This is a genomic window from Flexivirga meconopsidis (genome assembly GCF_026162425.1).
Lineage (GTDB): Bacteria > Actinomycetota > Actinomycetes > Actinomycetales > Dermatophilaceae > Flexivirga > Flexivirga meconopsidis.
This window is the reverse complement of record NZ_JAOBQJ010000003.1, coordinates 57,500-113,529: the sequence shown is the minus strand read 5'-3', so window position 1 is coordinate 113,529 and position 56,030 is coordinate 57,500. Positions and strand designations below refer to the sequence as shown.

Below are 56,030 nucleotides of genomic sequence, written 5' to 3'. Positions count from 1 at the left end.
GCTCGTCGAACTGCTTCTTGTATGCCGCCCACGCGATCACGGCACCGATGAACGCACCGATCATCTCGGCGCACAGATAGACCGCGATGGAGCTCAGGTCGACCGCGATGCCGGGCACGAATTCCTTCGCACCCGAAGCCCAAATACCAAGCGTCACAGCAGGATTCAGGTGTCCGCCCGATTTGTAGGCGGCGTAGACACCGGCGAGCACGCCGATGCCCCACCCGAAGTTGATCATCAGGTTGCCGCCCTCGTAGCCGTTGTTCTTCGGGAACACGGCGTTCGCGACCACACCGACACCGAGGATGATCAGGATCGCGGTGCCGATCACCTCACTGAAGAAAATGCCCCACAGGGTCATCGAAAAGCCTTCCGCTCGAAGCGCAGGCGGACGGCGAGGCGCTCCCCCGGTCCGCCAGGAACCCGCTCAGTGTGGCCCATCTCGCATCCGTTCCGCAGCAGGTCGGCAACCTTGCGGCCGCCGCGAGCCACGGCGACGGACGCGCTTAAGCTGACAGATGTCGTAACGGATTTCGAGGGAGCCCAGTCATGGTCATGCAGCCGTTCACCGCACAACTCGGACCCAAGGAACGTGCCCAGTCCTGGGAAGAGTTGCAGGAACGCGAATTCGACGTGCTGGTGATCGGCGGCGGCGTGACCGGTGCCGGCGCCGCGCTCGACGCGGCTACCCGTGGCTTGCGGACCGCGCTCGTCGAGGCGCGAGACTTCGCCAGTGGCACGTCGTCACGCAGTAGCAAGCTCTTCCACGGCGGCCTGCGCTACCTGGAGCAGATGAACTTCGGCCTGGTCGCCGAGGCCCTCAAGGAGCGCGAGCTGATGCTCACCACCATCGCACCGCACCTGGTGCACCCGGTGTCGTTCCTCTACCCGCTGTCCCACCGCGGTTGGGAACGCCCTTATGTCGCAACGGGTTTGGCAATGTACGACCAGATGGGTGGCGCCCGGTCGGTGCCCCGTCAGAAGCACCTGACACGCGGCGGCGCCCTCAAGCTCTTCCCTGGTTTGAAGTCCGATGCCCTGGTCGGTGCGGTCCGCTACTACGACGCGCAGGCCGACGACGCTCGACACACCCTCACCGTCGCTCGCACGGCGGCGCACTACGGCGCCGTGGTGCGCAACTCCACCGAGGTCGTGGAGATCCTCAAGGAGGCCGACCGGGTCGTCGGTGCGGTGGTGCGCGACGTCGAAACCGGCGAAACCGCAACAGTACGAGCCAAAGTCGTCATCAACGCGACGGGCGTGTGGACCGACGACGTGCAGAAGATGAGTGGCGGCCGTGGCCGCTTCCGGGTGCGCGCGTCCAAGGGCGTGCACATCCTGGTCCCGCGCGACCGGATCGCCGGCGAGGTCGGCCTGATCCTGCGCACCGAGAAGTCGGTGTTGTTCGTGATCCCGTGGGGTCAGCAGTGGCTGATCGGCACCACCGACACCGATTGGACCCACGACCTGGCGCACCCCGCCGCTACGGCCCAGGACATCGAATACCTGCTGGAACACGCGAATTCGGTGCTCGCGACCCCGATCACCAAGGACGACATCCTCGGGGTCTACGCGGGTCTGCGTCCGCTGCTGGCGGGGGAGAGCGAGGACACCAGCCAGCTGTCCCGCGAGCACGCGGTCGCCCGACCCCAGCCCGGCCTCGTCTCCATCGCGGGCGGGAAATACACCACCTACCGGGTGATGGCGCAGGACGCCATCGACGTCGCCGGGAAGGACCTCGGTGAGATCAAGGAGTCGGTGACCGAGCACGTGCCGCTCGTCGGCGCTGACGGCTACGCGGCGATGGTCAACCTGACACATGAATTGTCAGCAGAGACAGGGCTTCCCGAGTGGCGCATCGAGCACTTGCTGGGCCGTTACGGGTCCAAGCTGGACGAGGTGCTGGCGCTCGCGGCCGACGACCCGTCGTTGCTGGAGCCGGTGAAGTCGGCCGAGAACTACCTGCGCGTCGAGCTCAAGTACGCCGTGACGCACGAGGGGGCGCTGCACCTGTCGGATGTGCTCGCGCGCCGCACCCGGATGTCGATCGAGACCAAGCATCGCGGTGTCGACGCCGCAGCCGAGACGGCCGACATCATGGCCGACGTGCTGGGCTGGGACGAGGAGACCAAGCGGCGCGAGATCGAGACCTACCGCGAGCGGGTCGCCGCCGAGCGCGCCTCCCAGGAGCTCGACAACGACAGCGACAGCGATGCGGCGCGGCTGCGCGCGCAGGAGATGCGGCAGGGGCTGCGGAAGGTCACTGCCACCAAGTAACGCATCAGCGCAGCGCCGACGGCTCGACGCGCAGGATCCGGTCGTCACCGGGGTTCGGCGCGCCGCGGCCGTCGGTGTTGTTGGTCAGCACCCACAGCGCACCGTCGGGCGCGACCGCGACGTCGCGCAACCGGCCGTAGCGGCCGACGAAATACTCCCGCCCGGTGCCGGGCGAGGCGACCGGCACCGCGCGCAGCCGCCGCCCGCCGAGGCAGGCGATGTAGATCGTCCCGCCGGTGATCGCAATGCCGCTCGGGCTCGCCTGCGAGGTCGGCCACTGCTGCACGGGGTCGACGTATGGCGGATCCGACGCCCTGCCCTCGTGCACGGGCCAGCCGTAGTTGGCGCCGCGCCGGATGACGTTGAGCTCGTCCCAGGCGTTGGCGCCGAACTCCGCCGCGAACATCGTGCGGTCCGCAGCCCACGCCATACCTTGCACGTTGCGGTGGCCGAGCGACCACACCGGACTGCCGGGGAACGGGTTGTCCGGCGGCACCTGACCGGTGGGGGTGACCCGCAGGATCTTCCCGGCCGGTTTGGTCCGGTCCTGCGCTGCCTGTTGGTCCGATGTGTCGCCGACCGCGACGTAGAGCATGCCGTCCGGGCCGAACGCGATGCGGCCGCCGTTATGAATGCCCGCCGCCGGCAGCCGCTCCAGCACGACCTTGCGATCACCCAGCCGGACCTGCGAACCGGACTTCGAAATCGCATAGCTGACAACGTGATTGGCGTCATCGGTGCCGGTGTAGTAGACCGTGAGGCGGTCGTCGCGCACCGCCATACCGAGCAGGCCGCCCTCCCCGCCGTGTCCGACACCGGGCACGGTCGCCACCTCACGCGTGCGGTCACCGTCGAGTTGCAGGATGCGCGCGTCGTCGCGCTGGCTTAGCAGCGGGGCCGCACCGGCCCACACAACCGACCACGGCGCCCGCAGGCCGGTTGCGACGTCGGTCACCGCCGTCTGGGGGACCGTGCCCGAGGAGCTGGCGCCGGACCGGCTCGATGCGCCAGCCGACCCGCCGCTCCCGCCGCTGCACGCGGCGAGGAGGCCCACCACCGAGGCCGCACCCGCTGCGACCGCGGCGCGGCGCGTCGGACCTGCGGCATCCGGCTGCGGCAGCTGCGGCATCGGACCTCCCTCCCGGGCTCGTGACCCCATCGTAGGTCGGCAGGTGCCGACGCCAGATCCAGCGGACGGGCAGGGGACGTTCGGCACTTGCACATCTTGACACTCGTCTGGCAGGGTCGCCCTTCGTGCTTGTCACCCGTCAAGCACGAATCGACCGGGGAAGATCGACACCGATGGCTCAGCGGGCAGCCCGCTCTCACCGTTTCGCGCTCAGCACCCTCGCCGCATTACTGCTTCTCGGCCTGCTCGGCGGCCTCGGGCTCGCGTCCTCGCCGGCCTCGGCGCAGGAACGCGGGGCCGACCGGATGACCACGAGCACGCTCTGGGACAGCCAGACCCCGCTGGTCGACGGGCGTGGCCAGACCGCACCCGGCCTGCGCGGTGCGCGAAACAAGGACGGCGTCGCGCAGGTGCGGTTCGGGCCGTTCGGCGACGCGGTGGTCGCCGAGAAGAGCGGCCGGATCGTGTGGTTCGGCAGCACCTGGGCGCGCAGCGGCACCGTACTCACCGGGCCGGACGGGCGTGATCTGTCCGATGACACCCTGGTCGTCGGTGACGATGGCCTGAGCAGCGTCGCGCTCGACCCGGGCTGGCCGTTCCGGCCCTACGTCTATGCGTTCTACCTGTCCAACGCCAAGCTCGACGGGACCGGCCGATTGACCACCGCTGACTGCCCTCCGGACGGCCGGTGCATCGCCGACGCGAAGATCGTCCGGCTGCGGGTCGGGACCCGGTTCGCCGGCGGCCGTTTCGTGAAGTACATCGCCGGTCGCACGACCCTCGTCGACTCCGGCTGGTGCCAGGCGGTGCGGACCCACGGCATCGGTGACCTGCTCTTCGGGCGTGACGGCACGCTCTACGCGTCGGCCGGGGACGGCACGCCGGAGTCAGGCACCTGGGACGACACCACACAGCGTCGCGCCTGCGCCGCACAGGTCCCGGCGAAGTACCCGAGCCGGATGGCGCCGCTGGACGCGCGCGACCCGGCCGTTCACCCGTCACTGAACGGCAAGATCATCCGGATCGACCCGAACACCGGCGAGGGCGCTCGAGGCAACCCGTGGCAGGCGTCGGACGACCCGAACCGCCGCCGGATCATCGGGCTCGGCTTCCGCAACCCGTTCCGGATGACATTCCAGCCCGGCACCGGCGCGCTCGCGATCAGCTCGATCGGGCAGGGAAGGGACGAGGCGATCTACGAGGTCGCCCAGCCCCTCGCGGGACCGTCAGCGGTCAACTCCGGCTGGCCGTGCTGGGAGGTCGGCGAGCGCTTCCAGAACGGCCCGCTGTGCGCCGGCCTGTCCCCCTCCGCCGGCACGGTGCTGCGTCCCTCCATCCAGTGGCGGCACGGGAAGCCGCTCACCCCCGGCGAGCCCTGCCCGACCGGCAAGGGCAGTTCGGCGATGGGTGTCGCCTACGCGCCCGACTCCTGGTGGTTGCCCGCTCGATATCGCGGCAACCTGTTCTTCGGCGACTTCGCCCGCGGCTGCGTCTGGACCCGCTCACCCGGCGGCGCGCCGCGCTTCCTCGCCCAGTTGCCGGCGCACACTATGCGCAGCATCACCGCCGGACCCTTCGGGGGCATGTACTTCGTGGACTACCAGCAGGGCGCGGTCCGCCGGTTCAACCTGTGGGGCGGGTGAGACGGTAGGGCCGGGCCCGTCGCGTCATACAGCAGCCACACAGGATGACCATAGAATTGCCAGTGGTCAGGCACAGCGAGTGACGCGAGAGTGAGGCACCATGAGCACCGCACCCGGCCTGAAGCGCCCCGATGGCACCGCTGTCCGCGTCCTCGTCGTCGACGACGAGAGCAACCTGACCGAGCTTTTGTCCATGGCACTGCGTTACGAGGGATGGGACATCAAGAGCGCCGGCACCGGCTCCGGCGCGGTCCGGACGGCCAAGGAGTTCCGGCCCGACGCGGTGGTGCTCGACATGATGCTCCCCGACTTCGACGGGCTGGAGGTGCTGCGCCGCCTGCGCGACGACGACCCTTCGCTGCCAGTCCTCTTCCTCACCGCGCGCGACGCAGTCGAGGACCGCGTCGCCGGACTCACCGCCGGTGGTGATGACTACGTCACCAAACCGTTCTCCCTTGAGGAGGTCGTCGCCCGCGTGCGTGCCTTGTTGCGGCGTTCGGTGGCGATGACCGAGGAGTCGTCGTCCGTGCTCACCGTCGGCGACCTGCGCCTGGACGAGGACAGCCACGAGGTGTTCCGCGGCGATGACGAAATCTCTTTGACAGCAACGGAGTTCGAGCTTCTTCGCTACCTGATGCGCAACCCGAAGCGGGTGCTGTCGAAGGCGCAGATCCTCGACCGGGTGTGGCACTACGACTTCGGCGGTCAGGCAAACGTCGTCGAGCTCTACATCTCCTACCTGCGCAAGAAGATCGACGCCGGCCGCGAGCCGATGATCCACACCATGCGCGGCGCGGGTTACGTGCTCAAGCCCGCCGGCTGAGGGAGCCCACCGCCTCGATGAGCGCCTCCCTGAACCCGTCGCGGTGGACGCTGCGCACCAAGCTCGTCGCCTGGATGCTGCTGCTCTTCCTCGCGATCACGTTCGCCGTGGGTGCGCTCACCGTCTGGCAGCTCAACCGCATGCTGCAAGGCCAGGTCGACAACCAGCTCTACCAGTCGGCGCGGGCGTTCAACGGCCCCGACGGACGACTCACCGTCGGCGGCCCGCCGCCGGTGGCGGGGCAGTCCCTCCGGGTCACCCTTGACCAGTCGACCGGCAAGGTTGCCAAGCTGCTCGTCAAGAGCTCGGGAGGGCTCAACCCCGGAGGGTTCTCCACGGACTACTCGGTCGAGTCCGACAACAGCGTCTACAGCTATCGCAACATCGACCACCTCACCGATGCGCAGGTCGAACTGCTGCAGAAGGCCGGCATCGGGCAGCAGCCCTCCTCGATCGATCTTGGCGGGTCGCTCGGCGAATATCGCGTCATCGCAGTGCAATCCAACGCTGTCGTCGCGACGTCCGCCAACTCGGCGGCCCCCAAACCGGTGAACACCGTGATCGGGTTGCCCACCGGTCCGACCAGGACGACCGTCGCCAAGACCGCCGCCGCGGTGGCGCTGCTCAGCGCTTCGGGCGTGATCCTGGTGGGACTGGCCGCGGCATACATCATCCGGCGCAACCTGGAACCGCTGCGCCGGGTCGCCGCGACCGCCACCCGGGTCTCGCGCCTGCCGCTGTCGTCCGGCGAAGTGGTGATGACCGAACGCGTCGCGGCCCGCGACACCGACGAGGGCACCGAGGTCGGTCAGGTGGGCGCCGCGCTCAACGGGATGCTCGACCACATCGACAACGCGCTCACCGCCCGGCACCAGAGCGAGCAGCAAGTGCGGCAGTTCGTCGCCGACGCCTCGCACGAGTTGCGCACGCCGCTCGCCTCGATCCGCGGCTACGCCGAACTGTCCCGCCGCGAGCCGGAGCCGGTGCCGACCGGCGTCACCCACGCGCTGGGCCGCATCGAATCCGAGGCCGACCGCATGACCGCGCTCGTGGAGGATCTGCTGCTGCTTGCGCGGCTCGACTCCGGGCGCCCCCTGGAACGCTCCCAGGTGGACCTGACGATCATCGCGATCGAGACGGTCAGTGACGCGCAGGTCGCCGGGCCCGGGCATCTGTGGTCGCTCGACCTGCCCGAGGATCCGGTCGAGGTCGAGGGCGACGCCTCGCGCATCCGCCAGGTCGTGATCAACCTGCTGGCCAACGCACGCCGGCACACACCGGAGGGCACCCGGGTGGTGATGTCGCTGCGGCCCGACGGCGAGGGCGTGCTGCTGCAGGTCAGCGACAACGGACCCGGCATACCCGCCGAACTCGTGCCCCGCATCTTCGAGCGGTTCACCCGCGGCGACTCCGCGCGCAGCCGGTCCGAAGGGTCGACCGGCCTCGGGTTGTCGATCGTGCACGCCGTCGTCACCGCCCACCACGGACGGGTGGGTGTCGAGTCAACCCCCGGCAACACGGTCTTCTCGATCTGGTTGCCGCACCGCCAGCCGGCCGAGTCCGGTGACTCGGCGAGCGACGCGAACACCGCTCCCCGCGTGCAGGTATGACGCGAAAACCACGCGGGCAGAGCACTTTTCAGCGTGCGCGAGCGCTGCACTCCGGCCATCCGCTGACGCCGGCCCCTGCCAATAAAACTGAGCAGGACCCCGACCAAAATCGTGTCGGGGTCCTGCTCAGTTTTGCGGAGGCGGAGGGATTTGAACCCTCGATGGGGTTTTAAGCCCCAAACCCGCTTAGCAGGCGGGCGCCATAGACCAGACTAGGCGACGCCTCCAGCACACCTGGCTCGCTCACAGACACGCGGTGTTTTTGTATCCGCCCGTCAGACATGCACCATGGTGAAGCGTGGCAAGGCTACCCAAGGGGTGGCACTCCGTCCAAAACGGGTACGAGCTCGACGCAACCGAACGGTGTCCTTCGGCGTCTTCTGATTCGGGGGACGACGATCCCGGGGGTGGGTGAGAATGACCGACGGTCATAATTGTCACGGATCGGTAACAGCGAAGGCAGGCGTATGACGGGCGATGCCCACACACCAGCATCACGACGCGGGGGACGGTCCCCGCGGCGTCCTGCGGTCGACCCCGACGAGACCATCATCGCCAGCCGACGAGCACTCGCCGGACGCGAGGAGCAGACCTCGGCCCCGAAGACACGACAGGCGGCTCGAGAGGTCCGATCGCACGAGGTGCGCAGAGCCATCGGCCTGACCGCCTTGTCGGCGCTGCTGCCGGGACTCGGCCTGCTGTGGACCCGCCGGCGCAACATCGGATTGCTCTTCCTCGGCCTGGTCGCAATCGCGGCGATCAGCCTCGGGATCATCGTGCTGAGCGGTGGCCTGGTGCAAGGTGGCGCCCGCCTGCTGACCACCAAGGGCCTGATCCTGCTGCTCGGCATGTGCATCGGCGGCGGCCTGTTGTGGCTGGCCGGCATCGTGCTCACGGCCGTCACGACGGCCCAGTTGCGCTGGCCCAGCCAGACGCGCGCACTGCACGCCGGCTTCGCCACTTTGATGTGCCTGGTGGTCGCCGCACCGACCGCGATCGCCACCCGTGACGTCTGGGTCACCCGCGACACGTTCGCCTCGGTCTTCCAGGGCCAGAGCAACAAGGACGCGGTCAACCCCGGCGGCGGCAGCAACCCGTGGAAGGACATCCCCAGGGTCAACATCCTGCTGTTCGGCTCGGATGCCGGTGCCGACCGGGTCAAGCAGCGCCCCGACTCGCTCATCGTGGCAAGCGTCGACACCAAGACCGGTGACACCGTGCTGGTGAGCGTGCCACGCAACATGGGCCGCGCCCCGCTGCCACCGTCCAACCCCCTCTATTCCAAGTACCCCAACGGATTCACCTGCCTGCCCGGGCAGAACGACAACGCTTGCGGCCTGATGGAGGGCATCTGGCAGGCGGGCGAGGACAACAAGGACCTCTTCCCCGCCGACAGCGAGGACCCCGGGCTGGTGACCACTCGCGACGCCGTCACCGGCATCACCGGCTTGAAGATCGACTACACCGCCACCGTCGACCTGCAGGGCTTCCAGCAGTTGGTCGACGCGATGGGCGGGGTCTACGTCAACGTCAAGCCCGACCCCAACTCGGGCTACGACGGCATCCCGATCGGCGGCAAGCTGGACAGCGCGGGCAACGTCATACCGGGTTCGATCACCGGCATGATCAAGCCCGGCTATCAGAAGCTGGATGGCTTCCACGCCCTGTGGTACTCCCGCAGTCGCGTCGCCAGCGGCGACGACCAGCGGATGCGCCGGCAGCGCTGCATGATCAACAACCTGATCTCGCAGGTCGACCCGTTCACGATGGTCACCAAGTTCACCTCGATCATGTCGGTCGCGCAGAAGAACATCCGGATCGACATGAACCAGGACGACCTGCCCGCCTTCGCGACGCTCGCCGAGCGGATGAAGAGCGGCAACATGCGCTCGGTCAACATCTCCGATCCGGTCAGCAACTCCAACCCGAACTACCCCAAGATCCATTCGCTGGTGCAGAAGGCGATCGAGACCCCGCACAACCCGAAGGCCGCGACGCCGAAGAAGAGCAGCTCGCCGGCGCCGAGCCCGAGCAGCAGTTCGACCGCGCCGAGCTCCAGCAGCTCCTCCACCTCGGCCAACCCGATCAGCGACACCGCCGACAGCTGCTAATGAGCTCTCGCACCGTGCTCGGCGTCACCGGCGGCGCCCTCGTGGTTGCTGCCGGAGTCGGCGGATACATGTTCTGGCAGCAGGGCCAGGAGGTCAGCAAGGCCGACGATGCGGCGCGCGCCGCGGTGACCGCGTTCGCCCGTGATTGGTCGGCGCGCACCCTGGACCAGGCGACGTATGTCGGCACCTCCCCGCAGGCCGCGGCTGCGAACTTCGCCACCGCGACCGGAGCGCTCGGCAACGGGCCGATCGCGGTCAATGTCGCCAAGTTCAATCGGGACGGTGACAACGCCACCGCGACGCTGCGCGTGGACTGGTCACTCGGACAGGGCCGCACCTTCAGCTGGGACGACCCCGTCCAGTTGGTCAAGCAGAACGGCACCTGGGGTGTGCAGGTCAGCGCGAACTCCTCGCTCTGGCACCCCAAACTGCAGGCGGACGACTCGTTCGCGGTCAACACCGCGCCCGGCTCCCGTGGCGAGATCAAGGGCGCCGAGGGCAGCGACGTGATGACCAACCAACCGGTCTACGACCTGTCCATCGACCCGGTGAAGGCGACGGAAGGGTCGGTGACGCAGCTGCAGAACGCGACCGACATCCCCGGTCTGGTCACCAAGTTGCAGGCCGCCAAGAAGTCCGGCTCGAAGGCGCCGATCCCGGTCGTGACCTACCGCGGCGACGACTACGTCGTGGTGCAGAACGCCGTCGAGGACCTCACCGGGATCATCGTCGAGCAGCGGCAGCAGCCGCTCGCGCCGACCCGCACCTGGGGGCAGCCGATGCTCGGCTCGGTCGGCCCGGCAACGGCCGACATGCTCAAGAAGAACCCCGGCAAGTATCGCCCCGGGCAGATCGTCGGCCTGTCCGGTTTGCAGGCGCAGTATGACCAAACCCTCGGTGCGACACCGGGTTTCACCATTACGCCACACTCCGACACCAGCCAGGTGCTGTACGGCACGCCCGCCAAGAGTGGCAGCACCGTCGCCACCACGCTGGACCCGCGTGTGCAGACCGCCGCGGAGAAGGCGCTGGCCGGGCAGAAGGGCAAACCCGCCGCGATAGTCGCGTTGGACGTCAAGAGCGGCAACGTGCTCGCGGCGGCAAACTCCCCGTCATACGGCATTGAGCGGGCGATGAGCGGCCACTACGCGCCGGGCTCGACGATGAAGATCGCCAGCGCCTACGCGTTGCTCAGCAAGGGATTCGACCCGAACACGATCGTGCCCTGCCCGAAGAACGTCGTGGTCGACGGCTACCAGATCGGCAACTTCGAGGGCGAGACGGCCGGCAAACCGAAGTTCAGCGAGGACTTCGCCAAGTCGTGCAACACCGCATTCGTCAACGCCACCAAGGGTTTCAGCGACACCGACCTGCAAAAGGCGGCGAATGCACTGGGGTTCGGCGTCGACTGGAGCAAGCAGGTCGGCTTCGCCGGCGCCTACGCCGGGAACGTGCCCGTCGCGAACGGCCCTACGGACAAAGCGGTTTCGGTCTTCGGACAGGGCCGAGTGCTCGCCTCGCCGCTGTCCGTCGCGGTGATGGCCGGCTCGGTCGCACGCGGGTCGATGATCCCGCCTGCCCTCGTCACCACACCGGCGCAGGACGGCTCGCGGACCCCGAAACCGTTGGATGCCAAGGCAATCGGCGAGCTGCGGTCGATGATGCGGCTGACCGTCACCGATGGCACCGCAACCGAGCTGAAGAAGACACCCGGCGGCGACGTCTATGCCAAGACCGGCACCTCGGAGTTCTCCGAGGGTGGCAAGAGCGGCGCACACGCGTGGCTCGCGGGCTGGCAGGGCAACGTGGCGTTCTGCGTCCTGGTCGAGGACGTGCCGAGCGGCAAGAGCGGGGGCACCGTTGCGGCCCCGGTTGCCAAGGACTTCCTGACCACACTCGACGCCAGCTGACCGGCCCGGCAGACACAAAACCCCGGCACCGAGTCGGTGCCGGGGTTCGTGCTGGTCGGGTCAGTACCCGGCCATGAGAAGTCTGATGTCTAGGACGTTCAGACCGGGACCACGTTGGTGGCCTGCGGGCCCTTGTCGCCCTGGGTGATCTCGAACTCGACGCGCTGCGCCTCCTCAAGGCTGCGGTAGCCCTGAGTCTGAATCGCGGAGAAGTGAACGAAGACGTCGGGGCCGCCGCCGTCCTGGGCAATGAAGCCGAAGCCCTTCTCAGCGTTGAACCACTTGACGGTTCCCTGTGCCATTGGGGGTAACTCTCAATCTGTTTGTTTCATGGCTGCCGGTCGCGAACTTTACGCGGCCGTCGAAAGCTGAGGCATCCCCCCAATGGGTGAACTACCGCTCACAAACTGTGGCGCCCGTCGGTGCGGGCGCCGGAGTCCAACGAGGAACTGCAACTGCATTCGAACCATGACCGTAGCACGCTCGATGTGAACGTGAGGTGACGAGCAGTTGGCAGATATTCGGGTGCGGACGGCCACCCTCCGCAACCGCCGAAACTGATTGTTGGATAAGGAAGTTTCAGCGCTTGCCCTTGGGCGCGGCGCCCCGCCAACCCTCCAGCGCACCGCCGGCCACACCTCGCAGCCGGCGCTTGACGGCGCGGCCGTAGCGCTGGGTGAAACTCTGCTGCGCGGCGGCTGGCACGGGGCGGTCGCGGTAGACGATCTTGGTCTCAGGCTCCGGCTGCGGCATACCCATGTACCAGAACGGTTCCCAGTCCTTCTTGCGCCCGGCCCGCTTGTCGTCCTTGACCTCGGACGGCATGTCACGCACGACGAACCCGGCGTCCGCGAGCTCGGCGCGGATCTCGTCGGTGAACGGTCGCGAGCGCCACGCATTGACCATGTAGGTGCGCGTCTTGAGGTAGTCGAGGTAGCGGCGGCCATGCTTGTCGTCGGCGCCGATGTGGGCGAAGATCGCCATCCGCTCATCGTGAGCGGGCGCAATCTCGTTGTCCGGGAACGCATTCCACTCGTTTGGCTCCGGGAAGCGGGCCTCCGGGTCCTTCAGCAGGGTCCCGGCGCCCGAGTGGGTGATCCGCATGCTCCACACGAGCAGGTCGCGCGGGCTGTTCTTCAGGTAGGTCGTCTCGCCCGTCTCCAGGTCGCAGATGTCGTGCGAACCGACCTTGACGTTGAGGCCACCGGTGTGCGCGGTGTGGTCCTGCAGGTAGATGCCGAACCGGAGCTGGGTGTAGCGGTCGTCCCAGTCGGGAGCGTCACGGTCGAGGCGGTCGGTGTTGTCCTTGTGCCAGGCGCGGATCTTGCCGTTGATCGTGGCCGAGCTGTCCCCGCCATACAGGATCTGATCGGTGCCGAGCAGTTTGCCGGCGACCGCGGCCATCTTGCCGTCGGTCAGCACGTGGCGCAGTGGGCTGGTCGCGAGCTCGCCGCCGCCGGATCCGCAGTGCGCGCTCACCTGTCGACGCATCTGCTCGACCTCGTCATCGGTGTACGCGTCCGGCAGGATCGCGAAACCGTCCCGCCAGAACTTGTCGACGTCCAGATCTGCCAGTGCCTGCTCGAACACCTAAGCCCCCAATTCCCTTCGTTCACTGCTGGTCCGCTGTCCACGATAGGTCGAATCCGGGCCGGTGTGGCGGAGGGCGTGGGATTCGAACCCACGATGCGCGTGAACGCATAGCGGTTTTCAAGACCGCCGCACTAGGCCACTATGCGAGCCCTCCTGGTCCGCCGACGCCGTCGAGCGGAACGTTGCACATGGTACGTCCCGCTGTTCGTCGCCGAGTAGGGTCGTCGGAAGCGCCAGTGGCGCAGGCCGAAGAAGCAACCATTTGGGAAGGACCGCGATGAGCAAGTTGGGCTTCGTCGTCGGAATCGCCGCCGGATACGTCCTCGGAGCACGCGCCGGGCGCGAGCGATACGAACAGATCAAGCAGATCGCCGGACAGGCCTGGAACCACCCCGCGGTCGCCGATCAGCGCACCAGGACCGCCGAGCAGATCAAGCAGCGCGGACCCGAAGTCGCCGCAGCGGCGGGCCAGGCCGCCATCAAGGGAGCCGGGCAGGCCGCGAAAAGTGCTGTCACTGCTGGGTTTCAGGCGGCCGTAGGCAACAAACCGGGGCCGGTCGTGCCGGGGACCCTCGCCGAAGGCGCGTCATACGACCAGGACGAACGCAGTGCCGACGCAGCCGACGAGAGCCTCAGCAAGGCCGCCGAAGCGACGCGCTGAACGCGCCGAAAGGCGGGGTGTCGTGGACCTCGACCCCTGCGGCGTCTACCGTGGGAGCGAGCCACACCCCAGCAATGGCGCGGAATATCCGGGTCGGGGTGGGTCGGAGTCGCCGTTTCCGGCGGCTTGCCACGATCGACGGATCGGCATCGGAGGGTGCCGATCCCCGAGACAAGGACAGGACCATTCATGAACCGCACTGACCTCGCGAGCACGATCGCCCAGCGCACCGGCGTGAGCGTCAAGGACGCCAACGCTGTCATCGGCGGCCTCAACGACGTCATCCTCGAGGCGATCGGCCGTGGCGAGAAGGTCCAGCTGCCGGGCCTGCTCACCATCGAGCGCGTCGACCGCGCGGCCCGCACCGGCCGCAACCCCCGCACCCGCGAGGAGATTCAGATCCCCGCGTCGAAGGCTGCGAAGGTGACCGTCGGCTCCAAGCTGAAGGCTGCCGCCAAGGGCGAGTGACCGCACGGCGTACGAACGCGATGGGGCGTGGTGACCGGCTTCGGTCACCACGCCCCATCGCGTTGTCTCCGCATCTCGTAAGACGCAGTGACGCCGGCGTCACGGGCAGTTACGAGACGCCGGTGAGTTTCAGATCCACAGCTCCGGGTCGGCGTAGAGATCCGGCTGCGCGGACGGCGCCTGCGGAAAGCGCACCTTGGCGGGTATGCCGGTGGCGATCGCCTGCGGCGGCACGTCCTTGACGACCACGGCGTTGGCGCCGATCTGGGAGTGCGGGCCGATGAAAACCGGCCCGAGCACGCGGGCGCCCGCACCGATCGTCACGCCATCGCCGACCGTCGGGTGCCGCTTGACCCGGTCGAGCGATCGACCCCCGAGCGTCACCCCGTGGTAGAGCATCACGTCGTCGCCCACCTCGGCGGTCTCGCCGATGACGACACCCATCCCGTGGTCGATGAAGAACCGCCGCCCGATGGTCGCGCCGGGATGGATCTCGACGCCGGTCGCTGCCCGGGCGGCCTGCGAGACCAACCGAGCGGGCAGCCGCCAGCGGCCGCCGCGCTGCCACATCCGGTGCGAAACCCGGTGCGCCCACAGCGCCTGCAGGCCGGGCGACGCGAGCGCCATCTCCAGCCGCGAGGTCGTCGCCGGGTCGCGCACGAGCGCCGCGTCGAGGTCTTCCCGGACCGCTGCGACCGCGTCACGCACCGACTGGGCCACCGGCTTACGCCGGGACCCAGTCGTCAGCATCGTCGGGTGCGCCATGCTCGTCAGTCTGTCAGTCGAGCAGGCCCTCGAAGAGGATCGTCGACAGGTAGCGCTCGCCGAAGCTCGGGATGACCACGACGATCGTCTTGCCGGCCGACTCCGGGCGGGCGGCGACCTGTGCGGCGGCGGCAAGCGCGGCACCGGAGGAGATGCCGACCAGCAGGCCCTCGTCGGTCGCGGCCTTGCGCGCCCACTCCACGGCGGTCGCCGCGTCGACGTCGATGACCTCGTCGTAGATCTCGCGGTCGAGGATCTCCGGCACGAAGTTGGCGCCGAGACCCTGGATCTTGTGCGGGCCGGGGTCTCCGCCGTTGAGGATCGGCGACTCGGCCGGCTCGACGGCGACGATCTTGACGTCCGGCTTGCGGTCCTTGAGCACCTGGCCCACGCCGGTGATCGTGCCACCGGTGCCGATGCCGGAGATCAGGATGTCGATCTTGCCGTCGGTGTCCTTCCAGATCTCCTCGGCGGTCGTCTCGCGGTGGATCTGCGGGTTGGCCTTGTTGGCGAACTGCCGGGCGAGCACGCCGCCGCGCTCCTTGGCGATCTCCTCGGCCTTGTTGACCGCGCCCTTCATGCCCTCGGCACCCGGGGTGAGGATCAGCTCTGCGCCATACGCCTTGAGGAGGGCCTTGCGTTCCTTGCTCATCGTCTCGGGCATGGCCAGCACGACGTTGTAGCCCTTGGCGGCGCCGACCATCGCCAGCGCGATGCCGGTGTTGCCGCTGGTCGCCTCGACGATGGTGCCGCCCGGCTTCAGCTCCCCCGACTCCTCGGCTGCCTTGATGATCGCGGCACCGATGCGGTCCTTGACCGAGGCGGCCGGGTTGTTGAACTCGAGTTTGGCGGCCACGGTCGCACCGCTGCCGGACGTGTCGATGATCCGGTTGATGCGGACCAGCGGGGTGTTGCCGATCGCCTGGGTGACGTCGTCGAGGATGGGCACGGGCGAGACCTTCTCTTTCTCGGGCCGCCGAGCGCGGCAGGGTGGAAGTTATGACCATTCCAACAGGCCGTTATTGTATGACGCAACCCGCGTCCACGACGGCGAAGGTTACTGACCGGTAACAGCTGGTTAGACTGCCCCTCATGTCAGCTCTGCAGATCATCGCCGCGGTGCTCACCCTCGCGATCACCGCCGCCGGCATCGCCTTCGCGGTGCCCGCGGTCATGAGCATCGTCGGCGGCTTCCGCCTCGGCCAGCCGGAAAACCGCTTCGACCACAAGCTCGAACGCACCAAGACGCTGATCCGGGAGTTCCTCGGGCACACCCGAATGTCGCGGCTGCCGATCGTGGCGGTCGCCCACTGGTTCACGATGATCTCCTTCATCGTGCTGTCGCTGGCGGTACTCGCGTCCTACTTCCAGATCTGGGACCCGACCTTCGTGCTGCCGATCATCGGCCACTTCGTGCTCTTTGAGTGGGTCACCGAGGTCCTCGGCTGGGGCGGCCTGATCGGCATCGTGTGGCTGATCTGGAACCGCCGCAAGAACCACCCGGCCCGCTCGGCCGGCCGCGACGGACGCCGCTCGCGGTTCTTCGGCTCGACCTTCTGGCAGGCCTACTTCGTCGAGATCGTCATCCTGATCGAGATCATCTGCGTGCTGGTGCTGCGCGGCCTGGAGTATGCGATCGCCAAGGACGAGGGCGAGAGCACCGCCAACGCCCTGCACTTCCCGCTGACCTTCTGGTATGGCAACGGTTTCCACGCCCTCGACGTCGACACGGTGAAGTCGCTGATCGTCGTGATCTCGGCGATCAAGATCATCACCGCGATGACCTGGCTGATCGTCATCTCGCGCAACGTGACGATGGGTGTCGCCTGGCACCGCTTCCTGGCCTTCTTCAACATCTTCTTCAAGCGGCACGCCGACGGCCGCACCTCGCTCGGCGCGCTGCAGCCGATGGAGGTCGACGGCAAGCCGGTCACGATGGAGCTGCTCGAGGAGCTCGACGAGGACGCCTCCTTCGGGGTCGGCAACGTCGAGGAGTTCACCTGGAAGGGCCTGCTCGACTTCTCCACCTGCACCGAGTGCGGCCGCTGCCAGAGCCAGTGCCCCGCCTGGAACACCGACAAGCCGCTCTCGCCGAAGCTGCTGATGATGACGCTGCGCGACCACGCGCACGCGAAGGCGCCATACCTCGAGGCGGCGGCGAAGGCCGGCGGCACCGGCCCGGCGACGCCCGACAACCCGATCAGCGAGATCCCGCTGATCGGTGCGACGGGGTATGACGAGCAGGCGGCGCTCACGGCATACAACCCGCTGGGCGACGCGGACGCGATCGTCGACGAGGACGTGCTGTGGTCGTGCACCACCTGTGGCGCGTGCGTCGAGCAGTGCCCGGTCGACATCGAGCACGTCGACCACATCGTCGACATGCGCCGCTACCAGACGCTGATCGAGTCAGCCTTCCCGAGCGAGCTCGGCGGCCTCTTCAAGAACCTCGAAGGCAAGCAGAACCCGTGGGGTATGGCGGCTCGCGCCCGGCTCGACTGGGCCAAGGGGCTGCCGTTCGAGGTGAAGGTCTTCGGCCAGGACGTCGAGTCGCTCACCGAGGTCGACTACCTCTTCTGGGTCGGCTGCGCCGGCGCCTACGAGGACCGCGCCAAGAAGACGACCCGCGCGGTCGCCGAACTTCTTGACACTGCTGGGGTTTCGTTCGCCGTGCTGGGTGACGGCGAGGCCTGCACCGGTGACCCGGCGCGGCGCGCGGGCAACGAGATGCTCTTCCAGGCGCTGGCGTCGCAGAACGTCGAGACGCTCAAGGAGGCCGGCGCCACCAAGATCGTGGTGACCTGCGCACACTGCTTCAACACGCTGAAGAACGAGTATCCGCAGCTGGGCGGCGACTACGAGGTGGTGCACCACACGCAGCTGCTCAACCGCCTGGTGCGCGAGAAGAAGCTGGTGCCGGTGGCCCGTCCGGACGAGGCCGAGACGTCCAATATCGCCTCGACCGCCCCGACCGTGACCTACCACGACCCCTGCTACCTCGGTCGGCACAACGGGGTCTACGCGCCGCCGCGCGAGCTGATCGGCTCGCTGCCCGGTGTCGAGCTGCGCGAGATGGAGCGCTCGGGCATGACGTCCTTCTGCTGTGGCGCCGGTGGCGCGCGCATGTGGATGGAGGAGAAGCTCGGCACCCGCATCAACTTGAACCGCACCAAGGAGGCCGTGGCGACCGGCGCCGACCGGATCGCGATCGGCTGCCCGTTCTGCCGGGTGATGCTGACCGACGGCCTGACCGCCGAGCAGTCCGACGGCAACGCGCGCGAGGACGTCGAGGTGGTCGACGTGGCGAACATGCTGCTGGCCGCGGTCAAGCGCGGCGGAAAGTAGTCACCCCCGCGGGTCTCGTAAGCGAAGGTGGCGCTGACGTCACGGTCGCTTACGAGATGCCGGCGACTAGGGGCGCGACAGCGTCCGCTCCCAGTGCGCTTCGGCGGTGGCGGTCCGCGAGGCGCCATAGGTGCGCAGCAGCTCGGCGATCTCGGGGTGCCCCGATGCGGCCAGGTCGGCCACGGCGAGCCAGTCGGCCGCATCGGCAACCTGACGGAAGAGCTCCTGCACCTGCCGCGCGCCGGACTGCGCAGCGGGCGCCGGCGCGCTGATCGGCACCGTGTGGGTGGTGGTCCAACTGTCCTGCGACGCCTCGATCTCGGGTATGACGGCAGCCGCCTCCTGCTCGGTCAGCCGCCCGGCGGCCAGGTCGCCCGCGAGCGCCCGCAGCCGGGTGAGCCGGGCGTGCGCCATCGGGTTGCCGATCTTGACCCGGCGACCGCTCACCAGGTGCGACAGCATCGGCGCGGACAGCCCCAGCACCTGCGCGATGCGGCCCTGGGTGAGCCCGAGCGTGCCGCCGATCTGCTCGATGACCTGTGCGAGGGGTGCGCCGTACAGCTCGGTTTGCGCGGCGCGGCCGGCGGCAATGTCGTCCATGAGCGTCAGCCTAGAATTTCTCGTTGACGATCGGAAACCAGATCGCGCTTCTTTCCGTCAGTAGTTGCATCATTACGAACGGAAACAACGGAAGGCGCATCATGTCCACGTCCCGCATCGCCGCCATGGCGGCAGCCACCGCAACCCTGTCCGCCAGCGCCACGCTGGGCGCGGTCGTCATGCCGACCGCGCACGCCGACCCGGCCGGCAGACTAGAGATCGTGCTGGATTCATCCGGCTCGATGGCCGATCCGGCAACCGACGGCAAACCCAAGATCCAGGCCGCCCGGCAGGCGCTCACCACGATGGTGAACGGCATGCCAGCCGGCTCGCAGGTCGGCATGCGGGTGTATGGCGCGACGCAGTCCCCCGGCAAGGACACCGCGGCGGCATGTTCCGACAGTCAACAGGTTGTGCCGATCGAAACGCTCGACAAGAGCAAGCTGAACGCCGCGATCGGACGCTACTCCCCCAAGGGACAGACGCCCACGTCATACGCATTGAAGGAGGCGGCCAAGGATCTCGGCGACTCGGGTCAGCGCTCGATCGTGCTGGTCTCCGACGGTGAGGCGACCTGCTCCCCGGACCCATGTGTCACCGCCAAGGAACTGGCCAAGCAGGGCGTCGACCTGCGGGTCGACGTCGTCGGCTTCAAGGTCAGCCAGAAGGCACGGGGTCAACTGCAGTGCATAGCGTCGGCGACCAACGGCCAGTACTACGACGCGGCCGACACCAGCGGGCTCACCTCCGCGCTGCAGACCGCGAAAACCCGTGCGCTGCAACCGTTCTCGATCGGCGGCAAGCCAGTGACCGGCACGCCGACCAGCTCCGGGGCGCCGGTGATCGGACCTGGTCGCTGGACCGACAAGGCGCCGGCCACCGGCAAGGTCGCCAAGTTCTACGCGCTACAGCACACCATGCCGAACAGCAGTTTCCTGGTCGGGGTCACCAGCCGCCCGTCGGCTGAAGACAGCCAGTTGCAACTGCAACTGAAGACTCCCGACGGCACCAGCTGCGGGTCGATCTCCCCGACAGCCTCCAATAATCTCTTCGGCCGCACGCTGCTGACCGGGGCCCTGTCGTCGGCGTCGACCAACAGCACCACCAACAAGGCGTGCGCGTCGCAGAACCTGACCTTGTCGGTGTCGCAGACCGATTGGGGCAACGACGCCGCGGGAACGCCGGTCGAGTTGGACGTGGTCGAAGTGCCGGCCGCGACCAACGAAGGCGTGCTGCCTCGGGAGGCGGACGACCCGACCTGGCAGACGATGCCCTCAGCTGCCACGCCCACCCCGACTCCCGGCGGCACCGGCCTGCCGGATGCGTCACCGGTGACATCGGGCTCGAACTCGTCGTTCGACCTGCTGCCCGGCGAGACGAAATTCTTCAAGGTGCCGGCGACCTGGGGCCAGCAGATCCAGGCGCAGGCGACGGCCGAGCAGAATCCGACCTACGGCTCGGGCAGCTACCGCAACCTTTCGGTCTCCATCCTGTCGCCGGCCGGCGGTTACGTGCAGGACGGGCTGCCGCAGCAGATGCCGGACACCGGCAGCGGCAAGCTCAACAACTCGGCGTTGATCAGCGACGACGGAGCGATGGTCGGGGCCACGACGGTGCCGATCCGCTACACCAACAGCGGCTCCTACTCCGAGCGGACCGAAGCCACGTCGGCACCGGGCGACTACTACATCGCGGTTGCGCTCACGCCCCAGAGCGGGGACAAGCCGGACACCCAGCGCTCGCCGCTGAAGATGACGCTGCAGGTCGCAACTGCCGGCAAGGCCGGCGAGGGCGCACCGACCTTCGCGGCGGGTCAGCAGGTGAAGACGCCGACCGGCACGGTTGCGACCACCGCGGACGATGGCGCGGGATCGACTGCCAGTGCTAGCGGTTCGGCTTCCGGGTCGAGCGAAGTGACCGGCGTGGACCGGGTGATCGGCGACCCGCCGACGGCAGCGGACGGTGCCACCAACTGGACGCTGATCGGCGGAGTCGGCGGCGGCGCGGCGTTCCTCGCGGCGCTCGGTGCAGTGGCCGCGTTCGCGATGCGCCGACGCTAACCGGCGATCAGCACGATCAGCACCACCACGAGGATGGCCGCGAGCGCAAAGCTCGCGGCCATCACTGTGCGCAGCCGCTGGCGAAGCCGGTCATCGGGTGCTGGGTTGTCCTGGCGCACAGCAGGCTTCGGCTTCGGCAGCGCGACCGCGACCTGCTCGCCCGTGGCAGGCGTGGCGATGCGTTCGGTAGGCGGCTGCGGGTCCGGCGCGTCGGCCACCTGCTCAAAGACGTATGGCGCATCGGCCGCGCCGGCCCATGGCGCCCCGTCCGGCACCGCCGGCGCAAGCATCGCCCGCGCCTCGGCTGCGGATTGCACTCTGTCCGCGGGGTTTTCGGCGCTCAACGCACGCAGCACCGGCCACAACGGGCCGGCTCCGTCGGTCGGCAACTCGTCGGGTGGCTGGCCGGTGAGCAACTGCCGGCCGATGACGCCCACGGCATACAGATCGTTGCGCGGGTCCGGATCGGCGCCGGCCAGCTGCTCCGGCGCGAGGTAGCCGCTGGTGCCGACCGTGGTGCCGCGAGCGGTCAGACGCGGCTGGCCGACGACCGCGGCGACACCGAAGTCGGAGATCCGCACGAACGGCCTTGTGTCACCGGTGGGTTCGAGCAGCAGATTGGCCGGCTTGAGATCGCGGTGCACCACGCCGGCTCCGTGGATCGCGGTCAGCGCGTCGAGCACCTGGTCGAGCAGCACCGCGACATACGCCTCCGGCAGCGCGCCGTGGTCGCCGAGCAGGGTCGCCACCGAGCCGCCCCGCACCAGCTCCATGGAGAGCGCGACCAACTCGTCGTCGGCGGCGAAGCCCTGCGGCGCGACCACGTGCGGGTGTCGCACGCGCAGCGATTGTTCACGCACGAAGCGCAGCATCGTGCCGGCCTCGCTCTGGGTGAGCACCTTGACCGCCACCCACTCGCCGCGCTTGCGGTCGAACGCCCGCCATACGGCACCTACGCCGCCGGCACCGATCTGCTCGTGCAGCTCGTAGCGGCCGGCGATCGGGTCTGCCATGACCGGCACCTTAGCTGGGGCGGCTCACTCCGCCTGCCGGGTCGCCAGCGTCAGCGCGAAGTCACCCGCCTCGTCGGTCCACACCCGGGTGACGGCCAGCCCGGCCGCCTCCAACTCGGCGGCGATGCCACTGATCCGGAACTTGGAGGAGATCTCCACCCGCAGCTCCTCGCCGCTGGCCAGCTCGAAGTCGAGGTCGGCGCCCGGCAGCCGCACCCGCTGCGGCTCCTCGGCGCGCAGCCGCAGATCCATCCGCTCCATGTGCGGGTCCCAGAACGGCACGTAGGAGAACGCGCCGACGTCGAGGTCGCCGTCCAGCTCCCGATTGAGCACGCGCAGCACGTTGCGCACGAACTCCTCGGTCACCCCCTGCTCGTCGTGGTAGGCCGCGATGAGCCGGTCGGCGCTCTTGACCAGATCGGTGCCGAGCAGCACCGAGTCGCCAGGCTCGAGCACGTCGGCGAGCGCGCCGAGGAAGGCGGCGCGCTCCTCACGGTAGAGGTTGCCGATCGTGCCGCCGAGGAACGCGACCGTGCGGCGGCCACCCTGGGGCAGGTGGGCCAGGTGCAGCGTGAAGTCGCCGACCACGGCCTCGACCGCGAGCCCCGGATAGCGCTGCGCGATGGTGTCGGCCGCTTCTCGCAGGGTCGCTTCGGAGACGTCGATCGGCGCGAACCGGGTCAGCTGCCCGTCCTGGGTGAACGCGTCGAGCAGGATCCGAGTCTTCTCGCTGGTGCCGCTGCCCAGCTCGATCAGCGTCGTGGCACCGCTGGCCTGCACGATCTCGTCGGCGTGCGCGGTGAGGATCTCGTGCTCGGCACGGAACGGGTAATACTCCGGCAACCGGGTGATCTCGTCGAAGAGCGCCGAGCCGTGGTCGTCGTACAACCACTTGGGGGTGATGGTGCGCGGATGACTGCCGAGGCCCCGGCGGATGTCGGCGACCAGGCTGCCGACCGCCCAATCGGGGTCGAGCAGCACGGACACGACCGGTTCGCGGGCGTCGCTCATCGAACACCGCCATCCGCGAGGCGCAGCCCGGTCATCGGCCAGCGCGACCCGGCCGGGAAGAAGTTGCGGTAGGACGCGCGGGTGTGGCCGGGCGGCGTCAGCGCACAGCCGCCGCGCAGCACCATCTGGCCGGACATGAACTTGCCGTTGTATTCGCCGATCGCACCCTCCGCCGGGTGAAAACCGGGATAGGGCAGGTATGCCGACGACGTCCACTCCCAGCAGTCGCCGAACAACTGCCGCAACCCGCCGGTTGCCGGCCCGGCCGCGCGGGCGTGGAAGGTGTCGGCATTGGCAAGGTTTGCCGTCTCGTCCGGCTCATCGGCGAGGGTCTGCGCGGCGTGCTCCCACTCGGCCTCGGTCGGCAGCCGCTTGCCGGCCCAGGTCGCGTAGGCGTCGGCCTCGTAGTGACTGACGTGGGTGACCGGCAGGCTCGGATCGACCGGGAACGTGCCGTGCAGCGTGTGCTCGAACCAGACCCCGTCGACCTGCTGCCAGTAGAACGGCGCGCGCCAGTCCTCACCGGTCACCTTGCCCCAGCCGTCGGACAGCCACAGCTCGGCGCGGTCGTAGCCGCCGTCGGTCATGAAGTCGAGCCATTCGCCGTTGGTGACCAGCCGGTCGCCAAGCCGGTAGGGCTCGAGGAACGTGCGGTGCCGCGGGAGCTCGTTGTCGAAGGAGAAGCCCTCGCCGTCGTGGCCGATCTCGACCAGACCACCCTCGACGTCGACCCAGCCGAGCCGGTCCGGGGTGCCGGGCTGGTCGGGGCTCCCGTCATACACCGGTTGGAGGGGGTTGACCGACAGCACGTGCTTGATGTCCATCAGCAACAACTCCTGGTGCTGCTGCTCGTGGTGGAAGCCGAGCTCGATGGTGCCGGCGAGCTTGTCGAGCGTGCCCTCGTCGAGGGAGTCGATCAGGTCGCGCATCCGGGTGTCGACGTTGCCGCGGTAGCTGCCGACGTCGTGCGCACCGGGCCGGCTGATGTGGCCCCGCTCGGCGCGGGCATAACGCGGGCCGACCGCCTCGTAGTAACTGTTGAACAGGAACCAGTATTTGTCCTGGTATGGCGCGAACCGCTGCTCGTGCTCGGCGAGCACGAACGTCTCGAAGAACCACGTCACGTGCGCGCGATGCCACTTGGTCGGCGAGACGTCGGGCATCGACTGGACGGTCTGATCCTCCGGGGAGAGCGGGGCCGCGAGCTGCTCGGTGCGGGCGCGCACCTGGTCATACCGGCGCGCCAGGGCATCGGCAGTCCACGGGTCGGCAATGCGTGGGCTGAGCTGGGTGGTCACGCTGCGTGTCACCTCCTGCCCGGTCAGGGGGCAGCGACGCCCAAGGGTGTGCGGACGCCACCGGACCGAGCCTTGCCACGAGCCTAGGCACGAGCACCGACAACCGACCAGGTATGACGGAACGAAATCCACATCTGCCCGCATGTTCACCGGCTGTCCACAGTTGGCCGATCCGAGCCTGCCGGCCAGGCGGTGACCGCCTTAGCGTCGTTGCCATGTCCGACGACCCAGCACAAATCCGGGCGCAGGCCCGGCAAGCAGCAGCCCTCGCGACACGAGCCAGAGCGGCTGCTGTCGCGGTCTCCGGCAACGCCGGCGTGCAGTGGCGCAGTGTCGGCGCCGACCGATACCGCCAACGGCTCACCGATCGGGCCCGCGACTTCCGCGCACGGGCCGACGATCTGGACCGGCTGAGCCGGCTGCTGCTGAGTCATGCCCGCCACGTCGAGGATCACGAGCGCGCGGTCGGGTCGGTGGTCGACGGGGTGAAGAACGTCGCCAAGGTGGTCAGTCCGGCAGGACTGGGGCTGTGACCGCCACGGTCGGGGTCCCGGTGCACAGCAACGCGCTGGGGCACGCCGATGCGGCAGCGCTGGCGAGTGCGCTGCGACGCCTGCCGCACCTGGCGCTGCACGCCTCGACCGCGACGCGGTCGGTGACTGCGCTCGCTGGTCGCACCGGGGAGGACTTCGCCCTGCTCACGCCGCGCCGGGGACGTCCGTCGCTGCTCACCCGTGGGCCCGGTGACCAACTCGGCCGCGAGCTCACCCGGGTCGTGCCGGCGATGCAGGAGCTGGTCGGCGCGGTCGAGATGCGGGCTCCGACCGCCTCGGCCGACGTGTCGCTCGGCCCGGGCGACGCACTCGCGCTCGCCGAGCTGGCGCGTCGCGGGGACCAGTCCCGGCTCGACGTCGCCCTGGCGGAGGTCGGGGTGCCCGGGTTGCCTTGGTGGATATCAGATTTCGCGTGGGGCGCGCGGGCACAGCTGTCGATCGCGCTGGTTGTCGACGGCGAGTGGCGAGCGAGCACGTCGATGCAGCTGCTCGAGCGCGGCTGGGGGTGCCTGCACGCCGATGAGAGTGGGGACATCGGCTTCGCGCCGTTGACTGCCGAGCGCGTGCAGGCCAGAGTCGGCACGTTCAGCCGGTTGCTGATGGGAGCCGGCGATGACTGACCCCGCCGGCTGCCGGGTGACCGGTGGCTCCGCATCGACCGAGGCCGATCTGCTCGACATGCGCGGCACCGCGGCCAGGCTCGATGGGTCGGGCGACGACGCAGGTGACCTGTGCGGCGCGGTGTTGTCGGTCGGGGCGTCGCTGCCGGCCAAGAGTGCACTGCTGTCCCCCGGCTCGGCAGCGAGCATCGCGGAGGAGATCGTCGAGCTGACGGCGTCGCTCGGCGCGCTCAAGCTCCGGATGGAGTTCGTGGCCAGCGGGATGCGGTGGAGTGCAACCGCATACGAGCTCACCGACGCCGCCCAGCGTCAGGCGCTCGCGGCTCTCAATGCGGTGACCGCGGTGCCCCGGCTGGCAACGTCCGCTGCGGAGGCGACCGCGCTCGCGAGCCTGCAACTCGAGTGGACTACCTCGTCGGTCTCGTTCGGCGGCCTGCGCCTTGCCGTGGGGCACCCCGATGCCGGCGCCTGGACCGACGATTTCAAGGGTGTGATGGGCCGGGAGCTCTACGACGACCCGGCAATGACCGACGGGCTGGTCGACGTCCTCAGCGCTGCCGGAAGCACCCAAGGTCTGAGTTTCGAGGGGGCGATCGCCGGTGCCCTGGTGCTCGCCCGCGGGGTCGGGCTCGCGGCGCCGAGCCTGCCGATCAGCACCCGCCAGACCGGTTCGGGTCCCTCGCCCGGCAAAACGCGGGACATTGCCGACCTGGTCGCCGACGCCGGCAGCGTCGAACACGCCTCCGGCGAGGAGCGTTCGGCGGTGCGGGTGCGCCGCACGATCGGCGTCGACGGCCGCGGCGCCTGGGTGGTGCTGATCCCCGGCACCGCGACCTGGGCGATCGGCACGCCGCATGGGCCGTCGGACATCTCGACCAACCTGGAAAGCGAAGCGGGCACGCCATCGCAGCTCTACCCGGCGATCGAGCGGGCGCTGCGGGCGGCGATGGACGAGTCGGGTGTCCCGCCCGGCGCCGAGCCGGTGATGCTGGTCGGGCACAGTCAGGGCGGGATCGTGGCCACTCGGATGGCCGCCGATGCCGCGTTTCGCAAGACCTACCAAGTGCGCGAGGTGGTGACCGCGGGCGCCCCGGTGTCGCGGATCCCGTTGCCGGACGACGTCAACCTACTTGCGCTCGAGGACCTCCACGACCCGATCCCTCGGCTCGACGGCCGTGATGAGCCGGATGCAACCAATCGCGTCCAGGTCCAGTGCGATCCGCGCGGCGCACAGGAGACGCGTGACGCAGCCAAGACCCACGACGTGGACCGTTATGCCCGGTCGGCACGTGAACTCGACCGGCGCAACCCCGACCCGCAGCTGCGCCAGTGGTACGACCGCAACCGACGGTGGCTGGGCGGCGACGAGGAGGTGTTCGACTTCGAGCTGCGCCGCGGTTGACGTGGACCGGCCGCTAGTGCGCGGGTGCCGCGACCTCGTCCTCCTCGTCGGCGACTGCGCCTTCGAACTGCGACATGTAGAGCCGGTAGTAGGCACCGCGCGCCTGCAGCAGGTCCTCGTGATTGCCCTGCTCCACGATGCGGCCTTCCTCCATCACCAAGATCGTGTCGGCGTCGCGGATCGTCGAAAGCCGGTGTGCGATCACGAAACTCGTCCGATCCGACCGCAGCGCCGCCATCGCTTCCTGCAGCATCACCTCGGTGCGGGTGTCGACCGATGACGTCGCCTCGTCGAGGATCAGCATGGCCGGGTCGGCGAGGAACGCGCGGGCGATCGTGATCAGCTGGCGTTCACCCGCCGAGACCCCGGAGCCCTCCTCGTCGATCACCGTGTCGTAGCCGTCGGGCAGTGAGTGCACGAAACGGTCGACGAAGGTCGCGCGGGCGGCCGCCATGATCTCATCCTCGCTCGCGTCCAGCCGGCCATAGGCGATGTTCTCCCGGATCGTGCCGTGGAAGAGCCAGGCGTCCTGCAGCACCATCCCGATGCGCGAGCGCAGCTGTCGTCGTGAGACGTCGGTGATGTCGCGGCCGTCGATCAGGATGCGCCCGGAGCCGAGCTCGTAGAACCGCATGATCAGGTTGACCAGGGTGGTCTTGCCGGCACCGGTCGGTCCGACGATCGCGACCGTCTGACCGGGCTCGACACTCAGCGAGAGATCCTCGATCAGGGGGTGTGCTGCGTCATACCCGAAGCAGACGCGGTCGAACTCGACTGCACCCTTGGTCGGTGCCATCGGTTCGTCACGCTCCGGCACCTGCTCCGGGGCGTCGAGCACCTCAAAGACCCGCTCGGCGCTCGCGACACCCGACTGCATCAGATTGACCATCGACGCGAGCTGGGTGAGCGGCTGGGTGAACTGCCGCGAATACTGCACGAACGCAGTCACATTGCCGAGCGTCATCGAACCGTTCGCCACCTGCAGACCACCGATCACGCAGACCACGACGTACTGCAGGTTGCCGACGAACATCATGATCGGCATCACCAGACCACTGACGAACTGCGCGCGCCAACTGACGTTGGTGAGTTGTTCGTTGGTCTCGTCGAAACGGGCGTCCACCTCGTGCTGCCGGCCGAACACCTTGACCAGCTCGTGCCCGGTGAACGTCTCCTCGATCTGACCGTTCAGTTGCCCGGTGTGGCCCCACTGGGCGATGAAGAGCTTCTGCGAGCGGGCCATCACCTGCTTGGTCACCAGCAGCACGATCGGTATGGCGATCATCGCGATCAGCGTGAGCCACCAGGAGATCGTCAGCATCATCACGATGACGCCGATCACGGTGAGCCCGTTGACCAGCAGCTGGCTCACGGTCTGCTGCATCGACTGGCCGATGTTGTCGATGTCGTTGGTCACCCGCGAGAGCAGCTCGCCGCGCGGCTGCCCGTCGAGGTAACTGAGTGGCACCCGGTTGACCTTGTCCTCGACGTCCTTGCGCAACTTGTTCATGGTGCGCTGCACCACCCGGTTGAGCAGCCGTGCCTGTAGGAACTGGAAGAGACCGGCGCACAGGTAGAGCGCCAGGACGATCAGCAGGATGCGACCGACAGCGCCGAAGTCGATGCCGACACCGGGGGTGACGGTCATCCCGGACACCATGTCGGCGAACGTGTTGTCGCCACCCGCGCGCAGGGCCGCGACGACGGCCTCCTTGGTCTGGCCGGCCGGCAGCTGCGCACCGACGGCGCCCGAGTAGATCTTGTCGACCGCCTGCCCGAGCACCTTCGGGCCGATCACGTTGAGCGCGACCGAGGCGACGGTCAGCGCCAGGATCACGATCAGGGTCGCCCGGTGCGGCGACAGGCGGCCGAGCAGTCGTTTCGCCGAGCCCTTGAAATCCTTCGATTTCTCGCCCATGCCGACGCCCATCGCGGGCCCCCCGCCACGGCGTACCGGCTTGGCATCCGTCGGCCCCGGGTCGGCGGCCTTGTCGTGGTTGGTGTTGTCGTTAGTGGTGGTGTTGTCCGTCATGTTCAGGCCACCTCCTCGTTGCCGCCCAGTTGCGATTCGACGATCTCCCGGTATGGCGGGCACGTGTCGAGCAATTCCTCGTGCGTGCCGACTCCGACCGCGGCGCCGTCGTCCAGCACGACGATCTTGTCGGCGCCCTGAATGGTCGAAACACGTTGCGCCACAATGAAAACGGTCGCGTCGTGGACCCGTGGCGCAAGCGCACGGCGCAGTCGCTGATCGGTCGCCAGGTCTAGGGCCGAGAACGAGTCGTCGAAGAGGTAGATCCGCGGCTGGGCGACCAGCGCGCGGGCGATGCACAGCCGCTGTCGCTGACCTCCCGAGACATTGGTGCCGCCCTGGTTGATCGGTGCGTCGAGACCGCCGTCGAGGCGTTCGACGAAGTCACGCGCCTGCGCGACCTCCAACGCCTGCCAGAGCTCGTCGTCGGTCGCGTCCGGGTTGCCGTAGCGCAGATTGGACGCGACCGTCCCGGAGAAGAGATAGGCCTTCTGCGGCACGATGCCGATGTGCCCCCAGAGCAGGGCTGGGTCGAGTTGCCGCACGTCGACGCCGTCGACCAGCACCTGCCCGTCCGTGGCGTCGAACAGCCGGGCGATCAGCGAGAGCAGGGTGCTCTTGCCCGAGCCGGTCGAGCCGATGATCGCGACCGTCTGGCCCGGCTCGGCATACAGGTTGATGTCGCGCAGCACCGGCTGATCGGCACCGGGATATTGCATCGTCGCACCCTTGAGTTCGACGACGCCGCGGACGTTTTCGGGCGTCACCGGTGCGCTCGGTGCCTGCACCGACGGCTCGGTGTTGACGACCTCGCCGATGCGCTCGGCGGCGACCGCCGCCCGCGGGATCATCATGAACATGAACGTCGCCATCATCACCGACATCAGGATCTGGATGAGGTAGGTCATGTATGCCGACAGCGACCCGATCTGGACGTCGCCGGCGGCGACCTGGTGTGCACCGAACCACCAGACGCCGACCGTCGACAGGTTCATCACGGTGAAGACCAGCGGGAACATGATCATCATCAGGCTCCCGACCCGGATCGAGATGTCGGTGAGTTCGTCGGTGGCCTTGCCGAACCGCCCCGTCTCGTAGGGCTCGCGGGTGAAGGCACGGATCACGCGAACGCCCGAAAGGTGCTCGCGCATCACCCGATTGACGGTGTCGATGCGCGTCTGCACCAGTCGGAAGCCGGGGACCATCTTGCGGACGATGAGTCCGACGGCGACCGCGAGCACGACGACCGCGACCAGCACCAGCCAGGACAGACCGGCATCCTGGCGCAGCGCCATGATCACCCCGCCGACCATCATGATCGGCGCCGAGATCATCAGCGTGCAGCCCATCAGCACGAGCAACTGCACCTGCTGAACGTCGTTGGTGCTGCGGGTGATCAGCGACGGTGCACCGAACTGCCCGACCTCGCGGGCGGAGAACCGGCCCACGGCCCGGAACACCGAGGTGCGAGTGTCGCGGCCGAAGAACATCGCGATGCGGGCGCCCATGTATGCCGCGCCGATCGAGCCGATGACCTGCACCAGCGAGATGGCGAGCATGATGCCGCCGGTGTGCCAGATGTAGCCGGTGTCGCCGCGGGTGACGCCTTTGTCGATGATGTCGGCGTTGAGCGTCGGCAGGTAGAGGTTGGCGCCGACGTTGATCAGTTGCAGCACCACTAGTGCCGCGAGTAGGCCGCCATACGGCCTGAGTCTGGTCTTGATGAGTTGTAACAGCATGTTCGTCCCCTTGAAAGTCTGGTGTTCTCAGTCTGATTCGCGCTTGAGCACGCCGTGCAAGATCGTGTCGGCGATCTGCTCGGGGGTGAGCAACGCGCCGTCGCTGATGTGGTGATGAGTGCCTGCGAAAGTGAGCAGCCGCACCTGCAGCAGCAGTTGATCGAGCGGCACTCGCAGCAGCGGCTCGTCGCCGGCGAACACGTCGCGGATCTCTTCCGCGACGCTTTGGTCACGTTCGGGGCGGTCCCGATGTCGCTCCGGCGGCCCGACGAGCCCGAGCGCGCTCATCAACTCGAAGATGTCCTGGAAGCGACCTTGGAGCAGACCGACGTACGCCGTCAATCGAGTTTCCAGCCCGGCGGATCGGTCGATGGCCGCGAGCTCCCGCAGGAACGGCTCGGGGTCGAGCACCCGGTCGATCACCGCGTCGAACAGTTCCTCCTTGCCCGCAAACACCCGGAAGATCGTGCCCTCAGCGACGCCCGCCGCCTGCGCGATCTGCTTGGTGCTCGGCCGTTGACGATGCTCGCGAATCGCCTCGATGGTCGCCACGATCAGCGCTTCCCGCCGCTCCTCCGGTTTCATCGGAGCGGCACGCTTGGCGGCCCTGGCGGTCGTGCGTTGAGTGCTCACGGGACGACCGTAACACAAATGAGTGAGTGCTCACTCATTTGTGTGGGCGTGCACAAGCCGCAACCGTTTCGAGTTATGCACGCCCCGCCCCGGATCCGCGCGCACAACCCGCAACCGTTTCGAGTTATGCACGCCCCACGCGCTATTCGCGCGCACAACCCGCAACCGTTTCGAGTTATGCACGCCCCACGCGCTATTCGCGCGCACAACCCGCAACCGTTTCGAGTTATGCACGCCCCACGCGCTATTCGAAGTCGCTCTCCGTCGGCGGCGCCGGCTCCGGCGCGCTCGCCGACGCCGAACCCCGCGTCAGCCGAGGCCCTGCTGCTTCACAAACGCATCGGCGACCGCTTGCGGGTCCTTCTTATCGATGACGACCTGCTTGACCATCTCGCCGAGGTTGTCGGTGGTCAGCTTCGCCGAGATCTTGTTGAGCGCGACCTGCACCTTCGGAGTTGCCGCCGATCGTGAAATCAGCGGGACGACCTGGTCGGAGCCGAAGAGCTGCTTGTCGTCGCGCAGGATGACGAAGTTGTTCTGCTTGATGGACGGGTCGGTGGAGAAGATGTTGGCGGCCTGTGCCTGGTTGTTCTTCAGCGCCGACACGATCGCGGGCGTCGCCGACAGCGGCAGGAAGTTCTTCGGGGTGAAGTTGTACGTCGACTTCAGCCCCACCAGACCCTGGTCGCGACTGCGGAACTCCGGCGGAGCCGCAATCGTGACATCGCCGGCGTGCTTGGCGAGGTCGCTCACCGTCTTAAGGTTCCACTTGTCGGCGGTCGCCTTGGTGACCACCATCGCGTTGCTGTCCTGCGCCTGCGACGGATTGAGCGCGAGCTGACTGCACGGAATGGTCGTGATCAGCGCGGCATACACCTCCTCGGGCGCCTTCTCGGTCGCCTTCGGGTTGAGGTAGGTCAGCAGCGAACCGGTGTATTCGGGCACCAACTGGATCGAACCGTCATCGAGTGCCTTGAGGTAGGCCTCGCGCGCGCCGATCGGGTCGGTCGTCGTGGTCTTGACACCGGCCGACTTCAACGCCGACGAGTAGATGTCGGCGAGCAGTTGGGACTCGGGGAAGTTGGCGGAGCCGATGCTGACCGTTCCCGCCTTCGGCTGGTCGGACGAACACGAGCCGCCACCACCACCGCTTTGCAGCGCGTCACCGGACAGCCCGCACGCCGCGAGCGTCGGTATGGCGAAAGCAGTGGCGACCAGGACCGCAGTCTGCCTACGAAGAAGTCTCATGCGGTGGCCTTCTCCCCATCGAGATTGGTTGCAGGATCAAGATTGCCGGTCCCCGTGCCAGCCGTATGACGGCGCACGCGACGGCCGGTCAGGCCCGGCGAGACCAGGTAGCGCTGCGCCAACGCGAAGAGCAGGTCGACCAGCAGGGCGAGCACCGCGACGAGCACCGAGCCACCGATCATGACCTGGTATTCGCCGCTCGCCTGACCGTCGAGCAGGAAGCGGCCGAGCCCGCCGATGCCGAGGAAGGCGGCGATCGTCGCGGTGGCGATGACCTGCAGGCTCGCGCTGCGCAGCCCGGAGAAGACCAGCGGTAGCGAGTTGGGTAGCTCGACCTTGGCGAAGACCTGGGCTCCCGTCATACCCATGCCCTTGGCAGCGTCGCGCGCGGCCGGGTCGACCTCGGTGACACCGGCGTAGGCACCGGCAAGCAGCGGCGGCAGGGCGAGCACCACGAGCACCGCGATGCTCGGGCCGGTGAGCGCCAGGTCGCCGCTGATGTGGCTGGAGGCCCAGATCCCGAGGATGCAGAGCAGTCCGAGGCTGGGCACCGCACGCACGGCGTTGGCGAGGCTCACCAGCCACCGCCCGTGCCCGGTGTGCGCGATCCAGGAGCCGAGTGGCAGCGCGATCAGGCAGGAGATCGCGAGGGTGATCAGGGTGTAGATGACGTGCTGCTCGAGCCGGTGCAGGATGCCGTCGGTGCCGCTCCAGTTGGCGCCGTCGACCAGCCACTTCCAGGTGTCGGTCAGGATCATGACGCGCCCCTCACTCGCAGCCACGGCGTGAGCGCCCGCGAGACCAGCTGGATGATCAGGTCGAAGAGCAGCGCCAGCACGAGACAGCCGATGATGCCGACCCAGACCTCGATCGAGTAGGACCGCTGGTAGCCATTGGTGATGTAGTAGCCGAGCTGGCTCACCCCGAGCAGGGAGGCGACGCTGACGATCGAGACGTTGCTGACCGCCGCCACCCGCAAGCCTCCGGCGATCACCGGTATCGCCAGCGGCAGATCAACTCCGAAGAACCGCTTGACGGGCGTGTATCCCATTGCGGTTGCTGCTTGTTCGACGTCGCCCGGCACCGCGCTCAACCCGTCGGCGACGGTGCGCACGAGCAGCGCCAGCGTGTAGAGCGTCATGGCGACGATGACGTTCCAGGGGCTCAGGATCTTGGTGCCGAGGATGACCGGCATGACGATTAACAACGCCAGTGACGGGATCGTGTAGAGCAACCCCGCGCCGCCGATCAGGAACGGGCGCAGCCGGGTCGACCGGCGCGCCCACCACCCCAGTGGCAACGCGATCGCCAGACCGATCAACAGCGGCAGTCCCGCCAGCACGGCATGCTGCCAGGCGCGATGCACGATGTCGGACCAGTTGTCCGACACGTAGCTCAGGTCGAGGGTCTTCACGGCGCCGCCTCGCCGACCGACTCGGTCGGGGCGATGTCCTCCTCGTGCACCTCCGGGCGGTCGGCCCGCTCGATCGCCGAGAGCACCTGATGCGCGCGGACCGTGCCGAGCAGTTTGCCGTCGTCGTCGACGATCACGCCCCGCCTGCTCGGCGAGGACAGCGCCGCGTCGAGTGCCGCGCGCAGCGGGCCATGCTCCGTGGCGACCGTGCCGCCGCGGTGCAACATCCCCTGCTCGATCGGCGCGGTGATGCGCTCCGGCTCGATCCAGCCCTGCGGTCGACCGTCCGCCACGACCAGCAGCCAGTCGTCACCGGTGGCCGCCCGCGCCTCGTCCACCGTTGCGCCGAGCGCGACGGACGGCTCGGGTGCGAGCGGCAACCGCGGCGACTCGGTGAAGCTGAGCGCGCGATAGCCGCGGTCCCGGCCGATGAAGTCGGAGACGAAGTCGTCGATCGGATGAGCCAGCAGGTAGGCCGGCTCGGCCAGCTGCGCGAGCTTGCCGCCCACCCGCATGACCGCGACCTGATCGCCGAGCTTGATCGCCTCGTCGATGTCATGGGTGACGAAGACAATCGTCTTGCCCAACTCGCTCTGCAGCCGGAGGAACTCATCCTGCAATTGATCGCGCACGACGGGGTCGACCGCACTGAACGGCTCATCCATCAGCATCACCGGCGGATCGGCGGCGAGCGCCCGGGCCACACCTACCCGCTGCTGCTGGCCACCGGACAACTGCGCCGGATAGCGATCGGCGAAATCGCCCGGCAGCCCGACGAGCTCGAGGACTTCGTGGGCGCGTTCCTTCGCCTCGGCCTTGGGTGTGCCGAGCAGCAGCGGCACGGTGGCGACGTTGTCGGCGACCGTCCGGTGCGGGAACAGGCCGGCGTGCTGGATGACGTAGCCGATCCCGCGGCGCAGCTTCGGGGCATCGACGTCCATGACGTCCTGGTCGTCGATGAGGATGCGACCACCGGTGGGATCGATCATCCGGTTGATCATCCGCAGCGACGTCGTCTTGCCACAGCCGGAGGGACCGACCAGCACGGTGATCTTGCCGGTCGGCGCCTCCAGGGACAGGTGGTCGACCGCGGTGGTGCCATCGGGAAACGTCTTGACGACCTGCTCAAAGCGGATCATGACGCACCAACCTAACGCAGCGGGACGACAACCCGCAGACAAAACGAATAGTTATGTATTTCATCACGTCCAACGCCGGGTCGGTCCCGCCATACGACGTGAACTCCTTCGAAAGTAGGAGCCGATCTCCTTCGTGCGGACCGGTCGGAACCTCGTCCCTGAGGCGGTCGCCCACCACCTGCCGCCGACCTAGCGTGAAGTGCGTCCGGAACAGCCGGACCCACCGCGGTCTCGCGGTGGTGGGGATGAAACCACTTATGGAAGGTCCAACTCGTATGAAGTACGACAACGGAGCTCTCGAGGCGGCTGTCAACACCATGCTCGGCGACGCACGACCCGGTCTGGCGGCGCAGGCGGGTGCCGAGCCGGTGATGACGACGCCGGCAACGGTCGTGACGACCCCCGAGGACGTCGCCCTGGTGACCGCATCGCTCAACGCCACGGCCGCCGTGGTCAACGCGCTGAACAACGGCTGATGCCGCACGGCCCGGTGGTGGATCGAGCAGTTGCGTCCATCGCCGGGCCGCCGGCCGCCGGCGCACATCCCGCACGACGAATGCCAGGAGACAGCCAGTCCATGAGTCGTTCCCGAGCCGACCAGGTGAGCAGAGTCCGGCGCATCGCGGCGTTGGGTCAGATCATCAACGCCACCGAGTGCCTCTCGCAGAGCAAGTTGTATGGCCCGCGCGGCATCATGCGCGGCCAGGCGATCGCCTGCAAGTCGCCACTGGCCCGCCGGCTACCCCGTGTCGCACGGCTGTTGGACACCCGCGCCGGAGCCACCGCGCTGCACCTGACCAACCTGGCCTGCGGTGTCGCCGCCCTGGTCGCCCCGCATCGCCGTTCGGTGCGCACCGTGACCGCCGCCGGCAGCCTGATCGTCAGCGCGCTGGAGCGCCAGCGCAATCCCTACGGCCGCGACGGCTCCGACCAGATGCAGGGCGTCATCCATTGGTATGACGTGGCGAGCGCGCCACTACCCACGGACAAAGGGGACGATCTGTTCCTGCGCGCGATCAACGCTCAGCTCGCGGTCTCCTACGCCGCCTCCGGGCTGATCAAGCTGGTGTCCGACGACTGGCGTTCCGGGCGCGCCTTCGGCCTGGTCATGCGGACCCGGATGTATGGCGATCCGCGCGTCGCGCGCCTGATCGACTCCCATCCGTGGATCGGCAAAGCGGTCTGCTGGCAGACCATCGCCTGGGAGACCTGTTACCCGATCAGTTACTTCCTGCCACGCCGCTTCCGGCCGCTCACCAGCATCGGCACCAAGGCGTTCCACGTCTCCATCGGCTACTTCATGGGCCTGCCGCGGTTCATCTGGGCCTTCGGCGCGACGCATCCCGCCGCGGACTACGTGCTGGATCAGAAGGCGCGCGTCGGCGCCGCCCGATTCGAGCGCCGCACCGCGACCGCGCTGGCGGCGACGGCGGGCGTCGGCGTCGTCGCGGCGGCGCTCGATCACGCCCGGCACCGCAGCATCCGCCGGGCCGGTCAGGTGAGCGAGACGGCGCAGGTGGCCGATGGTGGCTTGGTCGAGCATCGTTTCCTTGCCTCGGAGGGCCGGGCGCGCGCACTCGTCGTCCTGGAGAACGGACTGGGTGCGCCGATGGAGGGCTGGGACTGGGTCGCCCAGGATCTGCGCCGCGATCACGACGTGCTGCTCTACCACCGGCCGGGCTACGGGGCCACGACCACGACGCTGCCACCGGCCGACATCATCCGTGGGCTGCTTGCGCATCGTGATCGGGCCGCGGCCCCCGTCATACTCGTCGGGCACTCGCTCGGCGGGCTCATCGCGCGCCACGCGCTGGACACCTCTCCCGCGCTCCGCGACCGCACCCGCGGGCTCGTCCTGGTCGACGCCTCCGACCCCCGCACCATCGACGAGATGGTGCGCTCCCCCGAACGCATCGGCAAGGTGCGGCAGGCGCTGCTGCTCGACCGGATCGGCTCGCTGCTCGGGACAACCCTCGCGCAGCAGGCGATGCTGGACGACGTCGACTACCGCGGGTCGGTGCAGCGGCTGTTCGGCGCGTTCAGTCGCCACTTCGGCACGGTGCACACCGCCGGCGCCGAGTTGTCGCGGTATGGCGCCCTCGCCGCCGAGCTCCCGCCGTCCGTCGGCTGCCCGTCACTGGTGGTGGCGGCCGGCCGCGGCACGGACGGCGCCGCGGCCCACACCGCAGCCCAGCAGAAGCTGGCTTCGGAGGTCGGTGCCCCGTGCGAGGTGGTCGAGGGCGCCGCACACCGATCGATCCTCGGTATGGCGCACCACGCGCGCGCCGTCTCGAGTCACATCCGCTCCTTCACCACCGAGGTGCTGGCATGAACCGCTTGAGGGCGGCGCTCGCCGCCGCCGCACCGGTCGCGCTCGGCGCGCACGTCGTTGCGACCGCGGTCGACAACCTGCCCGACCAGCACATCACCCTCGCGCGCTGGAGCCCGCGCCTTGCGGGGATGCCCACGTGGCGGTTCTTCGGCCCGAACCCGGGCGTCGACGACATGCACTTGTTCGTCCGGGACGTGGACCTGCCCGGATCGCAGTGGCGCGAGATCGACCTCGCGGTCAGCCGCCCGTGGTGGGCGACGCTGTGGAATCCCGGCACCCGCGGCCCCAAGACGCTCTTCGACGCGTGCCAGCAGATCAAACGACTCAGCGTGATGACCGGCGGCTCCTACGACGCGGTCGTGCGGTCGGCGCCATACGAGCTGTTGGTCGACTTCGTCGTCGCGTCCTCCGGCCGCACCCGCGGCACGATCCAGTTCGCGCTGTTGAGCTCTCGGCCCGGACCGGAGACCTCGGACGTGGTCCCGGTGCTGACCTCGCGCCACATCACCATCGACCTCAAGGAGGGTCAGTAGAACATGAATCGGGTCCGGTTCGAATACCTGAAGGCGACCGCCATGGCGGTCCTCGCGCTCATCACGATGGCCGCCATCGCCAAGGGCGGTGGCCCGCAGGCGTATGGCGCGGGCATGCTGCTGTTGCCGGTCGTCTTCGCGCTGTTGACGATCTTCTTTTGCTGGAAGGCCAGCGTCTTCCGCAAGGAAAAGGAATCCGGCTCCTGATGGGGTCGATCCGCCGCACCCGGGGCATCCTGCGCACGGAGCTGGCCGCGACCCGGTTGCTCGGCGCCAAGGTGACGCTCTGGGCAGCGGTGGGCGTGCTGATCCTGTCGTTCCTGCAACTGGCCCTCACCTTGGTGCTGCACTCGTCATACGTCGACTGGTTCCTGCGCGAGCACGGCTATACGCGAGACACCGCCCCTCGTGGTGAGATCGCCGGGATCTACCTCGCCCTCGGCCTGCGCACGCTGTTCTCGGCGCTGTGGATCGTGTCGTTCGGCCGGCTGCTCGAACTCGTCGCCAAGCACACGTCGACGACGTTGTGGACGCTGCGGGCGTACGCCGTGATCTGCGCGGTCGGCTACGGCTACCTGCTGAGCACCGGCGGCCCCGCCTGGATGACGTCGGTCCGGGCCGCGCAATGCGCGCTCGGTCTGGTCATGCTCGGCTGCACGCTGTCACCACGCGCGGCCGCCTGGTGGTCTCACCGCTCCGGCGACGAAGGCCGCGCACCCGGGCCGACCAGCCCCTGCTCATAGGCGAACACCACGGCCTGCACCCGGTCGCGCAGATCGAGCTTGGTGAGCAGATTCGAGACGTGACTCTTGACCGTCGTCTCGCTCACCACGAGCAGCTCGGCAGCCTCGAGGTTGCTGTGCCCCTGCGCGAGCAGGACCAGCACCTCGCGCTCCCGGGGTGTCAGACCGGCCAACTGCTCGGCGGCGTCGGCCCCACCCCGCCTCGGGCGCACCTGCGACATGACCCGCGCCCTGATCTCCGGCCCCAGCACGTAGTGGCCGGCGTGCGCCAGCCGTATGCCGTTCAGCAGTGCATCGGGCTCGGCGTTCTTCAGCAAGAAGCCCGCAGCGCCGATCTCCATCCCCTCGAAGACGTAGGCATCGTCGTCGAAGGTGGTGAGCAGGACCACCTTCGACGAGGTCTGGTCGATCACCTGCCGCGCCGCGGCGATGCCGTCGAGCACCGGCAGCTGGATGTCCATCAGCACAACGTCCGGCCGGACCTGCTCGGTGACCCGCACCGCCTCCGCGCCGTCGGCCGCCTCACCGACCACCTCGATGTCGGCGGTGGCGTCGAGCAGCATGCGCATCGCCCGGCGTACGAACGCGTGGTCGTCGACGATCACTACCCGGACCCGTTCACTCACCGGCCGACCTCCTGCGCCTGGCCCCGATGATCGACCGCCGGGATGAGGAACGGCAACTTGATCCGCACCTCGAAGCCCTCGTCCACGACGCCGATCTGCGCCGTACCGCCGTGTGCCTGAACGCGTTCGCGAACACCGATCAGGCCCGCGCCGGTACCGCCGGTGCCCGGCCGTGGACGACCGTTGTCCTGCACGACCAGATCGACGTGCGCATTGCGTCCGGCGGCGCCGGTGAAGACGGTGACCCGGACCGTGTCCGCGGTGGAGTGGCTGCGCACGTTGGACAGTGACTCCTGCACCACTCGGTAGACGCTGACCTCGAGCGCGCTCGGCACGGCATGGGTGACGCCCGCGGCGTCCAGCACCACCCGAAGCTCCTCGGCGCAGAACGACTCGGCGAGTGCGGGCAGATCTCCAAGGCCCGGCAACTCCTCCGGGGTCTGCTCGGAGGTATGACGCAGCGCGACCACCACGTTGCGCAGTTGCTCGGCCGATTGGCGGGTCGCCTCGTCGAGGTCCTGCAGGGCCGGCCCGACGTCCGCGTCGCGCTCGCGCAACTGCCGCACGCGGGCCGCGTGCAAACTGATCTCCCAGATGTGCTGGGCGTGCACGTCGTGCAGGTCCCGGGCCAGCCGCAGCCGCTCCTGGTTCACCGCGTTGTCCTGCAGCGCCAGTGCCTGCCGGGCGATCGTCGAGGTCTGGGCGGACAGTTGCGCCTCGCGGCGGGCCGCCCGCCAGGACAGCACGCCGATGCCGATCGCGACGGCGAAGTAGATGCCGTTGATCACGACGGTGTAGATGATGCGCGACATCTCGCCGGACCACGGGCCACGACTGGGCACCGGCTGCCCGGAGGGCAGCAGTTTCCAGATGTTCCAGCACCCGATGACGACCAAGGCAGCACACACCACCTGCAGCGCGCGGTTGTGCTGCGGCGCCCATGCGATGGCGGAGTAGAAGACGGCGAGGTAGACGAACTGCAGGCTGACCGCGCCGCTCAGGCCGGGCGACACCTCCGCGGTGATCAGCCAGACCGCCGCGGCGACGCACACCGCGACCTCGGGCGCCGCCCGCCGGACGGCCAGGCTCGCGCAGGCGATCGCCAATGGCAGGACGGTTCCCACCTCGAAGCCGACGTGTTGTCCCGGCAACAACCCGAGGCTGAGCTCGGACTCGATGTCAACGAGCCCGACGACCAGGCAGCACCCGGCGAAGAGCAGGTCCCGGGCGAACCAGTGGGACGGGAACGGCCGCCGCCAGCCCCGGTCGCTCCCGCCGGCCGATGCCCCGACCGGTCGCTGCGCACTGGTCAGCTCGGGCGAGGCTTCCACGGGCACAAATGTACGGCGAACCGGTCCCCGGCAATCAACGCAGCAGTGTCGTGTGCAGGAACTGCGAGGCGAGCCGGTGCCAGCTACCGGACCGCCGGAGCATGGCATGCCAGTCGGGCAGCGACTCGAACCGCGCATCGCCTCCCGCCGCGGCAATCCGCTCGGCCAGCTTCTTGGTCTCCCGCGGGTCGGTCACCCGGTCGTGCGAACCGTGGATCAACAGGGTGTGCCGGTCGAGGAAGGGGCTCACGTCATACTGCCGCGGCACCCACGGCGCGAGGCCGACGACCGCCTCGACGCCGTCGGTGCCGGCCAGCTCCAGCGCAACCCGGCCGCCCATCGAGTGCCCGAGCAAGCCGACCGGACGGCCCGGGTGACGCTCGCGGATCCGGTCGAGCGCCCAGCCCGCGTCGACGACCGGCGACCGCTTGTCCTCGTTGTAGCCGCGCACCGCGTCGCGCAGCACGTATGGCGCGAGCCGCCCGCGGCTGCGCCTGCGCAGATCCCGCGCGAACGGCAGCATCCGCAGCACCGGCGGCGCCCACTTGGTGGTCCGGTCCGTGCTGTGCTCGGCGCCGCCGTGCAGCACCAGCACCACCGCGTCCGCTCGGCCGCGGCCGCGCGGCGGCACCAGGAACGGGTGGCCCCCGTCGTGCTCCGGACCGACCTCGTAGTCGCTCATCAGACCTGGGAGCGGTGGAAGTTGCTGTAGGACCGACTCGCGGTCGGACCGCGCTGCCCTTGATAGTGCGAGCCGTATTTCGCGCTGCCGTAAGGGTTTTCGGCCGGGCTGCTGAGCTGGAAGAAGCACAGCTGGCCGATCTTCATGCCGGGCCACAGCTTGATCGGCAGCGTCGCGACGTTGGACAGCTCCAGGGTCACGTGGCCGGAGAAGCCCGGGTCGACGAAACCGGCGGTGGCGTGGGTGAGCAGTCCGAGCCGGCCGAGACTGGACTTGCCCTCGACCCGCGCCGCGACGTCGTCCGGCAGGGTGACCTGCTCGTAGGTGGAGCCGAGCACGAACTCGCCCGGGTGCAGCACGAACGGCTCGTCGGGGTCGGTCTCGATCAGCCGGGTCAGCTCGTCCTGTTCGGCCGACGGATCGATGAACGGGTACTTGTGGTTGTCGAACAACCGGAAGTAGCGGTCGAGCCGGATGTCGATGCTCGACGGCTGGATCATCGTCTCGTCATACGGGTCGAGGCGGACGCGGCCGGCGTCGATCTGGGCGCGGATGTCGCGGTCGGAGAGCAGCACGGGGTCACGCTACCCGGCAGCCGGGTGCACCAGAGCAGTCGAGCCGTGGGTTAGACTCCGGAATCGACTCGGGGTGCTGCGATAGTCGGCGCCGGTTGAGTCACGCGAGTGTAGTTCAATGGTAGAACATCAGCTTCCCAAGCTGAATACGCGAGTTCGATTCTCGTCACTCGCTCTTCGAGCATTCGATGCGAGCGTTCGAGGCGGCCCGGATGGGGCGCCCACCCCATCCGGGATTTCGCCGATAGCCTGGCATGTCCGCCGCTCCCTTCTTATCCTGTAGTCGAAGGGGGAAGCTCGCGCGCTCATTGGGGAATCAGCGCCGGGCGCCATACATGAATGCACGGCGAAACACGTCAATTACATTGCAGCACAACAAGATCGAGAAGACCGCCAGTGGCCGCCAGGGCCCTTGGCGGCCATTGACCCGAATGCTTGCGTTGACCGCGGCGATCGCGCTCATCCCGGCGGGTGCGGCACTCGCCGACCCGTCACCCTCGCCCAGCGACGACACCGCAGCCGCACGCACGGCGGCGGCCCGCGCCGACCTCGGGTCGCCCACCGGACCGGTGGTCAACGCGACCGCGTGGGGCGTGTCCGGTTGGTATCAGCGCTACACCGACGGCTACGTGGTCTCGTCGTCGCTCGGCACCTTCACCATCGGTGGTGGTTTGGAGCAGACCTGGAACGTCCAGGTGCACGGCTGGCCGACCCAGAACAGCTACCGGCTGCCGACCATCAACGGGTGGACGGGCAACGCCGCATACTTCAGCCGGCCCAACCAGGGCAGCTACGCCAAGGGCGCCGGTTACGCCAAGGCCGGCGGCCCCGGCTACTTCGTGACCGGCCGCACGTTCGCCAAATTCCAGCAACTGCAGGGGCTCTACACGCTGGGCTGGCCGACGAGTCAGGTCACCGGCGCGAGCGGCTCCGGCCTCTCGGGCACCTACGAACGCTTCGATCTCGGCCTCATCGCCGACACCACGAGGTACGGCACCCGCGTCATGAACCACAACACCCAGAAGTATTGGGAACCGGGCAAGTTCGGCTGGCCGTCAGGCGACACCGGAGCGGTGAAGACGATCAACGGCTACTCCGGCTGGGCGCAGTACATGATGCGGCCCAACCAGAACAACCCGAGCGGCGCGGTCTACGCCCGCAACGGCAACGATGGGTACTTCGTGCAGGGCGCGATCTTCAAACACTTCGCCGACAAGGGCGGCCTCTACTGGGCCGGCTGGCCGACCACGAACGACTCGATCTACGCGCCGTGCGCCATGTGGAGTCAGCAGTTCACCAAGGTCGGCCGGGTCGGCACCGACGCACGCTGGTGCCCGACCGGCAACTATGCAGGGCCCTACCTCAAGCAGGCGGGACCCGGGTCGGGCAACGTGCAGCACAAGGGCTACCAGGGCACCGCCGTCTACATGATGCAGCGCAAGCTCGGGATGAGCCCCAACAAGGTCAACTCCTCGGTCTGGGGCCCGCAGACTCAGGCGCTGCTCACGCAGTACCTCGCGGCTCGCGGCCGGCCGGCCACCACCACGCTCGACGCGTCGCTCTGGTCGTTCCTCGGCATCAGCTACCCGTTCAACTCCTCGACCTGGGTCTCGCCGCTGAAGGCGCCGGTGTCCAACACCCGCGCGTCACACATCAACGCCGCAATCGCTTGGGGCAAAACACAACTCGGCGCCGACTACCTGTGGGGCGGCACCGGCAACCCCGGTGCCACGCTCGGCTACGACTGCTCTGGCTTCCAGCTGCAGATGCTGCGCGCGGGCGGACTCAACCTGACCCGGGTCAGCAACTACTACGACCAGTACCCGCCGTCCGACCTGTCCAACAAGATGCTGCACGACCCGGAGATGCAGTCGGTCAGCTACAACAACCTGCAGGTCGGTGACCTGATCTTCTACGGGACGTATGACGGCAGCACCCCGCACGCACGACACGTGGGCATGTATATCGGCAACGGTCAGACGCTGCAGTCCGGTGGGACCCGCGTGCAGATCATGCCGCTGTCCACCTCGTCGTGGGGCTGGGCGACGCTCGGCGCGAAGCGGCCGTTCACCACGTCGTCGGCGTCCGCACTCGCAGCCCCGGGCACGAGCACTCCGCTGTCGGCGACGCAGTTCCGATCGGTCCGGCCGCAGACGCGCCTGCAGCAGCGTCCGGCCACCGACACGCTGTGGCAGCTGAACTCCTGGAACGCATCGCTGCCGAAGGGCAAGGGGATGCAGTTGCGCGGCGCGAACGGCGTCGGATCCTGGCTGTCGGTGAAGCAGGGCCAGCAGATCAACGTCTCGACGGCCGGCGGGTTCACCGTGATCCTGGCCGGTGGCGGGCATGCCCGTGTCGTCAAGGCCGATGCGAGCGGGCGCCTCGCCATACCGGCTGGTGTGGATGCGGCGCTGCTGGTGCCGGACAAGGATGCCGCCGGCGTCGGGGTCGACGCGCCGGTGATCAACCTCGGCGCGGTGGGTACGGCGTTGCGCCCGCACTGACCCGGCGACACGGGCCCACCCCTCGCCGACAGGCCCACTTATCGCCGAGTGGCCCACTTATCCGGGCGGTTTGAGCCCGAGATAAGTGCGCCTGTGGGCGGTAAGTGAGCCTGTCGGCGGGGAGCTGGGTGGCATGCTGAGGCGGTGAGCCAAGCAGCCGAAGACGACACCGGCACCGTCGACGCGGCACCGCGTCGACGCGGACGGCCGGGCAAGGACCAGGCGACCGTGCTGCGCGAGGCGATCGACCTGTTCAATGAGCAGGGGTATGACGCCACGAGCATGGGCGACCTCGCCAAACGGCTGGGTTTCACCAAATCGGCTCTCTACCACCATGTTCCGAGCAAGGAACACCTTCTGCAGGCGGCACTGGACGAAGCACTCGACGGTCTGTCGGAGGCGGTCGCGACCGCTCGGGCCGACCGGTCCGCCTCGGCCCTCGACCGGTTGCGGGGCGCGGTCCGCGGAAGTGTGGAGATCCTCGTGGCGCACCTGCCGGCGGTGACGTTGCTGCTGCGGGTGCGCGGCAACAGTCCCGCCGAGCTGGCGGCCCTCGACCGCCGGCGAAAGATCGACGCAGACCTCACCGCGCTCGTCGCCGACGCGGTGGCGGAGGGCGGCATACGCTCCGACCTGCCGCCGGATCTGATCAGTCGGCTGCTCTTCGGCATGGTCAACTCGCTGACCGAGTGGGTGCGGCCGGGTGGGTCGCGCAGCGCCGCCGAGATCGCCGCCGGGTTGACCACGCTCGCCTTCGACGGCCTACTCGCCGAGCCGACTCAAGCGTCGTAGTCGACGGTGACTTCGTCGCTCACCGGGAAGCTCTGGCAGGTCAGCACGAATCCGCGCTCCACCTCGTCGTCCTCGAGCGCGTAGTTGCGCACCATCTCGACCTCGCCGTCGGTGACGCGGGCGCGGCAGGTGCCGCACACGCCGCCCTTGCAGGCAAACGGCAGGTCGGGGCGTTTGGTCTGCGCGGAGTCGAGCACGGTCATCGACTTCGAGACACTGGCGGTGGTGTTGCGACCGTCGAGCAGCACTGTCAACTCTGCGGTTTCGCCCTCTGCGACCTCCTCGGCATGCCGCAATTGCGGGGGCGGGGCGTCGACGTAGAACAGCTCGTAGTGGATGCGCTCCTTGGACACACCGAGCTCGCCCAGAATCTCGCGAGACTCCTCGAGCATCTCCAACGGCCCGCACAGCCAGACGTGGTCGACCGCGTCGAGCGGCACCAGCTCGCGCAGGATCGTGCGCAACCGGTCCCCCTCCAAGCGGCCGGAGAAGAGGTCGACGTCGCGCGGCTCGCGGGACAGCACGTGGATGAGGTCGAAGCGCTGGTGGTGCGCGTTCTTCAGATCGGCGAGCTCTTCGGCGAACATCACCGTGCCTGAGGAACGGTTGCCGTAGAGCATGGTCACCCGGGCGTCGGGGTGGCCGATGACCGAGCTCGCGATCGACAGCATCGGGGTGATGCCGGATCCTGCGGCGATGCACAGGTGCCGTGCGGGCTGTTCGGGGTCGGCGTAGAAGCTGCCGCTCGGGCCTTGCACCTCGATGACGTCGCCGGGCACGACCTCGCGCACCAGCCAACGGGAGAAGAGGCCGTCGGGGATCTCGCGGACGCCGATCCGCGGTGCCTTACCCACCGACGAGCTGATCGAGTAGGTGCGCCGGTGCTCGACCCCGTCGATCGTCCGGCGCAGGGTCAGCGCCTGTCCGGCACGGAACGCGAATTCGCCTGCGAATTCATCGGGTACGGCGAAGGTCACCGCGGCCGAGTCGTCGGTGAGGTGCTCGACGGCCTGCACCACGAGCTCGCGGAAGGGTGCGGTCCGGCTGTTGATGCCGGTCTCTGTGGTGACGGTCATGGGCAGCTCAGATCTCTTTCACGTGGTCGAAGGGTTCGAGGCAGGAGCGGCAGCGGTAGAGCGCCTTGCACGCGGTGCTGCCGAACTCGCTGGCCACCTCGGTGTCGGTGGACCCGCACAGCGGGCAGGTCACCGCGCGCCGGGTCGGACCCAGTGACAACGCGACCGGACCGGCCGGCGCTCTGCCGGGAGGCGAGATCCCGTGGCGGGACAACGCATCCCGCCCACGTGCGGAGATCCAGTCGGTGGTCCATGGCGGGCGGAGCTGCACTCGCACCTCGACCCGCTCGAAGCCGGCCGACCGCAGCTCGCGCACCAGGTCGTCGCGCATCGCCGCCATCGCCGGGCAGCCGGAGTAGGTCGGCGTGATCGACACGATCAGCGCACCCGAGTCGTCGAACTCGACCGCCCGCAGGACACCCAGGTCGGCCAGCGTGAGCATCGGCAGCTCAGGGTCGGTCACTCGCTCGGCGACCGAACGGGCCTCAGCCAGGGTCAGGTCGGACTCGCGCACGGTTGCTGCCATGACCTCACCACTGCCCCATCGGGTGCGCACGGGCGACCACCTGCATCTCGGCGAGCATCCGGCCCAGCGCCTCGGTGTGCATGCCGTCCCGGCCGGTGCCGCCGCGAGTCACCGCGATCGGGTGGACGTCGGGAGGGGTCACACCGGCGACCGAAAGCACTTGCGCGACAACGGCATCCAGCTCTTGCGCCACCTCACCCGGATCGGCACCGACCGACGACTCGACCGCGGTGGGTGACTTCAGCTCACCGATGAGCGGCCAGACGCCGGCCATCGCGGCCTCGAGCCGCCGCCGCGACTCCGAAGTGCCCTGCGCAAGCGTGACGAACCACCGGCCGGCGAAGTCGCGGTGGTAGGTGAGCTCCTTGACGCCCTTCGCGGCGATCGCGGCGACCACCGGGTCGGAGTGGCCGACCAGTCGCTGGAAGATCGCGAGGCGCCAGGTGGACAGCACGAGCATCCGCACCACCAGCTCGGCGAAGTCACCGTTCGGCAGCTCGGCGAGCCGGACGTTACGGAACTGGCCTGCCTCCCGGAAGTAGGCCAATGCGTCCTCGGCCGGCACCGGCGATCCGTCCGGAAGCGCCGGCACGATGCTCGGGTCGGCAGCCGCGGCGCGGGTCAGCAAGAGCCGCGCCTGACCGACCAGGTCGAGCGCGATGTTGGCGATCGCGATGTCCTCTTCCAAGTCGGGGGCACGGCTGGTCCACTCGGACAACCGCTGCGCGTAGACGAGCGCGTCATCGCCGAGCATCACGCAATACGAGGCGAGTTCGGCTGCGTCGATGCCGTCCGGGATGGTGGTGTCGACACCGGCCAACGGGTCCTCGAAGCCGGTGCCGAAGGCCCAGTGTGCGTCGTTGCCGAGCAGGCCGTCGTAGGCGCTGTCGTGCTCGTCGGCGGCGGGTTGCTGCACGTGAGAGGAGGTCATTTGCTTCTCCAGAGGAACTTCGTGGGGTGAGTGTCGGGGTCCCCGCGAAGTATCCGGCGGAGCGAAGCGGGGGAGGAACTTCGTGGGGTGAGTGTCGGGGTCCCCGCGAAGTATCCGGAAGGAGCGAAGCGGGGGAGGAACTTCGCGGGGTGACCTCACATGTGGGGCACGTTGTCCGGGATGTCGTAGAACGTCGGGTGCCGGTAGACCTTGTCCCCGCTGGGCGCGAAGAGCGGATCCTTCTCGTCCGGGCTGGATGCGGTGATCGCGTCCGAACGGACCACCCAGATCGATACGCCCTCGTTGCGCCGGGTGTAGACGTCGCGGGCGTGCCGCAGCGCCATACCGTCGTCGGGGGCGTGCAGGGACCCGACGTGCACGTGATTGAGCCCGCGTTTGCTGCGGATGAAGACCTCGTAGAGCGGCCACTCGCGCGAATCTGATGTGTTGTCAGGCATTTTGGATCTCCTGTCGGTCGGCGTATGCCATGGCTGCCTCGCGCACCCACGCACCGTCGTCATACGCCTGCTGCCGATGCGCGAGCCGCTGCGCGTTGCACGGACCGTTGCCCTTGACGACCTGCCAGAACTCCTCCCAGTCGGGCGAGCCGAAGTCGTGCGCCTGGCGTTCGTCGTTCCAGCGCAGCTCGGGGTCCGGCAGCGTCACGCCGAGTGCCTTGGCCTGCGGCACCGTCATGTCGACGAATTTCTGCCGCAACTCGTCGTTGGTATGACGCTTGATGCCCCACGTCATCGAGCGCTCGGTGTTGGGCGAGTCCCCGTCCGGCGGGCCAAACATCATCAGCGCCGGCCACCAGAAGCGGTCGACGGATTCCTGCACCATGGCTCGTTGCTCGTCGGTGCCGCGCATCATCGTCATCAGCAGCTCGTAACCCTGCCGCTGATGGAACGACTCCTCCTTGCAGACCCGGATCATCGCCCGGCCGTAAGGCCCGAAGGAGGTGCGGCAGAGCGGCACCTGGTTGCAGATGGCCGCGCCGTCGACCAGCCAGCCGATCGTGCCGACGTCGGCATACGACAGCGTCGGGTAGTTGAAGATCGAGGAGTATTTCTGCTTGCCGTTGAGCAGCCGCCGGGTGAGGTCGTCCCGGGAGACGCCGAGGGTCTCGGTCGCCGAGTAGAGGTAGAGGCCGTGACCCGCCTCGTCCTGCACCTTGGCCAGCAGCACGGCTTTTCGCCGCAGGGAGGGCGCCCGGGTGATCCAGTTGCCCTCCGGCTGCATGCCGATGATCTCCGAGTGCGCGTGCTGCGCGATCTGCCGGATGAGTGTCTTGCGGTAGTCGTCCGGCATCCAGTCGCGCGGCTCGATGCGGTCATTGCGCGCGATGGTTTCCTCGAACGCCTCTTGCAGAGGCGGCTGATCCACAACTGACACGGGATCCTCCTGGCGTGCCCGCCTACTAATTACAGACCGATTGGTCAGTTAATAGTGTGACACGGACCACGCCGGGCCGCAAACGCGGTGCGCAGTCAGCCCTGCGACTCGATCTCCCGGCACTGCGCGCAGGTGCCGAGCAACGCGGCGTGCTGCACGTCGAGGCGGAACTCCAGCTCCTCGCCCAACCGATCACGTAACGGCGCCAGCCACTCGACCGGCGCGTCGAAGAACCGCATGCAGGTGGTGCACTGCAAATGGGCGTGGCTGGTCACGGCGGCCGGCGAATGCCGCAGGTGATAGATCGTCGCGCCACCGGGCACGTGGGTGTGCGCGACGATGCCCAACTCGGCCAACGACTGCAGCGAGCGGTACACGGTGGCGCGGTGCACCCCCGGTTCGCTGGCGTCGACCCGCTCGGCGACGTCCTCGGCGGTCAGATGATCGCGTGCCGCGTCGAGCACTTCCAGCACCGCCCGGCGCGCTGGGGTGACCCGCTCGCGATGCTCTCGCAGCGCCCCGATGGCCTCGGCCACCGCGGGCGACTCGCCCCGACCCCGGATCACGACGCCACCTGCGGCAGCAGGTGCCCGAGGGCGGTGCGGACCTTGGAGGCGATCGCCGCCTGCCGGACGCCGCCGGCCTGCAGGTGAGCGCTGACCCGCTCCAGAAACTCCGAGCCGCCGTGCCGCAGCTCGACCTCGAGCTCGCGCCAGGCCCGGTCGAGCGACGGATCGAGCAGATTGCGGGTCCAGACGTAGTCCTCGCACACGTCGGCGAGCACCACCCCGCGTCCGGAGACCTCGCGCTCGGATCGTCGCGTCTCCACCTCGCAAATCGGTTGCAACTCGGCGCCGTCGAGCACGTCCCGCAGTTGTCCGACGAAGGTTGCCGGTGGCTGCTCCCCCGCGTCGAGCGGCAGCCAGTGCTCCAGCCGGGAGTCGCCGCCGCGCGGGAGCTTGAGGTGCCAACCGTCGTCTGCGCCGCCGGTGCGCCGGCGCAGGCTGATGCCGCGCTGCGCGAGACGTACGTCGGGAGTGTCGTAATAGAGGGCGCGCAGGTGATGACCGACCGGCTCACCCAGCTGGTCGACGTCGGGCCACTCCAACGGGTCCGGCGCGGGCCGCCCCTCGGGCAGCTCGAACTTGCGCTCGGTCTCGATGTGCGCCTGCGGCGGTCCTTGCGCCGGGTGCACGGCCGCGCGCAACCACTCGGCATACGACTCGTCCGCGTGGGTGATCGGCGTGCCGACGATCTCGGGCACGTCATAGGAGTGCAGCTCCCGCACCCGCGCCGCGAGCTGGTCGAACCGGCCGGCCGTCGTCTTGGCCGTCAGCAGCACTTCGTCGGCGGACTCGACCGCGCCCTGCCACAGATAACTCGACCGTATGGCGGGAATTACCTGCACACAGGCCGCGAGCCGCTCGGCGACAAGCGCGTCCGCGATCACCGCCGCCTCGTCGGCCGAGCCGGCCGCAATGCGGACCTCGAGCATCTCCTGGATCACGTCGCCATTGTCACGCACGCCCGGCCGTCACGTGGCCACAACGAGTGACCCGGTTCACGGCTGGATATTTGCAGATTCTACTGACGAGTAGCACAATAATGTTACTGATGAGTAGGACAACGGATTGCGCGACCGGTTTCGAGTCGATCCGGCGCCCGTCCCGCTGAGGCTGGAGGAACCTTGAGCCACTACAAGAGCAATGTCCGCGACCTGGAGTTCAACCTCTTCGAGTTGCTGGGGCGCGACGAGGTGCTGGGCGCTGCGCCATACGACGAGGTCGACGCCGACACGGCGCGCGAGATGATCAAGGAGCTGGCGCGGCTGGCCGAGAACGAGCTGGGCGCGAGCCTGCTCGACTCCGACCGCAACCCGCCTGTCTACGACCCCAAGACCAAGACCGCGACCCTGCCGGAGAGCTTCAAGAAGTCCTACCAGGCCTACCTCGACTCGGGGTTCTACAACGTCGACCTGCCGGCCGAGTTCGGCGGCACCGTCGCGCCGCCGTCGCTGAAGTGGGCGATGAACGAGCTGGTGCTCGGCTCCAACCCGGCGATCGGCATGTATGCCGCGACCTTCGCCTTCAGCAAGCTGCTGCACATCCTCGGCACCGAGGACCAGAAGAAGCTCGCCAAGTGGATGGCGGAGGGCGCCTGGGGCGGCACGATGGTGCTGACCGAGCCCGACGCAGGATCGGACGTCGGCGCCGGCCGCACCAAGGCCGTGCAGCAGCCCGACGGCACCTGGCACATCACCGGCGTGAAGCGCTTCATCACCTCCGCCGAGCAGGACATGACCGACAACATCGTGCACTTTGTGCTGGCTCGCCCCGAGGGCGCCGGCCCGGGCACCAAGGGCCTGTCGCTCTTCATCGTGCCGAAGTACCACGTCGACCTCGAGACCGGTGAGCTCGGCGACCGCAACGGCGTCTACGTGACCAACGTCGAGCACAAGATGGGCCTGAAGGTCTCCACCACCTGCGAGCTCACCTTCGGCGACGGCGAACCGGCCGTCGGGACCCTGCTCGGCGACGTGCACGACGGCATCGCGCAGATGTTCCGCGTGATCGAGCACGCGCGAATGCTGGTGGGCACCAAGGCGATTGCCACCTTGTCGACCGGTTACCTCAACGCGCTCGACTATGCCAAGCAGCGGGTGCAGGGCGCCGACATGACCACACCGGCCAAGGACGCGCCGCGCGTCACGATCACCCACCACCCCGACGTGCGCCGCAGCCTGATGCTGCAGAAGGCGTATGCCGAGGGGCTGCGCTCGCTGGTGCTCTTCACCGCCTCGCAGCAGGACATCGTCGACGCGGAGTTCGTGCGCACCGGCAACGAGCAGCCCGAGCCCGGCACGCCGGCCGAGATGGCGAACAAGCTCAACGACCTGCTGCTGCCGATCGTCAAGGGCGTCGGCTCCGAGCGTGCCTGGGTGCTGCTCGGCACCGAGTCGCTGCAGACCTTCGGTGGGTCGGGCTTCCTGCAGGACTACCCGGTCGAGCAGTACGTTCGCGACGCCAAGATCGACACGCTCTACGAGGGCACGACCGCGATCCAGGGTCTGGACTTCTTCTTCCGCAAGATCGTCAAGGACCAGTTCGCCTCGCTGATGCACCTGGCCGGCCAGATCACCGAGACCGTCAAGGGCGGCGCCGGTGACGACAAGCTGCAGACCGAGCGCGAGCTGCTCGGCACCGCACTCGCCGACGTGCAGGGCATCGCCGAGTGGCTGGCCACGACCGCGATGGGCGCGCTGGAGGACGGCAAGCACGACCACGCCTACCGGGTCGGGCTCAACACCACCCGCTTCCTGCTCGCCGCGGGCGACCTGGTGATCGGCTGGTTGCTGGTGCGCGGCGCGGAGGTCGCGCAGGCCCGGCTCGACGCCGGTGACGCGGGCGCCGACGAGGCGTTCTACCAGGGCAAGGTCGCGGCGGCGAAGTTCTTCACCGCCAACGTGCTGCCTCGCATCGCCGCCGAGCGCGCGATGGCCGAGCGCACGGACCTGTCGCTGATGGAGCTGCCGGAAGCCGCCTTCTGATCTGTCGCGAGCTGCACAAACGCCCGTCGAGCGGCCCACGAGATCTTGCCGATCTCGTGGGCCGCTCGATGCATATGTGTCAGCCGAGGAGGCCGCCCGACGTCGCCCGGGCGCCCGCGTCGCCGACCCGCACGAGCATGACCGTCAACCCGACCGCGACCACACACGAGACGACCCGCACCGCGACGTCCACCCCCCTCCGCGTCGTATGACGGGAGATGCGCGACGGCACGTCATACCTGAACCACAGCCACTCACCGACTGCCACCACCACCAGCGCGATCGCCCACGGCGGTAGCTGCTCGGCGAGGTGCTCGTGTCGTTCGACCGCAGGGGACTTACCCGCCGGGCCGAGGTCGTGCGCGAGGGCTTCGCCGGCGCCGATGGTCAGCCAGGTCAGTACCAGACCGACAACCGCCAGCACGGGCGTGGCGGCGCCGAGCCGCCGACGCGCGGCCGGCCAGAGCGCGTGCAGGATCACCGCCAGCGCAGCGAGCGGCACCAGCACGACCGTGGCGTGCACGATGAGCGGGTGCGCGGGGAGGCCGTTGATCGTGTCGGGTGCCATGGACGAGACACGTAACGTGGAGCCGATTGGTTCGAATCACCGCGGATGAACCTTCTGCCCGTGGTTGTCGTGTCATGGGCGGAGGTGAGACATGTCGCCCACCGATCAGGCGGTGCTTCGGCAACTGCACGACGACCACGCCACGGCGCTGTGGAACTACGTCGTGCGGCTGACCGGCGATCGCGCGACGGCCCAGGACGTCGTCCAGGAGACGATGCTGCGCGCCTGGCGGGGCGGGATCACTGACGACAGCTCAACCCGGGCCACCTCGGCGCGCGCCTGGCTCTTCACCGTGGCGCGCAACCTGGTCGTCGACGATGCCCGCAGTGCGCGACGCCGTCACGAAATCGTCGAGGACGAGCTGCCTGATGACCCCGTTGGCGATCGGGTTGACGCGGTCTTCGAGCAGATGATCGTGCTGGATGCGTTGCGAACGTTGAGCATCCACCACCGCGAGGTGGTGGTGCGCGCCTACTACGGACGGCAGACGGTTGCCGAGATCGCGGCCGAACTCGACCTGCCGCCCGGCACGGTCAAGTCGCGCATGCATTACGGGTTGCGAGCCCTTCGCCTCGCACTGCAGGAGAGAGGAGTCACCCGATGAGCGAGGACCGCTACGCCGACTGGGATGCGGCCTACGTCGTGGGTGCACTGTCGCCCGCCGAGCGTCAGGACTTCGAGCGACACCTGGAGACCTGCCCGGCCTGCCGTGCATCGGTGGCTGAAATTGCTGCAATGCCAGGACTTTTGGGACGCGTACCTGACACTCAGGCGATGGCGACGCTTGCGCCGGAGGTCGTCGAGCCGCCACCGGCGGAGCTGACCCAGCGGCTCTTCGACACCGCGGGCGACGAGCTCGCGGAGCGTCGCCGATCGCGCATCCGTCGTCGGGCGGTGCTGGCCGGTGCCGGCGTCGCTGCGGCCGCCGTGATCGGGGCTGCCGTCATACCTCGGGTCGTGACTGACGGCACTCCTGCCGCGCCGCCGACGGTTGCGATGCAGCAGATGCGGCCCTCGGCGCTGACCGCGCAGTTGCAACTCACCCAGAAGAAGTGGGGCACGAGCGTGAGCATGTCCTGCCGCTACCGCGACTCGGCGTATGCCGGTGGAGTGCGCACCTACGCCCTGGATGTGGTTGACGCGCAAGGCAATCGGTCGCAGGTGTCGACCTGGCGAGCGGCACCGGGCGACACGTCGAAGCTGACCGCCGCCACTGCCCTGCAGCCCGGCCAGATCAAGTCCCTGCAGGTGCGGGACGTCGCCACCGGCACGCTGCTGCTGACGAGGAACGGTGCGGCTTCCTGAGCGAATCTCGCTGTCGTTGAACCTTTTCGGCGTGCCAGGCGTGTCTTTCTCATCAGGGGCGGTTCGCCCTTCACCCGATGAGAGGAGACCTGCGATGTCGACCCGAAAGCTGCTGGGAGCCGTAGCCGCCACCGCCACCGCGATGGCATTGACGGCGTGCGGATCGAGCGGGGGCCAGCAAACCGGCTCGCCATCGGCGTCAGCGACCGCTTCGTCGGCGGCCTCTACCTTGAAGACTGCGTCCACCAGCCTCGGCACCGTCGTGGTCGACAACGCCGGCCGCACCGTCTACGTCTTCGACAAGGACACCAAGGGCACGGCCAAGAGCGCATGCACCGGGCCGTGCATGGCCAAGTGGCCGCCAGTGCCGGCCGGCGCAGCGCCGAAGGCCGACGGGGTGAGCGGCACCCTCGGCAGCATCACCGGCAACGACGGCACGAAGCAACTCACTCTCAACGGCTGGCCGCTCTACTACTTCGCCAGCGACAAAGACGCGGGTTCGGTTGCGGGGCAAGGGGTTCAGAAGGTCTGGTGGGTGGTGTCGCCGACCGGCGACAAGGTGACCGAGACGGCCGCCCCGAGCAGTGACCAGGGCGGCGGTTACTGAGCGCTCGGCTGCCAGAGTGGGTCGCGGCCGGTTGCCGCGATCAGTCGCTGCACCCGGTCTGCGTCCGCGGGCACCGCTGCGCGCGGCCCGAACGGCCCGTCACCCTCCTGGCCGAACATCGCGACGAACCGGTCGATCTGGTCGAGTTGGTCGCCGTCGGCATGGAAGCCCTGCCCGGTCGAGCGCGCGAGGTCCCACCCGTGGACGGTGAGTTCCTCGATCGCGACGACCGCGTTGTCCTCGGCCGACATGTCGACCCCGCCGGCCGATGCGCGGCCCTCCCAGGCGGAGGGCTCCCGCCATACCGCGGCGAGCTCGTCGAGCTGAGCGGGTATGGCGGTGCGCCAGTCGTCGACAAGCGAGGTCGGTGGGTGCACCGGCGCCTTGCGGGCGTTGGTCGTGAACACCGACGAGAACTGGTGGATGTGCGCGAGCAGGTCGCCGACGGTCCAATCGCTGCACGGCGTCGGCCGGTCAAGCTGGTCGTCGGCGGTGCCGGCGACCAGGGCGCTCATGGTGGTTGCGGCAGGTCCGAGGTCGAACACGGGGAGTCTCCTTCGCGGGGTCGGTCACCATGCAGACCGGCCGGCCGCCGGAAACTCATCGGTCAGTCGGCGGCCAGTGCGACGAGCCGGCGCAGCGCCAGCTCATACCCCTGTATGCCGCAGCCCACGATCACCCCGGACGCGAGGTCGGACAGGTAGGAATGATGCCGAAACTCCTCGCGGGCGAACACGTTTGAGACGTGCACCTCGACGAACGGCACGCCGGTGGCGGCGAGCGCGTCACGGATGCCGACCGAGGTATGGGTGAGGGCGCCGGCGTTGACGATCAGGCCCGGGCTCTTGGGGCGCTGCTG

55 protein-coding genes and 3 tRNA genes (2 of these 58 running past the window's edge) are annotated in these 56,030 nt (G+C 68.5%); 25 read left to right on the top strand and 33 right to left on the bottom strand.

Annotation, left to right across the window (positions count from 1 at the left end):
• Positions 1–361 carry the 5' portion of an MIP/aquaporin family protein gene (locus N2M23_RS10285; RefSeq protein ID WP_265445304.1) on the bottom strand. It extends 377 nt beyond the left edge of the window, so only the first 361 of its 738 coding nucleotides appear in the window; its start codon is at positions 359–361; the stop codon falls past the left edge of the window.
• A 188-nt stretch (positions 362–549) separates the two neighbouring features.
• Between N2M23_RS10285 and N2M23_RS10280 the strand changes: the two genes are divergently transcribed.
• Positions 550–2,277, top strand: a complete 1,728-nt coding sequence (locus tag N2M23_RS10280; RefSeq protein ID WP_265445302.1) for a glycerol-3-phosphate dehydrogenase/oxidase — start codon at positions 550–552, stop codon at positions 2,275–2,277.
• Between the two features lie 4 nt (positions 2,278–2,281).
• Here N2M23_RS10280 and N2M23_RS10275 read toward each other — a convergent pair whose 3' ends face one another.
• Positions 2,282–3,406, bottom strand: a complete 1,125-nt coding sequence (locus tag N2M23_RS10275; protein WP_265445300.1) for a PQQ-dependent sugar dehydrogenase — start codon at positions 3,404–3,406, stop codon at positions 2,282–2,284.
• Between the two features lie 173 nt (positions 3,407–3,579).
• Here N2M23_RS10275 and N2M23_RS10270 point away from each other — a divergent pair, with 173 nt between their 5' ends.
• From N2M23_RS10270 to N2M23_RS10260, 3 genes are all read left to right on the top strand, one after another.
• Entirely contained in the window at positions 3,580–5,049 is a 1,470-nt protein-coding gene (locus tag N2M23_RS10270) for a PQQ-dependent sugar dehydrogenase (protein WP_265445297.1), read from the top strand.
• 100 nt (positions 5,050–5,149) lie between these two features.
• Positions 5,150–5,872 (top strand): response regulator transcription factor, encoded by a 723-nt coding sequence (locus N2M23_RS10265; RefSeq protein WP_279672117.1) that lies wholly within the window; start codon positions 5,150–5,152, stop codon positions 5,870–5,872.
• Positions 5,873–5,889: 17 nt separating this feature from the next.
• Positions 5,890–7,482 (top strand): sensor histidine kinase, encoded by a 1,593-nt coding sequence (locus N2M23_RS10260; RefSeq protein WP_265445296.1) that lies wholly within the window; start codon positions 5,890–5,892, stop codon positions 7,480–7,482.
• Between the two features lie 135 nt (positions 7,483–7,617).
• Here N2M23_RS10260 and N2M23_RS10255 read toward each other — a convergent pair.
• Positions 7,618–7,709: transfer RNA gene (locus tag N2M23_RS10255), tRNA-Ser, on the bottom strand.
• Positions 7,710–7,949: 240 nt separating this feature from the next.
• On the opposite strand from N2M23_RS10255, the gene N2M23_RS10250 reads away from it, so the two are divergent.
• Together N2M23_RS10250 and N2M23_RS10245 are read left to right on the top strand one after the other, a co-directional pair.
• The gene (locus tag N2M23_RS10250; RefSeq protein ID WP_265445294.1) at positions 7,950–9,593 is read left to right on the top strand and encodes an LCP family protein; all 1,644 of its coding nucleotides are present in this window, start codon (positions 7,950–7,952) and stop codon (positions 9,591–9,593) included.
• Positions 9,593–11,503, top strand: a complete 1,911-nt coding sequence (locus N2M23_RS10245) for a penicillin-binding transpeptidase domain-containing protein (protein WP_265445292.1) — start codon at positions 9,593–9,595, stop codon at positions 11,501–11,503. Before N2M23_RS10250 ends, N2M23_RS10245 begins: the two co-directional genes overlap by 1 nt.
• Before the next feature lie 98 nt (positions 11,504–11,601).
• On the opposite strand, the gene N2M23_RS10240 is transcribed toward N2M23_RS10245, so the two are convergent.
• From N2M23_RS10240 to N2M23_RS10230, 3 genes are all read right to left on the bottom strand, one after another.
• The gene (locus tag N2M23_RS10240) at positions 11,602–11,805 is read right to left on the bottom strand and encodes a cold-shock protein (protein WP_171152712.1); all 204 of its coding nucleotides are present in this window, start codon (positions 11,803–11,805) and stop codon (positions 11,602–11,604) included.
• 277 nt (positions 11,806–12,082) lie between these two features.
• A complete protein-coding gene (locus tag N2M23_RS10235; RefSeq protein WP_265445289.1) occupies positions 12,083–13,093 on the bottom strand; it encodes a phytanoyl-CoA dioxygenase family protein in 1,011 nt (336 codons plus the stop codon).
• Between the two features lie 67 nt (positions 13,094–13,160).
• Positions 13,161–13,250 (bottom strand) — tRNA-Ser (locus tag N2M23_RS10230).
• Between the two features lie 123 nt (positions 13,251–13,373).
• On the opposite strand from N2M23_RS10230, the gene N2M23_RS10225 reads away from it, so the two are divergent.
• Together N2M23_RS10225 and N2M23_RS10220 are read left to right on the top strand one after the other, a co-directional pair.
• Complete coding sequence (locus N2M23_RS10225; protein WP_265445288.1) at positions 13,374–13,757, top strand: YtxH domain-containing protein; 384 nt, start codon at positions 13,374–13,376, stop codon at positions 13,755–13,757.
• Positions 13,758–13,946: 189 nt separating this feature from the next.
• On the top strand, positions 13,947–14,225 hold the full coding sequence (locus N2M23_RS10220) for an HU family DNA-binding protein (RefSeq protein WP_123269553.1): 279 nt from the start codon (positions 13,947–13,949) through the stop codon (positions 14,223–14,225).
• Between the two features lie 129 nt (positions 14,226–14,354).
• Here N2M23_RS10220 and epsC read toward each other — a convergent pair whose 3' ends face one another.
• The gene (epsC, locus tag N2M23_RS10215) at positions 14,355–14,990 is read right to left on the bottom strand and encodes a serine O-acetyltransferase EpsC (RefSeq protein ID WP_265445285.1); all 636 of its coding nucleotides are present in this window, start codon (positions 14,988–14,990) and stop codon (positions 14,355–14,357) included.
• A 13-nt stretch (positions 14,991–15,003) separates the two neighbouring features.
• Positions 15,004–15,939: a cysteine synthase A gene (cysK, locus tag N2M23_RS10210; RefSeq protein WP_265445284.1), complete on the bottom strand. Its 936-nt coding sequence runs from the start codon at positions 15,937–15,939 to the stop codon at positions 15,004–15,006.
• A gap of 143 nt (positions 15,940–16,082) precedes the next feature.
• Here cysK and N2M23_RS10205 point away from each other — a divergent pair, with 143 nt between their 5' ends.
• Positions 16,083–18,335 (top strand): (Fe-S)-binding protein, encoded by a 2,253-nt coding sequence (locus tag N2M23_RS10205; RefSeq protein WP_265445282.1) that lies wholly within the window; start codon positions 16,083–16,085, stop codon positions 18,333–18,335.
• Between the two features lie 66 nt (positions 18,336–18,401).
• Here the strand turns inward: N2M23_RS10205 and N2M23_RS10200 are convergent, their stop codons facing one another.
• Positions 18,402–18,935, bottom strand: coding sequence for a hypothetical protein (locus tag N2M23_RS10200; protein WP_265445280.1), 534 nt, complete (start codon positions 18,933–18,935; stop codon positions 18,402–18,404).
• Between the two features lie 101 nt (positions 18,936–19,036).
• Here N2M23_RS10200 and N2M23_RS10195 point away from each other — a divergent pair, with 101 nt between their 5' ends.
• Positions 19,037–20,995 (top strand): vWA domain-containing protein, encoded by a 1,959-nt coding sequence (locus N2M23_RS10195; protein ID WP_265445278.1) that lies wholly within the window; start codon positions 19,037–19,039, stop codon positions 20,993–20,995.
• Here the strand turns inward: N2M23_RS10195 and N2M23_RS10190 are convergent.
• Genes N2M23_RS10190 through egtB form a run of 3 tightly spaced genes read right to left on the bottom strand, consistent with a single transcriptional unit; the run spans position 20,992 to position 24,317 of the window.
• Positions 20,992–22,008, bottom strand: coding sequence for a serine/threonine-protein kinase (locus N2M23_RS10190; RefSeq protein ID WP_265445276.1), 1,017 nt, complete (start codon positions 22,006–22,008; stop codon positions 20,992–20,994). The two genes, N2M23_RS10195 and N2M23_RS10190, sit on opposite strands and share 4 nt — an antisense overlap.
• A gap of 24 nt (positions 22,009–22,032) precedes the next feature.
• Positions 22,033–23,019: an L-histidine N(alpha)-methyltransferase gene (gene egtD / locus N2M23_RS10185; RefSeq protein ID WP_265445274.1), complete on the bottom strand. Its 987-nt coding sequence runs from the start codon at positions 23,017–23,019 to the stop codon at positions 22,033–22,035.
• Positions 23,016–24,317, bottom strand: coding sequence for an ergothioneine biosynthesis protein EgtB (egtB, locus tag N2M23_RS10180; protein WP_265445272.1), 1,302 nt, complete (start codon positions 24,315–24,317; stop codon positions 23,016–23,018). The genes egtD and egtB overlap by 4 nt, the downstream gene beginning before the upstream one ends.
• A gap of 215 nt (positions 24,318–24,532) precedes the next feature.
• On the opposite strand from egtB, the gene N2M23_RS10175 reads away from it, so the two are divergent.
• Genes N2M23_RS10175 through N2M23_RS10165 form a run of 3 tightly spaced genes read left to right on the top strand, consistent with a single transcriptional unit; the run spans position 24,533 to position 26,893 of the window.
• On the top strand, positions 24,533–24,850 hold the full coding sequence (locus N2M23_RS10175; protein WP_265445271.1) for a hypothetical protein: 318 nt from the start codon (positions 24,533–24,535) through the stop codon (positions 24,848–24,850).
• Positions 24,847–25,491: a hypothetical protein gene (locus N2M23_RS10170; RefSeq protein ID WP_265445270.1), complete on the top strand. Its 645-nt coding sequence runs from the start codon at positions 24,847–24,849 to the stop codon at positions 25,489–25,491. The genes N2M23_RS10175 and N2M23_RS10170 overlap by 4 nt, the downstream gene beginning before the upstream one ends.
• Entirely contained in the window at positions 25,484–26,893 is a 1,410-nt protein-coding gene (locus tag N2M23_RS10165) for a PGAP1-like alpha/beta domain-containing protein (RefSeq protein ID WP_265445268.1), read from the top strand. Before N2M23_RS10170 ends, N2M23_RS10165 begins: the two co-directional genes overlap by 8 nt.
• Positions 26,894–26,906: 13 nt before the next feature.
• Here N2M23_RS10165 and N2M23_RS10160 read toward each other — a convergent pair whose 3' ends face one another.
• The 7 genes from N2M23_RS10160 to N2M23_RS10130 all read right to left on the bottom strand — a co-directional run bounded on the left by N2M23_RS10160 (position 26,907) and on the right by N2M23_RS10130 (position 35,098).
• Positions 26,907–28,925 carry an ABC transporter ATP-binding protein gene (locus N2M23_RS10160; protein ID WP_425270215.1) on the bottom strand — a complete coding sequence of 673 codons (2,019 nt, stop codon included), beginning with the start codon at positions 28,923–28,925 and terminating at the stop codon, positions 26,907–26,909.
• 2 nt (positions 28,926–28,927) lie between these two features.
• Positions 28,928–30,664 (bottom strand): ABC transporter ATP-binding protein, encoded by a 1,737-nt coding sequence (locus N2M23_RS10155; protein WP_265445266.1) that lies wholly within the window; start codon positions 30,662–30,664, stop codon positions 28,928–28,930.
• Positions 30,665–30,691: 27 nt separating this feature from the next.
• Positions 30,692–31,297, bottom strand: coding sequence for a TetR/AcrR family transcriptional regulator (locus tag N2M23_RS20710; protein ID WP_341870594.1), 606 nt, complete (start codon positions 31,295–31,297; stop codon positions 30,692–30,694).
• Positions 31,298–31,606: 309 nt separating this feature from the next.
• Entirely contained in the window at positions 31,607–32,545 is a 939-nt protein-coding gene (locus N2M23_RS10145; protein ID WP_265445264.1) for an ABC transporter substrate-binding protein, read from the bottom strand.
• Positions 32,542–33,303, bottom strand: a complete 762-nt coding sequence (locus N2M23_RS10140) for an ABC transporter permease (RefSeq protein WP_265445262.1) — start codon at positions 33,301–33,303, stop codon at positions 32,542–32,544. The genes N2M23_RS10145 and N2M23_RS10140 overlap by 4 nt, the downstream gene beginning before the upstream one ends.
• Positions 33,300–33,944 carry an ABC transporter permease gene (locus tag N2M23_RS10135; RefSeq protein WP_265446153.1) on the bottom strand — a complete coding sequence of 215 codons (645 nt, stop codon included), beginning with the start codon at positions 33,942–33,944 and terminating at the stop codon, positions 33,300–33,302. Before N2M23_RS10135 ends, N2M23_RS10140 begins: the two co-directional genes overlap by 4 nt.
• An 11-nt stretch (positions 33,945–33,955) precedes the next feature.
• On the bottom strand, positions 33,956–35,098 hold the full coding sequence (locus N2M23_RS10130; protein WP_265445260.1) for an ABC transporter ATP-binding protein: 1,143 nt from the start codon (positions 35,096–35,098) through the stop codon (positions 33,956–33,958).
• Between the two features lie 275 nt (positions 35,099–35,373).
• On the opposite strand from N2M23_RS10130, the gene N2M23_RS10125 reads away from it, so the two are divergent.
• From N2M23_RS10125 to N2M23_RS10105, 5 genes are all read left to right on the top strand, one after another.
• Entirely contained in the window at positions 35,374–35,574 is a 201-nt protein-coding gene (locus N2M23_RS10125) for a hypothetical protein (RefSeq protein WP_265445258.1), read from the top strand.
• Between the two features lie 101 nt (positions 35,575–35,675).
• Positions 35,676–37,430, top strand: a complete 1,755-nt coding sequence (locus N2M23_RS10120) for an alpha/beta fold hydrolase (protein WP_265445256.1) — start codon at positions 35,676–35,678, stop codon at positions 37,428–37,430.
• On the top strand, positions 37,427–37,963 hold the full coding sequence (locus tag N2M23_RS10115) for a hypothetical protein (RefSeq protein WP_265445254.1): 537 nt from the start codon (positions 37,427–37,429) through the stop codon (positions 37,961–37,963). The genes N2M23_RS10120 and N2M23_RS10115 overlap by 4 nt, the downstream gene beginning before the upstream one ends.
• A 3-nt stretch (positions 37,964–37,966) precedes the next feature.
• Positions 37,967–38,170 (top strand): hypothetical protein, encoded by a 204-nt coding sequence (locus N2M23_RS10110; RefSeq protein ID WP_265445253.1) that lies wholly within the window; start codon positions 37,967–37,969, stop codon positions 38,168–38,170.
• Positions 38,170–38,706 carry a hypothetical protein gene (locus N2M23_RS10105; protein WP_265445252.1) on the top strand — a complete coding sequence of 179 codons (537 nt, stop codon included), beginning with the start codon at positions 38,170–38,172 and terminating at the stop codon, positions 38,704–38,706. Before N2M23_RS10110 ends, N2M23_RS10105 begins: the two co-directional genes overlap by 1 nt.
• Here the strand turns inward: N2M23_RS10105 and N2M23_RS10100 are convergent.
• From N2M23_RS10100 to dcd, 4 genes are read right to left on the bottom strand one after another with little or no spacing between them, the layout of a single operon-like run.
• The gene (locus tag N2M23_RS10100) at positions 38,652–39,332 is read right to left on the bottom strand and encodes a response regulator (protein ID WP_265445250.1); all 681 of its coding nucleotides are present in this window, start codon (positions 39,330–39,332) and stop codon (positions 38,652–38,654) included. The two genes, N2M23_RS10105 and N2M23_RS10100, sit on opposite strands and share 55 nt — an antisense overlap.
• Complete coding sequence (locus tag N2M23_RS20975; RefSeq protein WP_265445248.1) at positions 39,329–40,663, bottom strand: sensor histidine kinase; 1,335 nt, start codon at positions 40,661–40,663, stop codon at positions 39,329–39,331. The genes N2M23_RS10100 and N2M23_RS20975 overlap by 4 nt, the downstream gene beginning before the upstream one ends.
• Before the next feature lie 34 nt (positions 40,664–40,697).
• Entirely contained in the window at positions 40,698–41,345 is a 648-nt protein-coding gene (locus tag N2M23_RS10090) for an alpha/beta hydrolase (protein ID WP_265445246.1), read from the bottom strand.
• Positions 41,345–41,920 carry a dCTP deaminase gene (gene dcd, locus N2M23_RS10085; protein WP_265445245.1) on the bottom strand — a complete coding sequence of 192 codons (576 nt, stop codon included), beginning with the start codon at positions 41,918–41,920 and terminating at the stop codon, positions 41,345–41,347. The genes N2M23_RS10090 and dcd overlap by 1 nt, the downstream gene beginning before the upstream one ends.
• A 104-nt stretch (positions 41,921–42,024) precedes the next feature.
• Here dcd and N2M23_RS10080 point away from each other — a divergent pair.
• The 3 genes from N2M23_RS10080 to N2M23_RS10070 all read left to right on the top strand — a co-directional run bounded on the left by N2M23_RS10080 (position 42,025) and on the right by N2M23_RS10070 (position 45,216).
• Positions 42,025–42,095: transfer RNA gene (locus N2M23_RS10080), tRNA-Gly, on the top strand.
• A gap of 256 nt (positions 42,096–42,351) precedes the next feature.
• Complete coding sequence (locus N2M23_RS10075; protein WP_265445243.1) at positions 42,352–44,424, top strand: C40 family peptidase; 2,073 nt, start codon at positions 42,352–42,354, stop codon at positions 44,422–44,424.
• A gap of 144 nt (positions 44,425–44,568) precedes the next feature.
• Positions 44,569–45,216, top strand: a complete 648-nt coding sequence (locus tag N2M23_RS10070; RefSeq protein WP_265445242.1) for a TetR/AcrR family transcriptional regulator — start codon at positions 44,569–44,571, stop codon at positions 45,214–45,216.
• On the opposite strand, the gene paaE is transcribed toward N2M23_RS10070, so the two are convergent.
• The 7 genes from paaE to cutA all read right to left on the bottom strand — a co-directional run bounded on the left by paaE (position 45,204) and on the right by cutA (position 50,651).
• Complete coding sequence (paaE, locus tag N2M23_RS10065; protein WP_265445241.1) at positions 45,204–46,292, bottom strand: 1,2-phenylacetyl-CoA epoxidase subunit PaaE; 1,089 nt, start codon at positions 46,290–46,292, stop codon at positions 45,204–45,206. The genes N2M23_RS10070 and paaE overlap by 13 nt on opposite strands.
• A 7-nt stretch (positions 46,293–46,299) precedes the next feature.
• Complete coding sequence (gene paaD, locus N2M23_RS10060; RefSeq protein WP_265445239.1) at positions 46,300–46,818, bottom strand: 1,2-phenylacetyl-CoA epoxidase subunit PaaD; 519 nt, start codon at positions 46,816–46,818, stop codon at positions 46,300–46,302.
• Positions 46,819–46,822: 4 nt separating this feature from the next.
• Complete coding sequence (gene paaC, locus N2M23_RS10055; protein WP_265445237.1) at positions 46,823–47,749, bottom strand: 1,2-phenylacetyl-CoA epoxidase subunit PaaC; 927 nt, start codon at positions 47,747–47,749, stop codon at positions 46,823–46,825.
• Positions 47,750–47,904: 155 nt separating this feature from the next.
• Positions 47,905–48,207 carry a 1,2-phenylacetyl-CoA epoxidase subunit PaaB gene (gene paaB / locus N2M23_RS10050; RefSeq protein WP_265445236.1) on the bottom strand — a complete coding sequence of 101 codons (303 nt, stop codon included), beginning with the start codon at positions 48,205–48,207 and terminating at the stop codon, positions 47,905–47,907.
• Entirely contained in the window at positions 48,200–49,144 is a 945-nt protein-coding gene (paaA, locus tag N2M23_RS10045) for a 1,2-phenylacetyl-CoA epoxidase subunit PaaA (RefSeq protein WP_341870593.1), read from the bottom strand. The genes paaB and paaA overlap by 8 nt, the downstream gene beginning before the upstream one ends.
• A 95-nt stretch (positions 49,145–49,239) precedes the next feature.
• Positions 49,240–49,710, bottom strand: coding sequence for a Fur family transcriptional regulator (locus N2M23_RS10040; protein WP_265445235.1), 471 nt, complete (start codon positions 49,708–49,710; stop codon positions 49,240–49,242).
• Positions 49,707–50,651, bottom strand: a complete 945-nt coding sequence (gene cutA / locus N2M23_RS10035) for a divalent cation tolerance protein CutA (protein WP_265445234.1) — start codon at positions 50,649–50,651, stop codon at positions 49,707–49,709. Before cutA ends, N2M23_RS10040 begins: the two co-directional genes overlap by 4 nt.
• Before the next feature lie 180 nt (positions 50,652–50,831).
• Here cutA and N2M23_RS10030 point away from each other — a divergent pair, with 180 nt between their 5' ends.
• A complete protein-coding gene (locus N2M23_RS10030; protein ID WP_265445233.1) occupies positions 50,832–52,691 on the top strand; it encodes an acyl-CoA dehydrogenase in 1,860 nt (619 codons plus the stop codon).
• Positions 52,692–52,770: 79 nt separating this feature from the next.
• Here N2M23_RS10030 and N2M23_RS10025 read toward each other — a convergent pair whose 3' ends face one another.
• Positions 52,771–53,259, bottom strand: a complete 489-nt coding sequence (locus N2M23_RS10025; RefSeq protein WP_265445232.1) for a DUF2231 domain-containing protein — start codon at positions 53,257–53,259, stop codon at positions 52,771–52,773.
• Positions 53,260–53,350: 91 nt separating this feature from the next.
• Here N2M23_RS10025 and N2M23_RS10020 point away from each other — a divergent pair, with 91 nt between their 5' ends.
• The 3 genes from N2M23_RS10020 (at position 53,351) to N2M23_RS10010 (ending at position 55,171) form a co-directional block, all read left to right on the top strand.
• Complete coding sequence (locus N2M23_RS10020; protein WP_265445231.1) at positions 53,351–53,863, top strand: sigma-70 family RNA polymerase sigma factor; 513 nt, start codon at positions 53,351–53,353, stop codon at positions 53,861–53,863.
• A complete protein-coding gene (locus tag N2M23_RS10015) occupies positions 53,860–54,564 on the top strand; it encodes an anti-sigma factor family protein (RefSeq protein WP_265445230.1) in 705 nt (234 codons plus the stop codon). Before N2M23_RS10020 ends, N2M23_RS10015 begins: the two co-directional genes overlap by 4 nt.
• A 94-nt stretch (positions 54,565–54,658) precedes the next feature.
• Complete coding sequence (locus N2M23_RS10010; RefSeq protein ID WP_265445228.1) at positions 54,659–55,171, top strand: COG4315 family predicted lipoprotein; 513 nt, start codon at positions 54,659–54,661, stop codon at positions 55,169–55,171.
• Here N2M23_RS10010 and N2M23_RS10005 read toward each other — a convergent pair.
• Together N2M23_RS10005 and aroQ are read right to left on the bottom strand one after the other, a co-directional pair.
• Positions 55,165–55,716 (bottom strand): TIGR03086 family metal-binding protein, encoded by a 552-nt coding sequence (locus N2M23_RS10005; RefSeq protein ID WP_265445226.1) that lies wholly within the window; start codon positions 55,714–55,716, stop codon positions 55,165–55,167. The two genes, N2M23_RS10010 and N2M23_RS10005, sit on opposite strands and share 7 nt — an antisense overlap.
• A 62-nt stretch (positions 55,717–55,778) precedes the next feature.
• Positions 55,779–56,030, bottom strand: partial view of a type II 3-dehydroquinate dehydratase gene (gene aroQ, locus N2M23_RS10000; protein WP_265445225.1) — the 3' portion only. Its footprint extends 189 nt past the window's final position; only the last 252 of its 441 coding nucleotides appear in the window; its start codon lies off the right edge, out of view; its stop codon occupies positions 55,779–55,781.

Coding starts and splice junctions, on each gene's coding strand:
- N2M23_RS10165 (WP_265445268.1), top strand. CDS start 25,484: ATGACTGACCCCGCCGGCTGCCGGGTGACCGGTGGCTCCGCATCGACC.
- N2M23_RS10145 (WP_265445264.1), bottom strand. CDS start 32,545: ATGAGACTTCTTCGTAGGCAGACTGCGGTCCTGGTCGCCACTGCTTTC.
- epsC (WP_265445285.1), bottom strand. CDS start 14,990: ATGGCGCACCCGACGATGCTGACGACTGGGTCCCGGCGTAAGCCGGTG.
- N2M23_RS10205 (WP_265445282.1), top strand. CDS start 16,083: ATGTCAGCTCTGCAGATCATCGCCGCGGTGCTCACCCTCGCGATCACC.
- N2M23_RS10125 (WP_265445258.1), top strand. CDS start 35,374: ATGAAGTACGACAACGGAGCTCTCGAGGCGGCTGTCAACACCATGCTC.
- N2M23_RS10220 (WP_123269553.1), top strand. CDS start 13,947: ATGAACCGCACTGACCTCGCGAGCACGATCGCCCAGCGCACCGGCGTG.
- paaD (WP_265445239.1), bottom strand. CDS start 46,818: ATGGCAGCAACCGTGCGCGAGTCCGACCTGACCCTGGCTGAGGCCCGT.
- N2M23_RS10090 (WP_265445246.1), bottom strand. CDS start 41,345: ATGAGCGACTACGAGGTCGGTCCGGAGCACGACGGGGGCCACCCGTTC.
- paaB (WP_265445236.1), bottom strand. CDS start 48,207: ATGCCTGACAACACATCAGATTCGCGCGAGTGGCCGCTCTACGAGGTC.
- N2M23_RS10110 (WP_265445253.1), top strand. CDS start 37,967: ATGAATCGGGTCCGGTTCGAATACCTGAAGGCGACCGCCATGGCGGTC.
- N2M23_RS10010 (WP_265445228.1), top strand. CDS start 54,659: ATGTCGACCCGAAAGCTGCTGGGAGCCGTAGCCGCCACCGCCACCGCG.
- N2M23_RS10260 (WP_265445296.1), top strand. CDS start 5,890: ATGAGCGCCTCCCTGAACCCGTCGCGGTGGACGCTGCGCACCAAGCTC.
- N2M23_RS10200 (WP_265445280.1), bottom strand. CDS start 18,935: ATGGACGACATTGCCGCCGGCCGCGCCGCGCAAACCGAGCTGTACGGC.
- N2M23_RS10275 (WP_265445300.1), bottom strand. CDS start 3,406: ATGCCGCAGCTGCCGCAGCCGGATGCCGCAGGTCCGACGCGCCGCGCC.
- N2M23_RS10250 (WP_265445294.1), top strand. CDS start 7,950: ATGACGGGCGATGCCCACACACCAGCATCACGACGCGGGGGACGGTCC.
- N2M23_RS10280 (WP_265445302.1), top strand. CDS start 550: ATGGTCATGCAGCCGTTCACCGCACAACTCGGACCCAAGGAACGTGCC.
- N2M23_RS10140 (WP_265445262.1), bottom strand. CDS start 33,303: ATGATCCTGACCGACACCTGGAAGTGGCTGGTCGACGGCGCCAACTGG.
- N2M23_RS10115 (WP_265445254.1), top strand. CDS start 37,427: ATGAACCGCTTGAGGGCGGCGCTCGCCGCCGCCGCACCGGTCGCGCTC.
- N2M23_RS10195 (WP_265445278.1), top strand. CDS start 19,037: ATGTCCACGTCCCGCATCGCCGCCATGGCGGCAGCCACCGCAACCCTG.
- N2M23_RS10265 (WP_279672117.1), top strand. CDS start 5,150: ATGAGCACCGCACCCGGCCTGAAGCGCCCCGATGGCACCGCTGTCCGC.
- N2M23_RS10155 (WP_265445266.1), bottom strand. CDS start 30,664: ATGCTGTTACAACTCATCAAGACCAGACTCAGGCCGTATGGCGGCCTA.
- N2M23_RS10105 (WP_265445252.1), top strand. CDS start 38,170: ATGGGGTCGATCCGCCGCACCCGGGGCATCCTGCGCACGGAGCTGGCC.
- N2M23_RS10160 (WP_425270215.1), bottom strand. CDS start 28,925: ATGACGGACAACACCACCACTAACGACAACACCAACCACGACAAGGCC.
- N2M23_RS10015 (WP_265445230.1), top strand. CDS start 53,860: ATGAGCGAGGACCGCTACGCCGACTGGGATGCGGCCTACGTCGTGGGT.
- N2M23_RS10130 (WP_265445260.1), bottom strand. CDS start 35,098: ATGATCCGCTTTGAGCAGGTCGTCAAGACGTTTCCCGATGGCACCACC.
- N2M23_RS10270 (WP_265445297.1), top strand. CDS start 3,580: ATGGCTCAGCGGGCAGCCCGCTCTCACCGTTTCGCGCTCAGCACCCTC.
- N2M23_RS10190 (WP_265445276.1), bottom strand. CDS start 22,008: ATGGCAGACCCGATCGCCGGCCGCTACGAGCTGCACGAGCAGATCGGT.
- N2M23_RS10245 (WP_265445292.1), top strand. CDS start 9,593: ATGAGCTCTCGCACCGTGCTCGGCGTCACCGGCGGCGCCCTCGTGGTT.
- N2M23_RS10075 (WP_265445243.1), top strand. CDS start 42,352: ATGCTTGCGTTGACCGCGGCGATCGCGCTCATCCCGGCGGGTGCGGCA.
- N2M23_RS10020 (WP_265445231.1), top strand. CDS start 53,351: ATGTCGCCCACCGATCAGGCGGTGCTTCGGCAACTGCACGACGACCAC.
- N2M23_RS10225 (WP_265445288.1), top strand. CDS start 13,374: ATGAGCAAGTTGGGCTTCGTCGTCGGAATCGCCGCCGGATACGTCCTC.
- paaC (WP_265445237.1), bottom strand. CDS start 47,749: ATGACCTCCTCTCACGTGCAGCAACCCGCCGCCGACGAGCACGACAGC.
- N2M23_RS10120 (WP_265445256.1), top strand. CDS start 35,676: ATGAGTCGTTCCCGAGCCGACCAGGTGAGCAGAGTCCGGCGCATCGCG.
- paaE (WP_265445241.1), bottom strand. CDS start 46,292: ATGACCGTCACCACAGAGACCGGCATCAACAGCCGGACCGCACCCTTC.
- N2M23_RS10175 (WP_265445271.1), top strand. CDS start 24,533: ATGTCCGACGACCCAGCACAAATCCGGGCGCAGGCCCGGCAAGCAGCA.
- N2M23_RS10240 (WP_171152712.1), bottom strand. CDS start 11,805: ATGGCACAGGGAACCGTCAAGTGGTTCAACGCTGAGAAGGGCTTCGGC.
- N2M23_RS10025 (WP_265445232.1), bottom strand. CDS start 53,259: ATGGCACCCGACACGATCAACGGCCTCCCCGCGCACCCGCTCATCGTG.
- egtD (WP_265445274.1), bottom strand. CDS start 23,019: ATGAGCGACGCCCGCGAACCGGTCGTGTCCGTGCTGCTCGACCCCGAT.